The organism is Streptomyces sp. SID3212 (genome assembly GCF_009865405.1).
In the GTDB taxonomy this organism is placed as follows: domain Bacteria; phylum Actinomycetota; class Actinomycetes; order Streptomycetales; family Streptomycetaceae; genus Streptomyces.
Window position 1 is genome coordinate 1 of the sequence record NZ_WWJY01001052.1, and the last position, 45,974, is coordinate 45,974.

Sequence of the window (45,974 nt, forward strand, 5' to 3'; positions counted from 1 at the left end):
CCGGGGAGCTGGCCGACCCCGAGGAGCAGGGCGCCGTACGGCTCACGCTGGCCGACATCCTGCTGCGCCGCGGCGAGCGGGCGGAGGAGACGGCGGGGCACGCGCTCGACGCGGCGCACTGGTTCGACCAGGCCGGGCTCGGCGCGGCCGGAGGAGCCACGGCACGGCTCGTCCTGGCCAGGGCGTACGGCGCGGCCGGGCGCACCGCCGAGGCCGCCGAGGTCCTCCAGTCGGCCCTGCCCGACCTGCTGGAGCACGGCGATCACGTCGCCGTCCAGGCCCGCGAGACCCTGGGCAACCTGCTGCGGGACCTGCGCGACCCCCGTGGGGCGTCCGAGCAGTACCTGCTGGCCGCCGAGACCGCGAAGGGCTGGGACGACCCCGGAGCGCAGGCGCACTTCGCGCAGCTCGCCGCCGAGGGGCTGGCCGCCTCCGGCCTGCGCACCGAGGCGGAGACGGCGTACGGCCGGGCGCTGGAGCTATGGCGGCGGACCGGTGACAACCCGGTGGCCGAGGTGCGGGTGCTGCGCTCACTGGCCTGGCTGATGGTCCAGGACAACAGCGTCTCCGTGACCACGACGGTGCCCCGCGCGCGGAAGCTGATGGAAGAGGCGGCGGACGTCCTGGACGGCGCCGAGGAACCGGGACTGCGCTACGAACGCGCGCAGACCTGGCAGCAGCTCGCCGACCTGGTGATGGAGCAGCTCTACGACTACGACTACGACGGCGCGGACGAGGAGGACAGCATCGACGAGGGGCAGGCGGACAGCGAGACGCCGGAAGCGCCCACCGCCGCCGACACGGCCGTACAGCACGAGGCGATAGCCCTGTGGGAGCGTGCCGCGGCCCTCTACGCCGGACTGGGTCAGGATGCCCTGGACTCCCGCGTCCAGTGCCTGACCCGCGCGGCCTGGAGCGAACGTGCCCTTGACCGGCAGGACGCGGCCCTGGCCCGCCTGACCGCCCTCCGGGACGAACTGGCCGCACAGGAAGGGGAGACGGCGCGCGCTCTGGTGGCCGAGGTGGAGACGACCATCGGTCACATGCGCTGACCGCTGACCGGTGCCGGGTTTCGCCCTACTGACCGAACGCGGACAGACCGGTCCGGAGGTCGTCCAGGTTCATGACGGGCTGGAGAGACACCTTGGCACCGGTGTGGAACAGCGGCTCCACGGTGGGCGGGATCTCGGAGGCGTCCTTCATGTCGAAGACGAGCAGAAAGGAACGGTCACCTTCGCGGTCCATGAAGTAGGCCGCCTCGGGTTCGAGTTGTTCGACAACGCCCTCGATGATCTTGGGCAGCGTCCCGTCGGAGACGGCCTGGTTCGCCATCGCGGTGTCCAGTCGTGCGGTCATCATCATCCTCATGACGCTCCACCCTCTCGGCGGACCGCGCCTGGCACCCTGTGCCTGCGCACGAGGGACAAGCCCCGGGCGCGCTCAGTCCCACCCTCCCCCGGGGCGACAACGCCCGCAACACAGGGGGCGGCGGCACGCGCGACGCGGACCGTAGGCTCGGCTCCATGAGTTTGCGCCTGAGCACAGTGATTCTGCCGATCCACCGCTGGACCGAAGGACGGGAGGTGTGGCGGCGCGCCGAGGAGCTGGGCTTCGACGCCGCCTACACCTACGACCACCTGTCGTGGCGGGTGCCGTTCCGGGACGGCCCGTGGTTCGGCGCGGTCCCCACCCTGACGGCCGCCGCCACCGCCACCTCGCGGATGCGCCTGGGCACGCTGGTGACCTCGCCGAACTTCCGGCATCCGGTGCCCTTCGCCAAGGACCTGCTCTCGCTCGACGACGTGTCGGAGGGCCGGATCACCCTGGGCGTCGGCGCGGGCGGTACGGGCTTCGACGCCACGGTGCTGGGGCAGGAGCCGTGGTCGCCCCGGGAGCGGGCCGACCGGTTCGCCGAGTTCGTGGCGCTGCTGGACCGGCTGCTGTCCGAGGACTCCGTGACGTACGACGGCACCTTCTACTCCGCGTCCGAGGCGCGGGACATCCCGGGGTGTGTGCAGCGCCCCCGGCTGCCGTTCGCGGTGGCCGCGACCGGTCCGCGGGGGATGAAACTCGCGGCGAGGTACGGGCAGGCGTGGGTCACGACGGGCGATCCGAAGCTCTACGAGACGGGGACGCCGGAGGAGTCGCGTGACGCGATTCGCGGGCAGGTCGACCGGCTGGGCGAGGCCTGCGCGGAGATCGGCCGGGAGGTGGCCGGGGTGGAGAAGATCCTGCTCACCGGCTTCACCCCGGACCGGACCGGGCCGCTGCAATCCGTCGACGCCTTCGTGGACTTCGCGGGCAGGCACGCCGAGATCGGGATCACCGAGATCGTGATCCACCAGCCCGTCCCCGACACGGACTTCGCCGTGGACCCACGGGTGTTCGAGCGGATCGCCACGGAGGCGCCGGCGCAGCTCGGCCGGTAGTCGCGGCGTGGGGCGCGCCCGCTAGCCGGGGAGGCGGAGGAAGCGGGGCGGTACGGAGTCGGTGAGCCAGACTCCGTTCGCGCTCACGTGGAAGACCAGGCCGGCGCGGTGCATGGCCCCCGCGTCCACCGCCAGCACGACGGGCCGGCCACGGCGGGCGCCGACCCGGGTGGCCGTCTCCCGGTCGGCCGAGAGGTGGACGTGATGGCGGCGCATGCGGCGCAGCCCCTCGGCGCGGATCGCCTCCAGGCTGTGGGGAGCGGTGCCGTGGTAGAGGTACGCGGGCGGCTCGGCCGGCGCCAGTTCCAGGTCGACGGCGACGGTGTGGCCCTGGTTGGCCCGGATCCGGTCGCCGTCGACCGTGAAGCGCCGCTTGTCGTTGACGGCCACCGCGTGGTCCAGATCCGCGCGGCTCATCCGGAAGCCGTGCGCGGCAGCGGCGTGGAGCAGGTCGTCGATCGCCACCCAGCCGTTCGGGTCGAGGGTGATGCCGATCCGCTCGGGCTGGTGGCGCAGGTGTTTCGAGAGGTACTTGGACACCTTCACGGTGCGTCGTTCATCGGATGTTCCGGTCATCCGAACAGCGTGCCGGTCGACCGGTCCGTCGCGCCAATCATTTGAACCCTTTTCGATCCACAGGTTTGATCCACAGCCAACTCGACTTATCCACAGGCAATTTGGCGATGCTGTGGACAACGAGGGGGCCGTTTAACCTATTTGGGGAATATCGCTGCTTTGTCGCGTGGTTGGGGCGAGGGCGTCCAAGGTCCGTGTCTGGAGCTCCCGTTCGGTGGCCGCCGTGACAAAGGCCGCCACGTTCGCCGCGCCAACCAGCGCCTCCACGGCCTGGACCGTGGTGACGGGCAGAGCCACCTCCCCGGTCTCGACAGGCTCCGGAGACGCTCCCTCCCTCGCGAGCCGCCGCCCGAGGTGGCGGCGGTCGGCGATCTGCTCGACCCGACCGCGAAGTTCCCTGAGGGGGCCGGACATCGCAGGGAGCGGGACACCGGCCGCGTACAACTCGGCCGCCACGGACAGCTCCTGGGGACTCGGCACCAGGAAGAGGTCGTCGCGCCCGGGAATCCTTTCCAGGACGCCGAGTTCCAGCGCCTCGGCGACCGCCCGGTCGTCCGGTTCGCCACCGAACCGCTCGTCCAGCTCCGCCCGCGAGATCCTGGCCGCCTCCCCGTCCGTCCACGGTCCGTCCACCTCGGCGACCAGCCCCAGCACCCCGCCCAGACCGCGCCCCGTGTCCCACGCCTCCCGCAACTCCTTGATGGCGGCCAGCGAATAGCCCCGGCCCAGCAGGTCGGCGATCTGCCGCAGCCGGGCGAGGTGCGTCTCCCCGTACACGTTGGCCCGCCCGCGCCGCTCGGGCCGGGGCAGCAGCCCGCGGTCCAGGTAGCCGCGGATCGTACGGACCGTGGCGCCGCTCGCCCGCGCCAGCCCCTCTATCCGGTACTCCGCGCTCACGCCTCCTTCCCCGGAGCCGCCCGCCCCGCCCCGGCGGCCGCACGGGCCGCGGGCGAGGACGCGAGATAGGCGACGGCCAGGCCCAGCGACCCCTCCTTCGAGGGGTGGTAGGACCGCCGGAGGTAGCGGGGTACCGCGGCGGCGAGTTCACGCCACGGGGGCAACAGCCCCTTCCTGACCCCCCTGGTGTGCGCGAGCGGCGTGTAACGCAGCCGGCCCGCGAGCTGCGGATCGTGCCGGATCAGATAGGTGGCCCCCCGGGTCCACAGCCACAGCAACGCGGGCGCGGTGACCGCCATCGTCCCCACCCTGCGTATGTACCGCAGAGGTTCGGGGCCCCCGCAGTGCTGGTACATGTCGAACGCCACCGCCCGGTGCTCGACCTCCTCCGCGCCGTGCCAGCGCAACAGGTCCAGCATCGTCCCGTCGGCACCGGCCCGGTCCAGCGCGTCCGCGCGCAGGATCCAGTCGCCGAGCACCGCCGTGAACTGCTCTATCGCGGCGACGAACGCCAGCCGGTAGAGCAGCCATCTCCCGGCGGGGAACGGGATGCCCCAGGGGGGCCGCTCACCGAGCAGCCGGTCGAAGAGGTGGTCCACCTGGCGGGTGTACGCCGCTGTGTCCAGCTTCTGTTCGGCGAGGTGGTCGAGCACGTAGGAGTGCTGCACGCTGTGCGTGGCCTCCTGGCCCATGAAGCCCTTGACGTCCTGGAGCAGTCGCGGATCGGTGACCAGGGGCAGAGCCTCCTTGAAGACCCGGACGAACCACCGCTCCCCCGCCGGCAGCAACAGGTGCAGGACGTTGATGACATGGGTGGCCGTCGGTTCGTCCGGTATCCAGTGCAGCGGAGTCCGCCGCCAGTCGAACGACACCCGGCGAGGCACGATCGCGTACTGCTCCCCGGGCCCCCCGCGCTCCCCGGAGGCCCCGGAGTCCTCCGACTTCTCCTGCCTCTCGTTGCCGTCGGCCTTCACAGCGGCGGCTCCACCCGTGCGACCGCGCGCAGCGCCCCGGACGCGACCCGGGACAGGAACAGTCCCCCACGGGCCTCCGGGGTGACCGGCACCACGGCCTGGTTACGGACCACCGCGCGGAGCACCGCGTCCGCGACCTTCTCCGGCGGGTAGTCGCGCAGCCCGTACAACCGGGCCGCCTTCTTCCTGCGCCGCGACTCCTCCTCGGCGGAGACACCCGTGAAACGCGCGGTCGAGGTGATCCCGGTGTTGACGAAGCCGGGGCAGATCGCGGAGACGCCGATCCCCTGCGCACTCAACTCCGCCCGCAGGCATTCGCTGAGCATCAGGACCGCCGCCTTGGACGTGCAGTACGCGGACAGCGCCTTCGAGGGCTGGTAGGCGGCGGCGGACGCGGTGTTGACGATGTGGCCACCCTGTCCGCGCTCCACCATCTGGCGGCCGAAGAGCCGGCAGCCGTGGAGAACGCCCCAGAGGTTGACGTCCAGGACCTGCTTCCAGTCCTCGGCCGAGGTGTCGAGGAAGGGCCCCGACAGCCCTGTCCCGGCGTTGTTCACCAGGACGTCGACGACCCCGTACTCCGTGGCGACCCTCGCGGCGAGCTTCTCCATCGCCTCGCCGTCGCTCACGTCGGTCCGCTCCGCCCAGGCCTCCGGCGCACCGATCAGCCGGGCCAGTTCCGCCGTCCTGGCGGCCCCTTCGGCGTCCCGGTCGACCGCCACCACCCGTGCGCCCGCCTCGGCGAACGCGAAAGCCGTGGCTCTGCCGATCCCGCCCGCCGCGCCCGTGACCAGCACGAGCCGACCGCCGAAGCGCCGCCCGTACAACCCGGCCGCTCTGGCCGACGGGGCCGGCCGGACCGCCGAAGCCGCGGGCGCCTCCCGGACCGTCCCGACCGCCGTGGCCCCGTCCGGCCGCCCGCCTCCCTCCCGGTCCTCGTGCCGTGCGACGAACTCACCGATCCAGGAGGCCAGCTCAGCGGGACGCGTGCGCGGCACCCAGTGCTTGCCGGGCAGCGAGCGCCGTACGAGATCCGGGGCCCACCGGTCCAGATCGTCGTAGAGCCGCTCCGACAGGAAGACGTCGTCGGTCGGTGTGATCAGCTGGACGGGTACGTGCGCGTAGGCGTGCGTACGGGGCCTGCGCAGCCGGGCCCGCACGTTGTCCCGGTAGAGCCAGGCACCGTGCGCCGCGTCCTGGGGAAGCGAGGCCGTCGGGTACGGAGTCGCTCCCTCGGGCCCCTGCTCCATCCGCCGCAGGATCGCGGGCCACCGCCGGCCGAGAGGCCCGCGCCAGGCCAGCTCCGGCAGCGCGGGCGTGTGCAGGGCGTACACGTACCAGGACTTGGCACCCTGACCCAGGAGTTGAGCGGCACCCCGGGGGGTGGGCCGGGACGCCCGCTGTGCGATCCAGTGCCCCAGGTGGTCCAGGGACGGTCCCGATATCGAGGTGAACGACGCGATGCGGCCCTCCGTCCGTGCCACGGTCACGAACTCCCAGGACTGCACGGAACCCCAGTCGTGCCCGACCAGATGGACCGGCCGGCCGGGGCTCACCGCGTCGGCCACCGCCAGGAAGTCGTCCGTGAGCTTCTCCAGCGTGAAACCGCCGCGCAGCGGAACCGGCGCCGTCGACCCGCCGTGCCCCCGCACGTCGTACAGCACCACATGGAAGTCCTCCGCGAGCCGTACGGCGACCTCCGACCAGACCTCCTTGCTGTCCGGATAGCCGTGGACGAGCACGACCGTCGGCCGCGCCGCGTCGCCCGACTCGGCCACGCTCAGCTCGATCCCGCCGGTCCTGACCCGCCGCTCACGCACGTCCCCGAGCCTGCCCGTACTCGTACCGTCGTTACTCAAGCCGCTGTCACTCGTACCGTTGTCACCCATGCCGCCGTCGCTCATACCGTCGTCTCCCAGCGCCGCACGTGCGGCAGATCGTCGTCCAGCCAGAACGCGCTCTGTTCCGGATCGGCCGAGTCGGTGACCACCAGGATCTCCTCGAACTTCGCCCCCGTACCGCGGAATCCGAGGTGGGGTTCGACCGCCCACATCCCCGGGGCCGGCGGATGGTCCGAGAAGCCGTACGGGCTCCACAGCGGCGACCAGCCCTCCCGGTGCCCGCGCACGGCGTCGCTCGCCAGCCCCTTGAGCGCCTGCGTGCCGAAGCCGAACACACGCGGGGACCAACGGCGTTCCTCGACCCGGTCCACCGTGTGGGCGATGACGCCGAACGGATACGCCCGATGACGATTGGCGTACCCCTGCTCGACCATCAGCCGGTCCACGTCCTGATAGATCGCGCGCAGCGTGCGCCGCTCCCGCACCTCGCGCAGGATCAGCTCACGGTGCGCCCGAAGATCATCGAGGAGCTTGTCGTGCAGACCGTTCTCACCGATCCGCCCCGAGAAACCGACGTCCGCCGAGAACCCGCGGTACACCGGCGCCAGATCGAGGATGAACGGCATCCCCTCCTCCAGCCGGCGCCCGGTGGGGAAGAACTGGAGCGGTATCCGGAAGCCGGTGAACGCCGTGCGGTCCCCGAACCACGCGAAGGGCAGGTGGAACCAGTCCCGGACACCCCGGACCTCCAGCCACCGCCGCAGCATCCGCGCGGCCTCGCGCTCGGTCACCCCCGGCCGCAGCCGCGCCGCCACCTCCTCCGCGCACGCGTACCCCAGACGCTGCGTCCGCCGGAATCCTTCCAGCTCGGCGACCGATCCGCCGATCGAGCGCCCCCGGCCCCGCTCCCGCACCCGTCCTCGCCCCCGCCCGTGCTCCCGCACCCGCACCCCATCCCACGTCGCTGTGTGTGTTCGGAAAGTGACACTCCCGAATGTGACAATCCCCGGCGGCCACGTCAAGGCCGTGGGGTTACCTGTGGAAACCGGTCGGCGAGCCGGGGTGGAGGCGCCGTGCGGCCCGCCCGACCCGCACGCCCTTACGGGTTCCGTACATCTCGAGGGGGAGGCCGATCCAGCCGTCAGGTCTGACGACCCCTGTGGCCCGCGCCACTACCTTCGGAGTGTGACTGTGATCGCGACTGAAGGTCTGAGCAAAAGGTTCCCTCGGGTAACCGCGCTTGACCGGCTCTCCCTGGACATCGGACCCGGCGTGACCGGCCTGGTGGGCGCCAACGGAGCCGGCAAGTCCACCATGATCAAGATCCTGCTGGGTCTGTCCCCCGCCACGGAAGGCCGGGCCGCGGTGCTCGGGCTCGACGTCGCCACCAGTGGCGCCGCCATCCGGGAGCGCGTCGGGTACATGCCCGAGCACGACTGCCTGCCACCGGACGTCTCGGCCACCGAGTTCGTCGTCCACATGGCGCGCATGTCCGGACTCCCCCCGACGGCGGCCCGCGAGCGCACGGCGGACACGCTGCGCCATGTCGGCCTCTACGAGGAGCGGTACCGCCCCATCGGCGGCTACTCGACCGGCATGAAGCAGCGCGTCAAGCTCGCGCAGGCCTTGGTCCACGACCCCCAACTCGTCCTCCTGGACGAGCCCACCAACGGCCTCGACCCGGTCGGCCGGGACGAGATGCTCGGCCTGATCCGCCGGGTCTACAGCGACTTCGGCATCTCCGTCCTGGTGACCTCGCACCTCCTGGGCGAGCTCGAACGCACCTGTGACCACGTGGTCGTCATCGACGGCGGGAAGCTGCTGCGCTCCAGCTCCACCAGCGACTTCACCCAGATCACCACGACCCTCGCCGTCGAGGTCACCGACACGGACACCCACCCCGACGGCACGCGGACCCTCCGCGAGCACCTCACCTCGGCGGGGCTGACGCTCCACGCGGGCATGGAGGAGGGGCTGCCCGGGGCCGGGCACATCCTGCTGATCGAGGCCGCGGGGGAGGAGACGTACGACGTCGTCCGCGACACCGTCGCCGAACTCGGGCTCGGCCTCGTACGGATGGAACAGCGCCGCCACCACATCGCGGAGGTCTTCCGCCCCCAGGCTTCCGGAACAGCGGACCCCGCTGGGACGGACCCCGCCGGGACGGACCCGGCCGGGACTCAACCTGCCGCACACGCGGGAGCCACCGTTCCCGCGACAGCCGCCACCGCCGACGAGCAGTACGCACTCCAGAAGGGAGGAGACGGAGATGAGCGCTGAGACCGAAGCCCCCGCCGGCACCCCCCTGGGGGCCGACACCACCCGTATCCACAACATCGGCTACCGCAACTACGAAGGCGCCCGGCTGGGCCGCGCGTACGCCCGCCGCTCCCTCTACTCGCAGTCCCTGCGGGGCTCGTACGGCCTCGGTCGCTCGGCCAAGTCCAAGGTCCTGCCCATGATCCTCTTCGCGGTGATGTGCCTGCCCGCCGGGATCATCGTGGCGGTCGCCATCGCGACCAACCTGAAGAGCCTGCCGCTCGACTACACACGCTACGCGATCTTCACCCAGGCCGTCATCGGCCTCTACCTCGCGTCGCAGGCCCCCCAGTCCGTCTCCCGCGACCTGCGGTTCAAGACGGTCCCCCTTTACTTCTCACGCCCCATCGAGCGCGTGGACTACGTCCTCGCCAAGTACGGCGCGATGTCCTCGGCGCTCTTCGTCCTGACCGCGTCGCCGCTCGTCATCCTCTACGCGGGTTCCCTGCTCGCGAAGATGGACTTCGCCGACCAGACCAAGGGATTCGGACAGGGGCTGGTATCGGTGGCGCTGCTCTCCCTCCTCTTCGGCGGACTCGGCCTGGTGATGGCCGCGTTCACCCCGCGCCGCGGGTTCGGCGTCGCCGCCGTGATCGCGACCCTGACCATCACGTACGGCGCCGTCAGCACGGTCCAGGGCATCGCCGTCGGGACGGGCTCGGACGGCGCGGCCAAGTGGCTCGGCCTCTTCTCGCCGGTCACACTCATCGACGGCGTACAGACCGCGTTCCTGGGCGCCTCCTCCAGCTTCCCCGGCGGCGTGGGCCCCTCGGCCGGCCTCGGCGTGCTCTACCTGCTGGTCGTCCTCGCGCTCATCGCCGGCTCGTACGCCGTCCTCATGCGCCGTTACCGGAAGGTCGGGCTGTGACCACCATCAACATCGAGCACGCCTCCCGCTGGTTCGGGAACGTGGTCGCCGTCAACGACGTGACCATGACCGTCGGCCCCGGCGTGACCGGACTGCTCGGCCCCAACGGCGCCGGGAAGTCCACCCTCATCAACATGATGGGTGGTTTCCTCGCCCCCTCCACGGGAACGGTCACGCTCGACGGAGCGCCGATCTGGCGCAACGAGTCCGTGTACCGGCAGATCGGGATCGTGCCCGAGCGCGAGGCGATGTACGACTTCCTCACCGGCCTCGAATTTGTCGTCGCCAACGCCGAACTGCACGGCCTGGGCGCGAAAGCCGCCCACACCGCGCTCGCCACGGTCGAGATGGAGTACGCGCAGGACCGCAAGATCGCGACGTACAGCAAGGGCATGCGCCAGCGCGTGAAAATGGCGTCCGCGCTGGTCCACGACCCGTCGGTGCTGCTGCTCGACGAGCCGTTCAACGGCATGGACCCGCGCCAGCGCATGCAGCTCATGGATCTGCTGCGGCGTATGGGCGCCACCGGCCGTACCGTCCTCTTCTCCTCCCACATCCTCGAAGAGGTCGAGCAACTCGCCTCGCACATCGAGGTGATCGTGGCGGGACGGCACGCCGCGAGCGGTGACTTCCGCAAGATCCGCCGGCTGATGACCGACCGGCCGCACCGCTATCTCGTACGGTCCAGCGACGACCGCGCGCTCGCCGCCGCGCTGATCTCCGACCCGTCGACGGCCGGCATCGAGGTGGACCTCGCCGAGGGCGCGCTGCGCATCCAGGCGGTCGACTTCAGCCGCTTCACCGCACTGCTGCCGCGGGTCGCCCGTGAGCACTCCATCCGGCTGCTCACGGTCTCGCCCTCGGACGAATCCCTCGAGTCGGTCTTCTCCTACCTCGTAACGGCCTGAGCGCCCAGAAAGGAGCTGTGACGTCATGTACGACCCCACAGTCGCCCGGCTCACCTACCGGGCCCTGCTCGGCCGGCGCCGGGCCGCGATCCTCTTCGTCCTGCCCGCCCTGCTGATCGTCATCGCGATCGCCGTCCGCGCCTTCAGCGGTGCGGACGACCAGGTCGCGTCGGACGTGCTGGGCGGCTTCGCCATCGCCACGATGGTGCCGCTGATCGGCGTCATCGCGGGTACGGGAGCGATCGGCCCGGAGATCGACGACGGCTCGATCGTCTACCTGCTGGCCAAGCCGCTCAAGCGGCCCACGATCATCTTCACCAAGCTGATCGTGGCGATCGCCGTGACCATGGCCTTCTCCGCCGTCCCCACGTTCATCGCGGGCTACATCCTGAACGGCAACGGCCAGCAGATCGCCGTCGCCTACACCGTGGCCGCGCTCGTCGCGTCGATCGCGTACAGCGCGCTGTTCCTGCTGCTCGGTACGGTCAGCCGGCACGCGGTGGTGATCGGCCTGGTCTACGCGCTGGTCTGGGAGACCCTCTTCGGCAGCCTCGTGGCGGGCGCCCGCACGCTGAGCGTCCAGCAGTGGGCGCTGGCACTCGCGCAGAAGATCGGCGGCGACGGCATCATCACCTCGGACGTGACACTGCCGACGGCGGTGGCGCTCCTGGCGGTCGTCACGGTGGCCGCGACCTGGTACGCGGGTCAGAAGCTCCGGACGCTGACGCTGGCGGGCGACGAATAGCCGAAGCGGACGACCCGAATCAGACGACTCGAATCGAGCGGACCGCCGCGTGTGACGCAACCCCTGCCCGATAGGCGGGGGTTGCGGCGTAACTGTACGCTTATCGGCTCGTTGTCCAGGTTGCGTGGAGGCAACTGGAGTTCGTGACGTCGAGCGTTCGTGAATCTGAGGATTGCCGGTGAAGGGTCGACAGCCCCGCCGGTCATTGAGTGAGTAGCACCGTGAGCCGACCTCCGCCCCTGAAGCCCGGGGAGAGGGCCGACCATCATCGGTTTCACGAACGGAAGGCATCTCCATGCCATCGGAAGTCGCCTTGCTCGAATCGCGCACCATGCGCGCCGAGCACCTGGGGCGGGTCGACGCCCTCGACAAGGTCAAGGCCCTTGTCATGCTCCCGGATGGAATTCACATCCGCACAGAGGACGCGTCCCGGTACTTCGAAGTATCCACAGACGTCATCAGGCAGTTGACGGCACGGCACCGGGCGGAGCTGACCGAGAACGGGATGCGCGTGCTTCGAGGCTCTGACCTGCGAAGCTTTCATAGTGACAACATGTCACTCTCATCGGGGGGTGGCGGAAGTTATCCACAGAGGCGCTCCAGCCTGACCCTCTACAGCCGCCGTTCCGTCCTCAACATCGCGATGCTGCTTCGCGACAGCGACATCGCCCGGTGCGTCCGTACGTACCTCCTCGACGCCGAAGAGGGCTGGCGCGAGGGGTACGTGTCCCTGGACCGGCGCCTCACCAACGTCGAGGCCTGCCTCGGCGGAGTCGGCGTCGCCCTCCAGGAACTGGGTCCCGTCCTGAACCGGATGTCCATCCGGCTCGACAACCTGGACCGGCGACTGGACGCCACCAACAAGGTGGTGGCGGCGATGAGCCACCGGCTGTGCGCCATGTCCGACGACATCAAGCGCATCGACGGCAGGGTGGACGACGTCGTGCACGAGCTGAGGGATCTGCGCCGCGGCCGTAGGCGCCGCTGATCCGGTAGGAGGCCCGTGCCTGTCCGTCCGGGCGGACGTCCGTCCCTCGGGCGGCAGGCACGGGCCGCCGTACCGTACGTACCGCTCACCGCGTCGCGTACCGCGTGCTTCGTGCCGCCCGTAATTCGGTGGCGTCGAACCGGCCTACCGGGCACAGTGGTCGGTGTTGGAGCACCACCACAGGACCGGGAGAGGAGCGCGGCGATGACGGGGAGTTGCAGTCCGTCGAGTTCCCACCAGGGCAGCGTCGCGCAGGCTCCGGAGTAGCCATCATCTGCTCCGCGTAGCCGCCGACACACCGCCCGGGGCGGCCGCTTCGAGCGCGCACACGCGCGGGCCGCCCTTCCCGGAGGATTGGCCGAGTGGTAAGGCAGCGGCTTGCTAAGCCGTCGTCGGGGCACACACCCCCCGCGCGCGTTCGATCCGCGCATCCTCCGCGCAAGGGCCAGGAAAGCCATGCACCCACAAGGCACCCCGGACCTACGAAGTCTCAGCCCTGAAGCAGCAGCTTCTCCAGCACCACCGCGATGCCGTCGTCCTCGTTCGACGCCGTGACCTCGTCGGCCACGGCCTTCAACTCCTGGTGCGCGTTGGCCATCGCCACGCCGTGCCGCGCCCAGCCGAACATCGGGATGTCGTTCGGCATGTCTCCGAACGCGATCGTGTCCGCCGCCTTCACGCCCAGCCGGCGCGCCGCCAGCGATAGCCCTGTGGCCTTGCTCAGCCCCAGCGGCAGGATCTCCACCACACCGGCGCCCGCCATCACCACCGCGACCATGTCACCGACCGCCGCCCGCGCGACCCGCGTCAACTCGTCGTCGTCCAGGACGGGATGCTGGATGTACACCTTGTTCAGCGGCGCCGAGAACATCCTCACCGGATCGTCCTCGGACACCGATGCGAGCGGCCCCTCGTGCACCCGGTAGCCGGGGCCGAACAGCACCTCGCCGTCCAGGCCGTCCTGGCTCACGGCCAGCGCCAGCGGGCCGACCTCCGCCTCGATCTTGGCCAGCGCCGCTCCGGCCACCTGCCGGTCCAGCGTCACCGACGTCAACAGCCTGTGCTCACCCGCGTGATAGACCTGCGCGCCCTGACCGCACACCGCCAGACCGTCGTACCCGAGGTCGTCGAGGATGCGCCGGGTCCACGGTACGGCGCGCCCCGTCACGATGATGTGAGCGGCGCCCGCCGCGGTCACTGCGGCGAGCGCTTCACGGGTGCGGGGGGAGACTGTGGAATCCTCACGCAGCAGCGTGCCGTCGAGGTCGGTCGCCACAAGCTTGTACGGGAACGGCGCCCCCGTACCGGCGGAGTCGCCGGCCGAGGAGGCCGAAGAAGCCGAGGAAGCCGAAGCGGCGGCGGCGTCGCTCACTTGGCGATCGGCTCCAGGACCTCACGCCCGCCCAGGTACGGACGGAGCACCTCGGGCACCCACACGGAACCGTCCGCCTGCTGGTGGTTCTCCAGCAGCGCCACGATCGTGCGCGGTACGGCGCACAGCGTGCCGTTCAGCGTCGACAGCGGCTTGACCTGCTTGCCGTCCCGCATCCGGATGGACAGCCGGCGGGCCTGGAAGCCGTCACAGTTGGACGCCGACGTCAACTCGCGGTACTTGCCCTGCGTCGGGATCCACGCCTCGCAGTCGAACTTCCGCGAAGCGGAGGCACCCAGATCACCCGAGGCCACGTCGATCACCTGGAACGGCAGTCCGAGAGCGCTCAGCCACTGCTTCTCCCAGTCCAGCAGCCGCTGGTGCTCGGCCTCCGCCTCCGCCGGGTCGACGTACGAGAACATCTCGACCTTGTCGAACTGGTGGACCCGGAAGATGCCCCGCGTGTCCTTGCCGTACGTCCCCGCCTCGCGGCGGAAGCACGGCGAGAAGCCCGCGTAGCGCAGCGGCAGCTTGCCGGCCTCGATGATCTCGTCCATGTGGTACGCGGCGAGCGGGACCTCCGACGTACCGACCAGGTAGTAGTCGTCCTTCTCCAGGTGGTACACGTTCTCCGCGGCCTGGCCGAGGAAGCCCGTGCCCTCCATCGCGCGCGGGCGGACCAGCGCGGGTGTGAGCATCGGGACGAGGCCGGCCTCGGTGGCCTGGGCGATCGACGCGTTCACCAGCGCGAGCTCCAGCAGCGCGCCGATCCCCGTCAGGTAGTAGAAGCGCGAGCCGGACACCTTGGCGCCCCGCTCGACGTCGATGGCGCCCAGCGACTCGCCCAGCTCCAGGTGGTCCTTGGGCTCGAAGCCCTCCGCGGCGAAGTCGCGGATCGTGCCGTGCGTCTCCAGGACGACGAAGTCCTCCTCGCCGCCCACCGGGACGTCGGGGTGCACCACGTTGCCCAGCTGGAGCAGCAGCCGCTTGGCCTCGTCGTCGGCCTCGTGCTGCGCGACGTCGGCCGCCTTGACGTCGGACTTGAGCTGCTCGGCCTTCCTGAGCAGCTCGGCCTTCTCCTCGGGCGAGGCCTTGGGGATCAGCTTGCCGAGCGACTTCTGCTCGGAGCGCAGCTCGTCGAAGCGGAGGCCGGACGACCTGCGCCGCTCATCGGCGGAGAGCAGGGCGTCGACGAGCGCGACGTCCTCTCCACGGGCGCGCTGGGAGGCGCGGACACGGTCGGGGTCCTCACGGAGCAGGCGAAGGTCAATCACCCCACAAGGCTACCGGTGCGCACCGACACCACCCCACTCGATATCGGCACGCGTGTCTCTTTGTCCTGCTTGCCGGAATTGTGCAAATTGGGAAAGTTGTGAAACGCGCGCATCCGTGAAGGAGAGGCTGACCCTGGAGGGTATTCGCCTCACGTCAATGAAAGTGATCCAATTCCCCGGAAAGGGGCAGTCGGGCCTCGCCGCCTTGACTCACCGTCCTTGTGGGGAAGGGGACTTGGGGGCGGCGACCGCGTTGAGTTGTCCACAGTGGGCTGTGTGTTACCGGCAAAGTTATCCACAGGCTGTGTGGGAGTTCTGTGGATGGTGGAAGCGATCATTCCGGGGTCTGCGTGCGGGGCGAAGAATTCCCCGCTCAAACCCACTTCACACACTCATTCGGGTGGGAATGGCTCACTCTGACGAGTTGGTCGCTGGAATTGGGGTGACACGGGCGACCTGGCGCCCTGTGGACGGGAGTGGGGCGACTGGGGTGATTTGTCGACTGTGCCGGGTTGGGTTATCGACTTGTCCCCAGGTCGAGAAGCAAGCCTGTGGATAACTTTGGTCTGCATCCACAGGCTGGCAAGGATGCGCAGGCCCGAGACGTACGCGTGCCGTGCGGAGGTGTACCGCGTGCACGTGCGCTGGGTTACGTGAGCCGGTCGCGGCCTCCGCGCTCAGGTCCGGCCGTCCTGGCTGCGCGCCAGCCAGTCCGCCGCCTCGATGAACTCGGCGTCCGAGGTGCCGGCCCGCAACTGCCCCGCGTCGGCCGCCGACACCCCCGCCCGGGGGTACGACCCCAGGAAGCGCACCTTGGGGCAGATCCGCTTGAGCCCCATCAGCGCCTCCCCCACCCGCCGGTCCGAAATGTGCCCCTCGGCGTCCACGGCGAAGCAGTAGTTACCGATGCCCGCGCCCGTCGGCCGCGACTGGATGAGCATCAGGTTGACCCCTCGTACCGCGAACTCCTGGAGCAGTTCGAGCAGTGCGCCGGGGCGGTCGTCGCCCAGCCAGATGACAACCGAGGTCTTGTCGGCCCCGGTGGGCGACGCGGGCCGCGCGGGCCGGCCCACGAGCACGAACCGGGTCTCGGCGTTCTCCGCGTCGTGGATCTCGGTGACCAGCGGCGTCAGCCCGTACGTCGCCGCCGCGAACTCACCGGCGAACGCCGCGTCGAACCGCCCCTCCTGCACCAGCCGCGCGCCGTCCGCGTTCGACGCCGCCGACTCCCAGAGCGCGTCCGGCAGATGGGTCCGCAGCCAGTTGCGCACCTGGGGCTGCGCGACCGGATGACCGGTCACCGTCTTCACCGCGGAGAGCTCCGTGCCGGGCCGTACGAGCAGCGCGAAGGTGATCGGGAGCAGCACCTCGCGGTAGATCATCAGCGGTTCGCCGGAGGCGAGTTCGTCGAGCGTGGCGGTGACTCCGCCCTCGACCGAGTTCTCGATCGGTACGAGTGCGGCCGCGGCGTCCCCGTTCCGTACGGCGTCGAGGGCAGCCGGTACGGACACCATCGGGATCAGCTCGCGCGTGGCGGCTTCCGGGAGCGTGCGGAGGGCTGCCTCGGTGAAGGTGCCTTCGGGGCCGAGATACGTGTAGCGCGTGGCCGACATACAGTCACCCTAATAGGCCGGTGGAGGTGCCCGCCCCGGGATCACGCCCCTGAGCGCTACCCGTACGGCGCCCAAGACTTGGGCCTGGGCCTAGGCCTCCAGGAGGCGCTGGCCCACGTACTCGCCCTCGCGTGCCCCGCCCGGCACCGCGAACAGCCCGCTCGCCTCGTGGCGAATGTACGCCGAAAGCGCGTCGCCGCGGTCGAGCTTGCGTTGCACGGGTACGAATCCCTTGAGCGGATCGGCCTGCCAGCAGACGAAGAGCAGCCCCGCGTCCGGCGTTCCGTCCGGGCCGATCCCGTCGTGGAAGGAGAAGGGGCGGCGCAGCATCGCGGCTCCGCCGTTCGCCTCGGGGGCGGAGATGCGCGCGTGTGCGTTGCCGGGGATGACGAGCTTGCCGTCGGGTCCGACGGTGTCGAGGGCGGGCTCGGTGTTCTCCGTCCCGCCGGTGAGGGGCGCGCCGTCGGCCTTGCGGCGGCCGATGACCAGCTCCTGTTTGTGGAGGGAGAGTTGTTCCCAGTCGTCGAGGAGCATGCGGATGCGCCGTACGACGGCGTAGGAGCCGCCCGCCATCCAGGCGGTGTCCTCGGAGGACGTGGTGTCGGCCGCGGGGGTGGCCGGCACGAAGACGCGCCGGTCGAAGTCGGGCTCGGACGGTTTGGGGTTGGCGGTGCCGTCGAGTTGGCCCATGAGGTTGCGGGCCGTCATGGGGTGCGGGGTCGCGCCGGGGGTGCGGTTGAAGCCGTTCATCTGCCACCGGACCCGGGCGGCGGAGCCCGCGTCCTTCTGGAGTGTGCGCAGCGCGTGGAAGGCGACCAGCGCGTCGTTGGCGCCGATCTGGATCCAGAGGTCGCCGTCGCTGCGCCTGCTGTCGAGGTGGTCGGAGGAGAACGGGGGGAGCGGGTCGAGCGCGGAGGGCCGGCGGCCGGTCAGGTTCGTACGGTCGAAGAAGGTACGGCCGAAGCCGAAGGTGACGGTGAGGGAGGACGGGCCGGCGTCGAGGGCGACGCCGGTGTCGTGGCCGGCTGCCGGTTCCCCGGCCATCAGTGCCCGGGCCGAAGCGGACCAGCGGCGCAGCAGGGCGCTCGCTTCCTTGCGTCCCGCTCCTGGCGCCAGGTCGAAGGCTACGAGGTGGCCCCGCGCGTGCAGCGGGGTGGTGATGCCGGGCTGGTGGGCGCCGTGGAAGGCGACGGTGTCCGTGCCGACGGTGGTCAGCGCGGTGACCGGGGCGGGCTCGCTGCGACCGGCGGCGGAGGCCGCGGCTCCGCCTGCGGCGCCGAGCGCCAGTCCGGCGGCTCCGACGGCGCCCGCGGTGCCGAGGAGGCGGCGGCGGGAGACGCCGTCCGGGCGGTCCTGTTCCTCCCGGTCGTTCAGCTCGTCTCGGCCGTTCCGGTCGTTCCGGTCGTTCCGGGCGAGGTTGTTCTGCCTGGTGTCGCTCACGGGGTCAGCCGATCTTCACGTTCTTGTCGACGGTGGTCTGGTCGATGTCGGAGGTCCGCACGGTCACCTGGAGCTTCCAGTCGCCCGGCATCGGGATCTGTACCCCGTCCGCGCTCCAGTGCCCGGCGGCGAACCGCTCGGGGACGATCGGCAGCGGCCCGATCTTCTGCGAGGTCAGGGTGAAGGCCACCTTCACCTCGGGCACGTCGAGGGGCTGACCGTCCGGCCCGTCTATGTAGAGGTGCATCAGGTTGGCGCCGGACGTGCCGGGGTCGAGGGTCACCTGGACCGTTCCCTTGCCGTTCTGGCCGCCGGTGTCGAAGGGCAGGGTGACGTCGACGGGTTCGGCGGTCGCGGACGCGCTGGCGGAGGCGCCTGTCCGGTTCGCTTCCTCTTCGGCGGTCCGGCCGGGCTCGGTCGACGTCAGTACGGTCGTGACGGCGAGGAGTACGACGGCGACGCCGGCCTCGGCCAGGACGGAACGGCGGAGTCCGGAGCGTTCGGTGTCGGCGTCGCGCAGTCGCTTTTGGCGTGCTGTCGCCATCGCGGCTTGCTGGCGGGCGAGCTGGGCAACTCTATGAGTATCGCCGACCGCGGTTGTGCTCGCGGCGACGGTCTCGGACCGGGTCCCCTGTCCGGTCGAGGTCTCCGACCCCGACGCGCTTTCCGCTCCGCTCTCGGCCGCCGCTCCGGCACCGGCCAGGACCGCAGCCCCAGACCCGCTCCCGGATCCCGTCCCCGCTGCGGCCTCAGCCCCCGCACCTGCCTCTGTCTCCGCGCTTGTCGCCGCGTCTGTCCCGGCCTCCGTCGATGCCTCTGTCGGCACCGGCGTCGGCTCTCCCAGCCGTGCGGTCCACCGCCGGGAGAAGAAGGCGATGGCGACCAGGACGGCGACCAGCCCGACCTTCACCAGGAGGAGTTGCCCGTATGACGTGTCCCCGAGCGCCGACCACGACCCGACCTGCCGCCAGGACTGGTAGAGCCCGGTCGCGGCGAGTACGACAACGCTGACGAACGCGGTGCGCGAGAAGCGCCGTACCGCAGCGGCCTCGATGGAGGGCGCCCGGTACAGCGCGACGAGCAGTGCTGTCAGCCCGCCGAGCCAGGTCGCCACCGCCAGCAGGTGCAGGACGTCCACCGGCATGGCGAGACCGGCCTGGATCCCGGTCGACGCGTGCTCGGAGAGCGCCCAGGTGGCGGCGATGCCGGACGCGACGACCACGCCGCCGACGGTGAGTCCGAAGGTGAGGTCCTTCTTCTCCTTCGCCTCGTCCTCGTTCGTGGGCGTTTCCCGGCGGGCGTACGCGCCGAAGAGGACGGCCACGAAGAGCGCGGCGGCGCCGAGGAGGAGCAGACGGGAGACGAGGGCGGTGCCGGACTTGGTGGTGAGGACGGCCCGCAGTCCGCCCAGGTCGAAGGCGTCGGCCAGTTCGCCCGAGCCGGTGTAGGGGGTGCGGAGCAGGAGGAGGACGAGCGTGGCGGCGGTGAGGGCGATCCAGCCCTGGACGACGAGCCGTTGCAGCGGCCGGACGGACGCGCCGCGCGGCCAGCTGCCGAGGACGAAGGCCGAGCCACCGACGAGGAGGATGAAACCGGCGTACGAGACGTAGCGCGCGACGTCGTAGAGGAAGCCGACCAGGCCGCCGCCGGCCTTCTCGGCGGGCAGGGTGGCCTCGGTCTTCGAGGGGGCGCCGATGGAGAAGGTGAAGGCGCCCGAGACGGGGTGGCTGTCGGCCGAGACGGCCTGCCAGGCGACGGTGTAGGTGCCGTCGGGCAGACCGGCGTGCAGGTCCACGGCGTAGCTGACGGTCTTGCCGCTGCTCAGGTTCCGGATCTTCTGGGTGTCGACCCGCTTGTTGCTCGGGTCGAGGACACGGATCGAGCTGTCGCTGAGGGCGACCTGCTCGGAGAAGGTGAGGGTGACGTCCTTGGGGGCGGTGGCGACCACCGCCCCGTCCTCGGGGGTGCTGCCGGTGAGTGCGGCATGCGCCGACGCCGTGCCGGACAGCACGGTGAAGACGGTGCCGAGCAGCACGGTGGCGACGAGCAGCAGTCGCACGAGCGGCGCGGCCGGTGCGGCTCCGAAGCGCGGGGCGGTGGTCGTCATGGTGTTCAGTCCCTCAGTTCTGGGCCGGGTTGTACGTGGTCTCCTTCACGGGAAGCTCGACCTTGATGGGGTCGGCCTTCTCGAAGTGCAGCTCGATGCCGATCTCCTGGCCTTGCTTCGGCTGCTGCTTGAGCTCGGCGAACATGATGTGGTTCCCGCCGCGTGCGAGATCCAGGGTGCCGCCCGCCGGGATGTCGAAGGACGTCACCTCCATCATTTTCTGGTCCTCGGTCTTGTGGATGGTGATGTTGTCGGAGAGGGCGCTGGTGACGGAGGTGAGTTTGTCGGCGGCTCCGCCGCTGTTGGTGACGACGAGGAAGCCCGCCGCGAGGTCACTGACCGGGCGTGGCATGTAGGCCCCGCTGACCTTCAGTTCGGGCGACTTCGAGGAGGTGGACGATCCGGACGAGCAGCCGACGAGTATCAACGCCAGTGCCAGGGCGGAGGTGAGACCACCGGCCACGACGAGACGCCGCGACGTGCGGGCGGCGGGCGCCGGCGCCGGGGCGGGGGCCGGTGCAGGGGCCGGGACGGGGGCGGCGGTGTCTCCCGTCACGGGTTCTCTCCCTTGATGATCTTCGGGAGGTCCTTGGCGTAGTCGTCCGAGGACGCGTCGTCGCCGTACAGGAGGTAGCCGGCGTCGGTCTTCGGTGAGAACGCGATGACCTGCGCTCCGTGCATGGAGACGACGGTGCCGTCCTTGTTCGTCGTGGCCGGGTCGATGCCGATGCCGATGCTGCGGGCGCCGGCCTGGATGGTCTTGAAGTCTCCGGTGAGCCCGACGAAGGAGGGGTCGCCGGCGGCGGGCAGCCACTTGGCGAGCGACGCGGGGGTGTCCCTGGCCGGGTCGGTGGTGACGAAGACGACCTGGAGCTTCGCCTGGTCCGCCTTGGGGAGGGACTTCTTGGCGATGGCGATGTTGCTCATCGTGGTCGGGCAGACGTCCGGGCAGTTGGTGTAGCCGAAGTAGATGAGCGTGGCCTTGCCCTTGGTCCGCTCGCGGAAGTCGTACGGCTTGCCCTTGGTGTCCGTGAGGACGAAGTCGGGCTTGGTGAAGGGCTGGTCGAGCACGGTCGCGGCCTTGTTCTTCGGCTGCATGGAGATGTCGGCGATCGGCTTGGCGGCGTCGCTGCCGCCGTCGCCGCCGCACGCGGTCAGGGTGAGTGCCGTCAGCACCGCGAGGGCGGCGGCGGTGGACACGGTCTTCTTACGCATGGGAGGTGTTTCCTGGTCGAGGGGTGCGGGATGCCGGTCCCGGGCACGCGGGTCCGTGAGGGCCTGGACGGTCGGTGGTCGGGCTGTGACGGCTCCGTCCGACGCGACTCCACCACGCCACCACGTCACCATGTCGTGGTGTTGTGACGTCGCGACATCACAGTCTCGCAAGGTCGCGACGTCACGGCTCCAAGGCGTCACAGCTCCGCGTGCCGCGGGTGACCGGCGGGTGCGGGGCCGGTCAGGCGGTGCGGCGGCGTCCGGCGAGGACGCCGAAGGCCACGCCCGCGACGCCGACGACGATGCCGACGATCCCGAGGACACGGGCGGTGGAGTCGCTGGTGTCGCCGGAGGCCGTCTCGGTCTTCGAGGTGTCGTGCGCCTCGCTGCCCTCGGCGGCGGGCTTGGCCGTGGCGTTGGAGGCCGGCGCGCCGTGCTCGTCCTCGGTGGCGGCGGTCAGCTGGAGGACGGGCGCCGGGTTCTCGGGCTCGGCCGCGCCTTCCTTCGGCTCCTCGATCCACCGGACGACGTCCTTGTTGGAGTACGTCTGGATGGCCTTGAACACCAACTGGTCGGTGTCCTCGGGCAGCTGGCTGAGGGAGACGGGGAAGAGCTGGAACTGGCCGGACGGGGTGCCGCCGCCGGCGGTCGCCGTCCAGGTGACCTTGGAGACCGCCTCGGTGATCTGGTTGCCGTGCAGCTCCAGCGGCTTGGCCAGCTTGGCCTTGGTGACGACGATCTTCCAGCCCGGGACGGGCTCCGGCATCACGGAGGCCAGCGGGTGGTCGGCGGGGATGTTCACCTCCAGCTGGGTGGTGTTGGCGTCGTCACGCTCGTTGGGGACCTTGAAGTTGACGATGGCCGAACCGCCCTTGGCGGCGACGCCGAGCGGCTGCACACTCACGTGCGCGGACGCCGGGCCCGCCAGCAGCAGGACGGCGGAGGCGGCGACACCGCCGGCCACGGTGACACGGGCGATGGTCGAACCGGAGAACTTCTTGGCTGGGAACACGGGAACACTCCACGGTGTGATGAGAAGTCAGTGATCGGGCGAGCGAGCTGATGCGATCGCGTGGGGAGGGCACGCGACGGCACGGCGACCACACCCCCGTGCCGAGCGGAGTGCGTCGCGTCAGGCGGCGAGAGCGAGGCCGGCCGGCGGCCCGCGCCTGATCACTGTGTGCTGGAGTGTCTCCCCCGCCGGTACCGGCGGGGGGCCGTACGAGGCACGCGGCAGGCGCGGGCCCGGATCGGGCGCACCGGGGAGTCCGGCACGCAGGGCCCGTACGAGAGAGAGGGCGGCGCGCAGGGAGCGCAGTTGAGCGTTCTCCCTGACCTCGCCGACGCCCCGCGCCGAGAGCCGGACGAGCCGGTGCAGCGCGAGGTCGCCGTGGCGCAGGAGCCAGCCGGTCACGAGCGCGGCCAGCAGGTGGCCGAGCACCATCGGGAGGGAGGGCAGCAGTCCGTCGGCGGACGCCATGGGGCCGACGTTCATGACCATGGCGTGGGCGCCGTGCGCGGCGGCCGTGCCGGTCGTTCCCGTGGCGCCGTGCCCGGTCAGGCTGATCCCGGCGTCGGCGACGATCCGCTGCGCGTCGACGGGGCTCAGCGAGACGGGGCCCGCGCCGCAGACCAGCTTGGCGGCCATCCTGATGAGCGCGTCGTTCGTGCCCGGTCCCGTGGGCACCACCATGTGCTGCTGCCCGAACCCGAAGAGGCTGTGCAGGGCGAGCTGTCCGCCCGTCAGGGCCGCGACGACGGTGGGGGTCGAGCGCGCGCGCCCGGCGAGCGGAGCGGCGACCGCGAAGACCCCCAGGAAGCCGAGGACCAGAGTCCACCAGGGGACGGGGGCGCAGGCGGCCAGGACGTGACCCGTCGCGGACAGCAGAACGCAGACCGCGGTGAACACCGCGGTCCTCAGCAGCCGTGGAGCGGCTGCGGCGCGAGCGACGTGATCGGACGACATGGCCGGGTCATCATCGCACTGCGCCCCGGGGCGGCGCAGGGCAGGTCCGGAAGGTCGTTCTCCGACCAGTTCGCGGGCCCGTCCGCCGCCATACACCGCGGTCCCCCGTCCACGCGTCCGCCGAACGGGGGCTAATGGGGGCTATCGGGGCCATCCGGTCGTCCGCGTGCTTACGGCACGCAGAGAGGGGCAATACGTATCGGTATGTCGAGCCGTGGCCGGGAGGCTGGAGCATGAGCATCTGGTGGTCTCTGCACCTGCGGCGCGAAGCCGCGAGCGTCCCGCTGGCCCGGCGCCTGTTCCTCGGCACGATGGAGACCGCGGGCGTCGACCCGGACGTCTCCTTCGACCTGTCCGTCGCGCTCAGCGAGGCCTGCGCCAACGCCGTGGAGCACGGGGGCGGCGAGGGGCCCGGCGAGGCGCCGGGGGCGTACCAGGTGACGGCCTATCTGGACGGCGAGAAGTGCCGTATCGAGGTGGCGGATTCGGGTCCGGGTTTCCCCGCGCGGCGGATGGTGCGCCGTACCACCCAGGTCGGCGGGGTCACAACCTCAACGGCGACCACGACCTCAACGGCGTCCGCGACCTCCACCGCCTCTGCCGGCCCCGTTCCCGGCCCCGTCCCCGCCGCCGTGCCGGCCGGGGTGACGGTGACCGTACCGGTGGCCCCGGCCCCCGCCCTGACCGCCGAGAGCGGCCGGGGTCTGTGTCTGATCGAGCAGCTGGCCGACCACGTGCACTTCCGCAACCGGCCGGGGCGCGGCGCGGTGGTCAGCTTCGACAAGATCCTCAAGTGGCGGGAGGGCGCCCTGCTCCGCGCCATGTGAGCACGGAGCAGGACGCCCTCCTGGTTCCGGTACGTGTCTCCACGTACCTTCACGTACCTGCCCGGCGCCTAGTTCTTCAGCGCCGCCATCCACGCCTCGACCTCGTCGGCCTGGCGCGGCAGTCCCGCGGACAGGTTCCGGTTCCCGTCCTCCGTCACGACGAGGTCGTCCTCGATCCTGACCCCGATCCCCCGGTACTCCTCCGGCACCGTCGTGTCGTCCGCCTGGAAGTACAGCCCCGGCTCGACGGTGAGGCACATCCCCGGCTCCAGCGTCCCGTCGGCGTACGCCTCGCGGCGCGCGGCCGCGCAGTCGTGGACGTCCAGGCCGAGCATGTGGCCGGTGCCGTGCAGGGTCCAGCGACGCTGGAGCCCCAGCTCCAGGACCTTCTCCACCGGCCCCTCCAACAGCCCCCATTCGACGAGCTTCTCGGCGAGCACGCGCTGCGAGGCGTCATGAAAGTCGTGGTACTTGGCGCCCGGCCTGACCGCCGCGATCCCGGCCTCCTGGGACTCGTACACCGCGTCGTAGATCTTCCGCTGGATCGCGCTGTAGCGGCCGCTGATCGGCAGCGTACGGGTGACATCGGCGGTGTAGAGGGTGTGCGTCTCCACGCCGGCGTCGAGGAGGAGCAGGTCGCCGGAGCGTACGGCTCCGTCATTGCGCACCCAGTGCAGGGTCGTGGCGTGCGGTCCGGCGGCGCAGATCGAGCCGTAGCCGATGTCGTTGCCCTCGACCCGGGCGCGCAGGAAGAACGTTCCCTCCAGGTAGCGCTCGCTCGTCGCCTCGGCCTTGTCGAGGACCTTCACGACGTCCTCGAAGCCGCGCACGGTCGAGTCGACGGCCTTCTGGAGCTCACCGATCTCGAACTCGTCCTTCACCGCGCGCGCCTCGGAGAGATGGACCCGCAGCTCCTCGTCGCGCTCCGCCGTGACCTTGTCGGTCAGCGCCGCCTCCACCGAGGCGTCGTGACCGCGCACGACCCGCACGGGCCCGGTGGCCTCCGCGAGTGTCGCGGTCACTTCGCGTACGTCCTTCGCGGGCAGGCCCAGCAGCTGCTCCGACTCGGCGAGGGAGTGCCGGCGGCCGACCCACAACTCGCCCTGGCCGTCCAGCCAGAACTCGCCGTTCTCCCGGTCGGAGCGCGGGAGCAGGTAGAGCGCCGCGTCGTGGCCGTCGTCCTGGGCGCCGTTCTTCCGCGGTTCCAGGACGAGGACGCCGTCGTGCGTCCGGTCGCCGGTGAGGTACGTGTACTCGGTACCGGCGCGGAAGGGGTACTCGGTGTCGTTCGACCGCGTCCTGAGGTTGCCCGCCGGGATCACCAGGCGCTCACCGGGGAAGCGCGCGGAGAGCGCGGCGCGGCGCGCGGCCGTGTGGGACGCCTGCGCGATCGGCTCCAGGCCGTGCAGCTCGGTGTCGGCCCAGCCGGACTTCATGTTTTCCGCGAGCTCGTCGGACACGCCGGAGTACAGACCGTTCTTCCGCTGTTTGATCGGCTTCTCTTCCGCTTCCGGGGTCTCCAGGGGGAGCTCCTCAGCCACGTCTTCTCCTCGACTCGAGTACGACTCTTCATACGACTCTGGACCGTCCTTCCATCGTATGTGCGAAGGAAAGAGGGTCCAGGTCGATGTGACGGGCTTGTGAGCAATCAGTCGAAACGGACCGCGAGCATCACGACGTCGTCGGCGGATCCGCCCCGGCCGGTCACCCCCGCCGCTGCCCCTGCCGCTGTTCCTGCCGCCGCCCCCGCAACCTCCCCCGGCAGCACCGCCCGCAGGACGTGGTCCGCGACCGCCCCCGGATCGTCCCTGGCCGCCTCCGGCACACTCGCCGCCGCCGCGTGCAGGCGCGCGAAGGCCCGGTCCATGGGCTCGCCGGTACGCCGCAGCAGCCCGTCGGTGTACAGCAGCACCGTTTCTCCTGGCTCCGGGAAAACCTCCACACTCGGCGCCTCCCAGCACGCCAGCATCCCCAGCGGCGCGGACAGGGACGTCTCGACGAACTCGGTGCGCCCCGCCCCCACGATCAGCGGCGGGGCGTGCCCGGCCCCGGCGAGCACGACCGACCCGTGGGCGGGTTCGGCGTACGCGAAGAGCGCGGTGGCCGTACGGGCAGGCTCGGTGAGCCGCAACAGCAGCTCCAGATCGGACAGTACGGCGACGGGGTCCTCGCCCTCCAGCACGGCGTACGCCCGCAGGGAGGCCCGCAGCCGCCCCATCGCGGCCACCGCGCCCGGCCCGGAGCCGCTCACCGACCCGACGGCCAGACCCACCGCGCCCTCGGGCAGGGCCAGGGCGTCGTACCAGTCACCGCCGCCGTACGGCCCCGTGCGGTGGCGCGCCGCGAGCCGGACGCCGGGGACGCGGGGCAGCCGGCCGGGCAGCAGTTCCCCGGTGAGGGTGGCCGTACGGGCGCGGGCGCGCTCCAGCTCCAGGAGAAGGGCGAGGTGCTCACTCGCGTACCGGGCGTAGAGGCCCACCAGATGGCGTTGCCGTTCGACCGGTTCGGCGGGTTCGTCGTAGAACCAGACGACGGCACCGAGCTTCTTCGGGTCCGACGTGTTCACGTCCGCCGTGTTCGTGCCCGCCGTGTACAGGTCCTGCGTGTTCACGTCCGCCGCGTTCCTGCCCGGCGTATCCAGGTCCGCCGCGCCCGCCGTCGCGAGCGGTACGGCGTAACTCGCCCCGTACCCCAGCCGCGCCGCCACCTCGCGCTGGCGCGGATCCAGCTCCGTGTCGCCGAGCAGGTCGGGCACGGCGACGGGTTCGGCGCGGCCGGCGGAACAGTCCAGGAGGCGCCCGTACGACGTGGCCCGGCGCGGCACCGTCTCCAGATGCCCCAGCTCGGCGTGGGCCAGCCCCAGGCCGAGCGTGGTGACCGGGCCGAGGCCGTCGCCCGGTTCGCACACGACAAGACCGCGCCGGGCGCCCACGAGGGCGGCCCCCGCGCGCAGGACCTCGTTCAGCGCGTCGTCCAGGGATCCGGTGCCGGCCAGGCGCTCGATCAGCTCGTGCAGGGTGGTGAGATCGGACACCCATCCGGCCAGCCGGTCCTGGAGCAGCAGCCCCGGCGGGGGTGTGAGGTCGTCGAGTGGTGCGGCAGTCTGCGCGGGGGCGGAAGCTGGTGGATCGATTCCAGCCACTTTCGGCAGGTTCGGAGCGCTCATGGCAACCGGCTCACCGGCCGGTACGCTCGGCGCGTTCCGTGCAATAGCATCGCAAACCCCCACGTCATTCTGCGCGGCTATCCATGCATCCACTCCATGGATTCACATCTACTCCCACAAGTGGGGCAATGTCCAGCATTGCCCTGGTGGGGCGGCGGCTAACTCGACCAGCCTGAACTTGGCGAAAAAATGACCCCCCTGATCAGGTTTTGCGATCGACTGAGTGAGTTCAACCTGGGGGATCTGCCGGGGCTGAGTTCACCTACGGTCCGGGTGGAGCGTCATTCCGAACGTGATGGGTACGTAAACGGTGACGGACAGGGGCAGTTGGGACCGCCCCGGAACCTGGCAGCAGGCCCGGGCGTCTTGTCCGCCGTAGGCCGCGCACCCCATCCCCTCGGAGTGGCGAGGAAAGTACGGAGTACAGCGGGAGAGCAAGCGCCATGCGCACGCCACCCCTCGCCACACTTTCAAAGAGGACAGCCCGCGGGCCCGACAGGTCGTGCCCGGCCCCGAGGCGGCGTCATGCGCCGCAGGCCTGGAACGCCTGTCCGTGCCCCCGGGTGCGGCGCGGCACAGCGCGAACGAAGCGTCGAACGCACAGCGGATGTACGCACAGCGAAATGATGCACACACATGGTGTCAGTGTCATGTGGACCTCGGCGTTCAACGGAAAGGAACGAGCGCTCATGCGCGAGATCCTCGGAAGGCGACGCAGGCTCCGGTTCCGGCGTAGGGGGAGGCCCGCCCAGCTCGACGCGGCCCTCACCTACGCCTCCTCGTGGAGATGGCCCGTCCTGCCGGGCGCCGGCCTGACGGCGGCCGGCGCACGCGGGACACGCGGTTACGGCTGCGCCTGCCCCGACCCCGATTGCGCCGTACCGGGCGCACACCCCTTCGATCCAGGACTGCTGGCGGCCACCACCGACGCGCGCATGGTGTGCTGGTGGTGGGGCAACCGCCCGACGGCTCCGATCGTGCTGGCCACCGGCGACAGCGCGCCGTGCGCGGTGAGCCTGCCGGCCGTCGCCGGTGCGCGCGCCCTGGCGGAGCTCGACCGGATGGGCATGCGCCTCGGCCCGGTCGTGGCAACGCCCACGCGCTGGTCGCTGCTGGTTTCCCCGTACACCCTCGAACAGCTCGGCGAGCTGCTCTACACGAAGGACTGGGTGCCCAGTTCGCTTCGCTTCCACGGCTCGGGCGGCTATCTCATGCTGCCCCCGTCCGAGGCGGCCGGCGGACAGGTCCGCTGGGAGCGGGCCCCGCTGCCCGGCTCGGCGGCGCCGTGGCTGCCGGACGTGGAGGCGGTCGTGGACGCGCTGGTCGAGGCGAGCACGAGCGCGCCGGACGGCGGGAGCAGGCTCGCGTACTGAGAGGTGAGCGCCGCGAGGCGAGCGCCGAAGGTGAGCGCCGAGAGGGCGCCGAGAGGTGAGAACCGAGAGCGGTACGGCGCTGCCGTGCCGCTCTCACCTCTGTTGTCACTCGTATGTCACTCGTACGGGTGTGAGCGGGCCCGAGAAGTGGGGAATTGGGCGCGCGGTGCGGCCGGACGGCCCATTTCGCCGATATCTTTCGCCCGACCGTCAGGAATTTCCCCGCACCGGCAGGTGGCCCCCATGAATCTGCGCGCGATCGGGCTCACGGCTGTGGTGGTGTGCACCGCACTGCTGCCGTTCGCCGCCTCAGCGGGACCCGCTTCCGGTCCGGCGCCCCTCCCGCGTTCTCTCGCCCCGTCGGCCGCGCCCTCGGTTCCCCTCCCGTTGCCGTTGCCGCTGCCGCTTCCGGCTTCACATCTGACCGGAATCGATGGGTCTCCGGCGGCGGGTGACCGGCCGGTCGCGGGAGGCGGTGCGGCGGTCCGTACGGCTGAGCGGTGCGGCCCCGAAGTCGCCTCCCCCGAGGGGATCGAGGCCCAGTCGTGTGTCCTCAGCGGGGGGCGCGACACCTGGGCGCGTACGTACTACCGCAACGCGACGGGGCGTGAACTGAGTGCCGTACTGAGCCTCATGGGCCCCGGCGCACGGACCGTACAGACGTATTGCGCGGTGGCGGCGGAGGACGAGCCGGCCACCTGTGAAACCCCTCGTGAACCGTCCCTGGGAGAGGCCTCGCGGTATCTGGCGATGGCGGAGTTCGCGGCTGCGGCGGAGGGTGGGGCGGAGGACGGGCAGAGCGCGGACGACGCGCCGCTGTTGCTGCGGTCGGGGAGCAACTCCCCGGGCCCCGGGGGCCGTTGAGCGAACGACCCGGTCCGGTCACGCGAACGCCCGGCCGCTGGCGACGGGGGATGCACCAGCGACCGGGCTTCTAGAACCGTAACAAGAGATCGGCGGTTAGCAAATTCGATCCGGTGTATTCGGACAATGAATTACCTGCCGGTAGGGAGGATGTGACAGGTGTCACCGCCCCCGGGGAAAACACCGCGACGGTGGTACGGAGACGGCGAATGGTGTCGTCCGGTGTCGGCGTACCGGTGTCGCCGTACCGCTGTCGACAGCGTCACCCTCAGCTGAGCGTCACCTGGCGGTTGGTGAGCCCGCCGCGCGCCCGGCGCTCGTCCCCGCTCAGCGGCGTGTCGGCCGCGAGCGCCACGGCCAGCCGCTCCGCGAACTCCGTCGCGGGCTTCTCGCACTCCTCCGCGCCCATCGTGCTCGGCAGGTCCCAGACCGGCACGGTCAGCCCGTGCGCCCGGAAGGAGCCCACCAGCCGGGTCCCCTCGCCGAGGCCCGACGTCCCGGCCGCGTGCAGCCGGGCCAGCGCGTCGAGAAGCTTCTCCTCGGGGTAGGGCATGACCCAGCGCAGGTGGTTCTTGGTGGGCGTCTCGCACCAGTACGCGGCGTCCGAGTGCGCCAGCAGGACGGTCGGGATCGCGGCCTCGTTGGCGCGTTCCAGGGAAGCGGTCACCTCGGCGGCGGCGTTCTCCGCGTCCGGCACCCAGAACTCGAAGCCTGGGTGCACCACCGGGCGGAAGTCCGCCTCGGGGTCCAGGAGGTCCTGGAGGCGCGGTCCGTCGGCGGGCGCCCGCTCGGAGGCGACGGGCGAACCGGGCTCGGCGGTCAGCGCACGCCGGAGTGTGTCGGCGAGGTCGCGGCTGAGATCGCCGGACGAGGTGTCGTTCTGGAGCGCGAGCAGAACGGATCCGTCGTCGCGGCGCAGCGCCGGCCAGGCCATCGGCAGGACGGTCGCGAGCGTCACGGACGGCACACCCTCGGGCAGCCCGCCCCTGAGGGTCAGTTCGACGGTCGCGGCGGGCACCAGCTCGCGCAGCGCGACCCAGTCGCACTCACCGGCCAGGCCCTCGAAGGGGCGCTGCACCAGCTCGGTCACGGCGTGCGCGGCGGAGCGGCCGTGGCAGGCCTTGTAGCGGCGGCCGGAACCGCACGGGCAGGGCTCGCGGGCCCCCACCACCGGGACCGGTCCGTCCTTGAGCTGCGCCGTGCTGGCCTTGGTCTGGGGGCGCTTCTTGGCCATGGTGAGGCTTTCTCCCGGTAGCGGCGGTGCGGTGTCGGCGCGAGCCTAGCCGTACCGGCCGGGGGAGTGGGTCCTCCGTACGGGTGTACGAACGGACGCGGCGCCCACCGCACGCTTCCCGCCACGCCCCACCGGGGCCCCGGCCAGGTCGGCCGGACGCCTGAACACCCCGATGCACGGACGCCCGTACGCCTGGGCGCCCGCATGCACGGACGCCCGGACCTGCCCTCAGCCCAACTCGTCGAAGGCGTCCGCGAAACCCAGATCGCCGACGTCGAGCCCGACGTCCATCCCGGGGCCAGTGACGCGCGTAGCGAAATCATCGCGGCGGTGTCCTTCGGTGACGAGCACCCACACCGTCACCTCACCGGACGCGCTGTCCCGTACACCCCAGTCCTGCGCCAGCGCACTGATGATGTTGAGCCCGCGCCCGCCGCGCGCCGTCACCGACGGTGTCGCCGGGACGGGCCGGGTGGGACCGCCCCCGTCCGTCACCTCGACCGTCAGCCGGCCCGCCTTGTCGACGTGCCAGGCCGCCCGGATGTCCCCGTCGCCGATGTCCGTACGCCCCAGCGGCCTGCCGTGCCGGCAGGCGTTGCTGAGCAGCTCGGAAAGGATCAGAACCGCGTCGTCCACCACTGCGTCCGACATCCCGCCGCGCCTCAACTGCTCACGCATCCGGCGTCGTGCCGCCCCTACGCCCGCAGGACCGTGGGGTACGGCCATGCTGGACGACGTGGGCGCCTCTTGTGCCACCAAAACCGTCACCCCCGAGACCTCCTTAGCCCCACGCCACGATGTGAATGCCCCATTGGCCTGGACCGGAAACCGGCCACAGGAGAGCCGTTGACGCACTCATGACTCTCGAACACAGTTCGAGCGCGCCGGTGCACTCCCCGGGCGGCGAACGCGCCTGGAGATCTCGGAAGATCTCAGACAGGGCGGCCCAACTGGGACAGGACCTGTTTGGGCCGGTTGGTGATGATTGCCTCGACTCCGAGGCGTACACACAGGTCGACGTCTTCCGGCTCATTCACCGTCCAGACGTGGACACGGTGGCCCGCTCTGTGCAGGCGGGCGATGTAACCGGGGTGGTTGCGGACGATCCGCATGCCGGGACCCGCGATCCGCGATCCGGCCGGCAGCCGCCCGTCGCGCAGCCGGGGGGAGACGAACTGCATCAGGTAGACGGTCGGCAGCTGGGGGGCGGCGGAGGCGATCCGGTGGAGCGAGCGCGCGGAGAAGCTCATGATCCGTACGGCGGACTCGTGGGGCTTCTCCCCGCTCCGCACCGCCCCGTCCGGTCCCGGGGTGGGACGGTCCAGCCCGAAGCGCCGCAGCAGTTCGAGCAGCCGCTCCTCCACCTGACCGGCCCAGCGGGTGGGGTGCTTCGTCTCGATGGCCAGCTGGACGGGGCGACCGGCGTCCGCGACCAGTTCGAGGAGCCGCTCCAGCGTCAGTACGGAGGTGAACTCGCGGTCCCGCCAGTCCGGGCTCTCCTCGCTGTCCCGCCAGGAGCCGAAGTCGAGCGCGGCGAGATCGGCGAGCTCCAGGGCGGAGACGGCGCCGCGTCCGTTGGACGTACGGTTCACGCGACGGTCGTGGACGCAGACGAGATGGCCGTCGGCGGTGAGCCGTACATCGCACTCCAAGGCGTCGGCGCCGTCCTCGATGGCCTTGGTGTACGCGGCGAGGGTGTGCTCGGGGGCGTCCTCCGAGGCTCCGCGGTGTGCGACGACCTGAATACTGTGGTGGCGGGCTTGGGTCACCGCGTCATGGTGCCATCGTGCCGGGGTAGGCGGGTGACCGGCGGGAGTGCTGCGGCCGGTCGGTCAGAGGTGCAGGCGTTTTGTCCGTAATAAAGAATGATGGTACGACGCACAGCTCCTGCTTACAGTGGCCTGACGTGCTGTGGGAAAAGCTGTGCGCAGAAACTTGCGTGCGAACCGTACGGAATTCTGGCCGACGACCCTGCCGATGACCTTGCCGACGACTGATGTGGAACCGAGGAGAACGAGCTGTGAGCACCGAGAACGAGGGCACTGGGGCCTCAGGCGCCCCGTCCGTACCTCCCGTGCCGGATGCCGCTCCTGAGGGCACGCCCGCGTCCGCACCGGCGTCCACACCGGCTCCGGCCGGCGACTACCCGCCGCCGGGGCAGACGCCTCCCCCCGCCGGGAGCTACCCGCCGCCGGGGCACACCCCTCCCCCCTCTCCCGCCTCTCCCCCCTCCCACGCGCCCGCGGGCGCTCCCGGGGCTCCGGCGGACGCTCCGACATCGGCGCAGCCCGTGGTGGGCGCCTCCTGGCCGCCGCCCCCGCCGGTGCTCCCTTCCTACGGAGGCGGTGGCTCGTACGGAAGCGGCGGCGACGGCCCCGAGTGGGGCAGCCCGGAGCAGCCGCGGTCCAGGCCCGGCGGCAAGCGCCTGGGTCTGTTCGTGGCGGCCATGGCCGTGGTCGCGCTGGTCGCGGGCGGCCTCGGGGGCGGTCTCGGCTACCAGATCGCGAAGAACGACGATGACGGGGCCGGCTCGACGACGGTCTCGGCAGCGGACGCGCCGAAGGACTTCGCCCGCGCGGCGGACACGGTCGCGGCGGTGGCCGGCAAGTCGCTGCCGAGCGTGGTGACCATCGAGGCCAAGGGCGGCGACGGCGAGGGCGGTACGGGCACCGGCTTCATCTACGACAAGCAGGGGCACATCCTGACCAACAACCACGTGGTGGCGTCCGCGGCGGAGGGTGGCGACCTCACGGCGACGTTCTCGAACGGCAAGAAGTACACCGCCGAAGTCGTCGGCCGCGCCGAGGGCTACGACGTGGCCGTGGTGAAGCTCAAGAACGCCCCCTCGGGCCTGAACCCGCTCCCGCTCGCCGACTCGGACGCGGTCGCCGTCGGCGACTCCACGATCGCGATCGGCGCCCCCTTCGGCCTCTCCAACACCGTCACCACCGGCATCATCAGCGCCAAGAACCGCCCGGTCGCCTCGGGCGACGGCACCGGCAGCAGCAACTCGTACATGAGCGCCCTCCAGACCGACGCGTCCATCAACCCGGGCAACTCCGGCGGCCCCCTGCTGGACGCCGGCGGCGCGGTCATCGGCATGAACTCCGCGATCCAGCCCTCGGGCAGCGGCGGTACGGGCCAGGGCCAGGCGGGCTCCATCGGCCTCGGTTTCGCCATCCCGATCAACCAGGCGAAGAACGTCGCCGAGCAGCTCATCAAGACCGGCACCCCGGTCTACCCGGTCATCGGCGCCACCGTCACGATGACGGAGGGCGGCAGCGGCGCCACGATCTCGGCGGACGGCCAGGGCGGCACCCCGGCGGTCACCCCCGACGGCCCGGCGGCCAAGGCGGGCCTGAAGGCGGGCGACGTCATCACCAAGTTCAACGACACCCCGATCGACAGCGGCCCGACCCTGATCAGCGAGATCTGGACCCACAAGCCGGGCGACAAGGTCACCCTGACGTACAAGCGCGCGGGCAAGGAGTCCACGGTCCAGGTAACCCTGGGCGAACGCAAGGGCGAAAGCTGACCTCCCGACACCCCCACCCCGCCCCCTCCCCGTCCCCCGGCCGGTAAGCTGTCCCCGCTCCCGAGCAACACTCCCGGAGCAGAGGTGGGTTGCCCGAGCGGCCTAAGGGAACGGTCTTGAAAACCGTCGTGGCAGCGATGTCACCGTGGGTTCAAATCCCACACCCACCGCCAGGTCAGAGAAGCAGCAGCTCAGAGGGCGAGTCCCCGTTTCGGGGACCCGCCCTCTGTGTTCACCCTGTCTCACCCGATGCCCCTGTTTCCCGGTACCGACCAGGGCGTGTGGGCCATGTGCGGGCCAGGGTCGCCCCTACTCATCCGCCCGAAGTCCCTGCTCAACGAGGAGGTTCGCCGCGGCTGATCCTCCCTTGAGGAGCTTGGCGTAGAACCGGTAGAGCACCGCGAGACTGTGGCCGGCACGGTAGGCGGCCTCCACCGGATCCATCCCCGATTTGATCCACAGCGAGATGGCTGCATGCCGGAGGGAGTACGGAACCTCGGCCAGCGCGGTCTTGAGCTCCTGTTCGCTGAGCACCGCCGTCCGCGCCTCACTCCAGACCTCGGAGTACTCGGTCGACGCGATACGGCCGCCGCGTGCCGCCCTGAACAACCGGCCGCCGGGCCCCACGCCAAAGCGCGCGATGTGGGACCGGACCATGCGCACATATACCGGCGGGACCGGGACGGCTCGTACCGCCTTACGCGCCGGGTGCTTCAGGCCCCGCTCGTCGTGCGACTTCCCGCTGTCCGTCCAGCCGCTCCCCACCTCGGGATGGCTCTCCGACACCAGCACCTCGCCCCACGCCTCCGGCTCGCTCTCCGGCGGCAAGACGAAGTCCGACTCCCGCAGCGTCGCGGCCTCACCCGGACGCGTGGCCAGGTAGTAGACAGCCCCGTAGAAGGCTTCCAGATGTTCACCGCGTGGCCCTTGAGCGGCTACGGCACCGAGCACGGCCCGAGCGAGCCGAGGTCCGGGCACCCAACGGAAGTCGACCTCGTCAGACGGCCAGGCTCGACGGGACCACACCCCGACCGTCCGGCCCAGGTCAGCGCAAAACCAGCCCCAAATGCCCGCAGCTCCCCAAGCTGATGTGTCCGTAGGTTGGACTCCGTAGTTCTCGTGGGTAGTTGCCCCAATCGCCCCCTCCCCGCGCGGGCTCTGCCAGACTCCGGTCATGGGGCGTTGCGCTGGCGTGACACGGCAGGGACGAGCGTGCGGCAACCCGGCCGGATGGAAGGGCTACTGCCATCTGCACGATGGTGGAGGCCAACGAAGCCGAAGCCCACGTGTCTCTACGCCTCCCCGGCCTCCGCGCATGCCGGCGCGTCCAGAACCGCCAGGCAGGCGGAGAGGCCAGCTGTGGTGGCTGCGATGGTGCTTCATGAGTTGGTTCGAGGCGCTGCGAAACGCGATAGGCCGACGCTTGTGACTGTGTTGGCGGGGCCGTCTCAGGGCCGTTCGAGGTCGCTCGACAATGCCCAAGGACGACCACGACGACCACCAGGCGCACGAGCCCACCGCCCTTGAGCAGCGAAAACCCAGCTCCCCAAGATCCCCGACAAGACTCAGGGCAAGAAGAGTGTCCTGTGTGCTGATAGAGCACCAGAATCAGCGTGCGGTACGAGCAACGCGTCGGGCATCCTGAGGGGCATGCCAAACCTTGCTCATCCCCTTTTCAGCGCCACTGCCGAAGCGATCGATGCTGACATGGTCCGAGGCTTTTTGTCTTTGGAGTTGCAGGAGAGCTTCACCATCGACTACAAGCGCAATATCGAAGCTGCAACGGACACCGTTGCTGCGATGGCCAACACTCACGGTGGCGTAGTCCTCATCGGTGTCGACGCACACATCAAAGACAAAAACCTTCCGGGTGACCTGGTCGGTGTAAAGCCAATAGACAAGGATCGATTGGTCAGCAAGATGGCCACGACGCTCGACCCGCCCTGGTGGACACCCGACGTTATCCCGGTCACCGTCGATGGCAAACTTCTGTTGGTGGTACGGGTTGACCCTGACGGTGCGCCCCGGCCGCTGCTTCACCAAGGGGCAGTCAGGGTCCGGCTTGATGGGCGCAATGAGATTGCGGACCGGCGCCTGGTACAGGTGCTGTTCCAGCAGGCAGCCGAGGCTCCGGTTCTCAACTACGCCAGCGACCCGCGGTTCGCACCAGACAATGGTGGAATTGAGCACCGAGACGCCTATCGCGGCGCTCCTCCGGACCTGGTCATCCGCGCTGCCGCCTCGAGACCCCTTCGACCCAACGCTGTCCGGCCCAGGTTGCACGGTACGACAGTTGCCGCGCTGATCAAGGCACTCGGTGGGTCAAACACTCACGGATGGCAAGGGGTCAGCCAGCGGATGGCAGCGCTTGCACAGCAAGTGGACCCACAGGAGGTCCCTGTTGGGTGGGCCATCGATCCAGAGCGTGGGCACTCGGGGTTTGTCCGACTCGAAGCAGGACACACCCTTCGCCATGACCTGCACTTCAGGGACCCGGCCCTACGGATGGAGTGCACGGCCTCGATTGCCGGTGCTGGCAACAGTCTTGAGGTCTTCTTCGATTTGCTCTTCTGGTCCAAGGGGCAGCTGGTCGCGGGTGATCTATGGGTTCAGGCTTGCTACGAAGCAGTCCACAGTCTCGTGCACTATGCCCTACCCACCCTCGCGGAGGGCCTGCTCGGGACCGCTGCCCTTCCCCCGCCGCCCATCGAGTTGCACGTCGCCCCCGGTAAGCAACACGCACCCTTGCACGTACTCAACCTCGACTCCCTCGGTCAGAGGACGGGGGGCGGCGATGTTCGTCGAGGTAGCGATTTCCTCCGCGAGGACCTCGTAGCTATCGGCGATCTACCGGGCGCCGTCACGGAGGCTCTGCGCAATATCGCACTGGACTGGCGCTACCTGCATCCGACGCTTCCTCCCCTCGCCAACGCCGTTCCTGAGCCATTTTAGTTGCCCCTCTAACGATGCTGTGTCTGAGGTGAGTGTTTAACTGCGTGACGATACAGACGAACCCTGGCGAGTAAGTACGGACGCCCGCAGAGCACCAACGCAGTTGAGAAGCACGCCAGCCCAAGGCAGCACGCCCACCCAGGTTGCTTCGGGACGAAGAGGTCGGGATGGCGCAGCTGTGCTAGATGCAAGAGATCTACCACGGTCGACGATGGGAGACGGCGGGCGCATCTGTCGGACGGGGTCGGCAAGTCACACGCACCTTTCTGACCCCCAGCTGCACTGTAGAAGCGAGAGTCGATCCAGCCAACTGGTTCTGAGAGCGCGCCTCGCAGGGGGACCATGGGCCATGTGCGGGCCAGCTGCGGTAGTTGGCGCGGAGAGACGGCCTCCGATGCAGTTCAGGGCGCTGCTGAGGCTGAAGGCGTAGCGGTCTTGAAACCGTCGTGGCAGCGATGTCACGGTGGGTTCAAATCCCACACCCACCGCAGCGAACGGTCCCTGACCAGGCAGTACGGTCAGGGACCGTAGCCGTGCCAGGCGCCCGCCGGCCGCCGTCCGTCCCCTTGGCTCCCGCTCGATCGGGCACGGAAGGGGTAGCGGTAGATTTCTGACAGGGCCGGATGTCGAAAACGAATTTTCTGCGGATGCCGGTTCGGACTAGTGGTCCCGCCGGCCCTCATTCGATATAGCGGCCCCTGACCATGAATACGGTCGGGGGCTGCGGCGTTTACGCAGACCTCACCGGACTGGGATGCTGCTCGATATTGTCAGATCTGATCGCGCTGCCTCGTGAAGGACATTGAGCGCCTCCACCACGGGCATCGAAGGGAGTTCGGCTACGCCGCTGGTGGGGATCTGGGCCGCGGTTAGCAACTCCCACGTCCGCTGATTGGCCGCGTGAGCGGCAGTGGCAGCCTTCTCGTTGCTCAGCAGGAAAAAGGTCTCGAAGAGGATCGATCTTCTGTTCTCGTTCTCCTCCATCTCGTTCAACGCGTAGACCGTGTCTCCTCCTTGGTCGCGGGCCCGCCCGGCAGCCATGGCGGCCCTATGGATTCTTTTGGTACAGGTCAAGTATTCGATGTATGTGTCAAGCTTCCGCTCGTCCCACCGCGTGGTCATCTCTCCTCGGAAATTGGCCCGTTCAGTCGCAGTTGTTGCGAAGTAGGAAGTCAGGGCGCCGACGAGGACGCTGACCAAGGTGAAGATCTGGGTGGCCATGATTGACAACGTACCGTCGCTGGAGGCCGTGGTATGGGCATTTGAAGAGGCGCATCTCCTGCTCAGCGGGGACCAAGACCAATCCGACTCAGACGGAGAGGCTGCCGTAGCAGTACACGGCCGCTGCTGATGCGCTGAAAATCAGGACGAGAATCGCGCAGAATTTGGACAGAGGCGCGGGCGGGGGTGTTCGGCACTCTGACAGGGGTTGTGTCCCTGCGGTGGCCAGCGTTGGGGTGTCGTGGGTTTGTCAGTTGTTCTTCATTTGAGTGTTGACGGGGGCGGGGTTGGCTGTTTTGTAGGTCAATTCGCTTGTGGGGCACAACCCTTTTGGTGGGGGCGGGGTCCAACCTCTTGGCGGCGGGGGGCGGGTCCTCGCTATGGGGCGTGACTTTGGGCCCGGGGTGACCATGTTGAGATTCAGGAGCCAGGACGTGAGTGGTACGCGTTTTGTTGGGGGAACTGGCAGATGTGTCGGGGTTCGGAATTGGCGGGGGTCCGGGGTGGTTGTGGCGGCTCTGTTGTTGGGTGTTGGGGCCACGATCACCGCTACCGGGTCTCCCGCCGGGGCCGTTTCCGCCGCTGTGGAGGCGGTTCGTGACGACTTCAACGGTGACGGTTATCCCGACCTCGTCGTCTCCGCTCCCGGGGGGACCGTCAGTGCGCAGAAAGGGGCCGGTTATGTCGCCGTGTTGTACGGGGGCGGGAGTGGGCTCTCCGGTTCGCGGCGGGCCACGTTCAGTCTGAGTACCCCCGGTATACCGGGGGTCGTTCAGGCCGGCGACGGGTTTGGGCAGGTCACCGCCTCCGGGGATCTGGACGGGGACGGCTTTGCGGATCTTGTTGTCGGTATGCCCGGTCGGGACGTTGGTGATATGGGGGACGCGGGGGCCGCCGTTGTGTTGTGGGGGTCCGCCGGCGGGCTTCGGGCCGACGGGGCCCTCTGGCTTCAGGACGACGTTCCGGCGGCGCGCGGTCGGTTCGGGATGGGGTTGGCCACCGGTCGGTTCAAGGGCGACGGGATCGAGGTCGCCCTGCTGAGCGCCAATCGTCTGTCGACTTATGTGTTCGCGGGCGCGGTCGGCGGCGGGCGTACCTCGGAGGCCGTTCCCGTGGACTGGAAGTGGAGGGAGGAGTTCACCCCCACCGGCCTCACCTCGGGCGACTACAACAACAGCGGCTCCGACGACCTGGTGCTGCTCGGGACCGTCACCAGCTACGAAGGTATCCACCCCGTGTACACCGTCGGCGGGGCCAGCTACCTTCCCGGTGGCCGCGACGGGCTGACGTACGGCAGAGGGCTTTTCGGCGGTCCGGTCGGTGCCTCCGGTGACATCAACAACGACGGCTACGCCGACCTCGTCTTCGGCTCGCCCGCGGACAGCGACGACCTCAACGAATGGCTGCTCGACGGCGGTACGGTCGACGTCTTCCTCGGCGGGCCCAGCGGGCCGGACACCCGTGAGGACGTCTCCCAGCACTGGAACCAGACCACCGTCGGCGCCTCCGGCGACGACGCGAACGGTGATCGTTTCGGCGGTGCCGTCACCGTGGGGGACGTCAACGGCGACGGCTACGCCGACGCCGCGATCAGCGCCCCCGCCAACGACATCAACAGCCTCACCGACCCCGGCACCGTGTGGGTGATGCGCGGTACGGCCAACGGGCTCACCCCGAGAGGCCTGGCCAGCTTCAGTCAGAGCACGCCGTCCGTCCCCGGTGACAACGAGGACAGCGACCGGTTCGGGGGCGCCCTCCGGCTCATCGACGCCAACCGCGACGGCAAGGCCGAGCTGGTCGCCTCCGCGCCCGGCGAGGACACCGGCGACGGCGCCGCCTGGGTCTTCCCCGGTACGGTCAACGGGCCTGTCGGCAGCGGGTCCTGGTCCTTCAACGGCGCCACGCTCAGCGCGCCCGTTCCTGACGCCCGGTTCGGGGAGACTCTCGCCCCGTAGTGGCCGACTCCGGCGGGCGGAAGGGGTGCCTCCGGTGTGGGGGGGGCACCCCTTCCGGGCTGTTCGTGGGTGCGCGTAGTTGGTGTGTCAGGCCTTCTGGGCGCGGTCGTACACCTTCTTGGCCGTGGCCCCGAAGATCTCCCCGTACATCTTCGTCGGAGTCAGCGAGTCCAGGGACGCGTTGACCGAGACCAGGGTGCCCTTGCCGGTGGTGGTGCTGAAGCCGGCCAGCCAGGGGCCGCCGCTGGAGCCGCCGGTCATGTCGCACGGGATGGCCTGCGTGCCGTCGGCCTTCTTCGCCGTGCCGACGCACCGGAGGAGTTCCTCGCCGAGCTGCGGACGGGTCGCCGAGTAGCCGAGGGCTGAAATGGTGCCGCCGACGGGGCGGTTGAAGGCGATGGCCTGGCCGCCCACGACGTCGGTGAGCTTGCGGCCGTTCTTGTCGGCGTCCACGACCAGCGCGGACAGGTCGTCCGTGGAGTCGTACACCCACGTGCGCGGCGTCGCGGCGCTGCGGACCGCGAACGTACCGTACGGCCTCTTGCCCTTGTGGTAACCGGGGACGAAGACCATGTCGGTGTTGGTGTTGCCGGGCGAGGAGCCCCGGCGCACGCAGTGGGCCGCGGTCATCACGGCCGAGCGGTTGGCGCTCTTCACGGCGGTGGCCGTGCACCACGTGTCGGCGCCGTTCGCGTTGACGAAGAAGAGCCGGCCCACCGTCTTCAGGGCAACGCCCTTGTACGGTTTGGCCTTCGGCCCGGTCGGACCGAGGTCCGCGGACTTCCCTACGGCCTTGATGCGCGCGGCTGTCCAGTAACTGACCGCCGCCTTGCGCTCCTTGACGGTGTACGTGAGGACGGAGACCGGGTCGGGAGCGGCGGCCGTCACCGACGCGGGAGCGGCGAGGACGAGGACCGTACCGGCGACGGCGAGTCCCGTGGCCCGGCCACGAAGCCGCCGGATGAGGGAAGTTGAGGTCTCGGACATGGTGGGTGTCTCCTCGGCGGTGCGGCGGCAACAGCGGGCACGGGCGGACGGTGCGGTGAGTAACGGTGGGGTGTTCGTCCGGCAAGACCGGCGGACCGGGGCCTTCGGTTGCGCTGTCGGTGATCTGTGACAGAAGCAGGTCACAGCGGGTCGCAGGTCACAGCGGATCGCAGGTCACAGCGAGTCGCAGGTCACGGCGGGTCGCAGATCACACGCGAGCCGCCGTCACGCCCTGCGCAGTGCTGAGCCGCCCGCGAAGCGTGCCGCGTCCCCCAACTCCTCCTCGATCCGGATCAGTTGGTTGTACTTTGCCGTACGGTCGGAGCGGGAGAGCGAGCCGGTCTTGATCTGACCGCAGCCCGTCGCCACCGCCAGATCCGCGATGGTGGTGTCCTCCGTCTCGCCCGAGCGGTGCGACATGACGGCCGTCCAGCCCGCCCGGTGGGCCGTGGCCACCGTCGCCAGTGCCTCGGTCAGGGTCCCGACCTGATTGACCTTGACCAGGACCGAGTTGCCGACACCGGTACGGATGCCCTCGCCCAGCAGCGTCTCGTCGGTGCAGAACACGTCGTCGCCGGTGAGCTGGCAGCGGTCGCCGACGCGGGCGGTCAGCTCGCGCCAGCCGTCCAGGTCGTTCTCCGCCATCGGGTCCTCGATGGAGACGATGGGGTAGGCGTCGACGAGTCCGACCAGGTAGTCGACGTTCTCGGAGGGGGTACGGCGCACCCCCTCGCCCGCGTAGTCGTAGACCCCGTCGTGGAAGAACTCCGACGACGCCGGGTCCATGACCAGGCCGATGTCCGTGCCGGGGCGGTAGCCGCTGCGCTCGACGGCGGCCGTCACGAAGTCGAGCGCTTCTTCGGCGGTACGGAGGGCCGGCGCGAAGCCGCCCTCGTCGCCGACGCCCGTGGAGTGCCCGGCGGCCAGCAGGTCGCGGCGCAGGGTGTGGAACACCTCGCTGCCCATGCGGACGGCTTCGGCGAAGGTGTCCGCGCCCACGGGCACGATCATGAATTCCTGGAAGTCCAGCGGATTGTCGGCGTGGGCGCCGCCGTTGACGATGTTCATCATCGGCAGTGGCAGGAGGTGCGCGCCGGCGCCGCCGAGGAAGCGGTACAGGGGTTGGCGGTGGGCCGCCGCGGCGGCCTTGGCGGTGGCGAGGGAGACGCCGAGGATCGCGTTGGCGCCGAGCCGGGACTTGGTGGCGGTGCCGTCGAGGGCGATCAGCGCGGCGTCGAGACCTGCCTGGTCCGCCGCGTCCCGGCCCTGTACGGCCGCCGCGATCTCCCCGTTGACGTGGGCCACCGCGCGGTCGACGCCCTTGCCGTGCCAGCGGGCGGGGTCTCCGTCGCGCAGTTCCACGGCCTCCCGGGCGCCGGTGGAGGCGCCGGAGGGGACGGCCGCGCGCCCGAGGGAACCGTCCGCCAGGACGACGTCGACCTCGACCGTGGGGTTTCCCCGGCTGTCGATGATCCGGCGGGCGGTGACGGTGCGGATGGTGACGGGGTGGGCGGTGACGGTGTGGGTGGAGGCGGTGTGGGTGGAGGCGGTGTGGGTGGAGGCGGTGTGGACCTTGGCGTCGACGGTGGCGGCTGCCTTTGCGGACATGGGAGTCCCTTCCCGTGGTCGTGTGTGCCGTGGCCCCGGCTGCGACGACGCTGGCGCTGAGCCCGACGACAGCAAACCGTACAGCAATGCTGGTCAGTTCTGCTGCTCAGTTCGGCTGTTTAGTGCTGCTGTTTAGTTTGGCTGTTCAGTTTTGCTGTTCATTTCTGCTGTGCGGTGTTACTGTGCAGGTCAGGTATGCAGCAATGCTGGCCAACGGGGTAAAGTGCCCTATGCCCACCTCGGAAGCCGCCGCCATTGCCGCCGAACTGCGCACCGCGATGGGCAAGTTGACCCGGCGCGTCAAACACGAGGACCACATCCCGCTCGGCCAGGTCGCCGTGCTCGGCGCGCTCGACCGCAGCGGCGCCATGACCACCAGCGACCTCGCCGCCGATCAGCGCGTACGTCCCCAGTCGATGGCCCGGGCGGTGGGGCTGCTCATGGGCCAGAACCTGATCACGCGCCGCGCCCATCCCACGGACGGCCGCAAGTCGCTGGTCGAGCTGTCGGACGCGGGCCGGGCCGCCCTGGAGGCGGAGCGCGGGCGCAGGGCCGGCTGGCTCGCGCAGGCCATCGAGTCCGAACTCGCTGACGAGGAGCGGGTGTTGCTGGCGCGCAGCGCCGCCCTCCTGGAGCGGCTCGCCGCGCGTTAGCGGCCGTCCGCGCGTCAGCGGCCCTCCGCACGTTGGCGGTCGTCCGCGCGTTGCCGGTCCGCCGCCGGGAGGACCCCGAGTGTGGTTCCGGCAGTGCGGTACAGGAACTCCTCCGCCCGGGACCAGGACCAGCCGGACTCCGTGACCAGCGTGCGCCAGCTCGTCGGGCCGAACCAGAACCACAACATGTCGGCGACCTCCTCGCGCGGTGTGTCCCGGACGGCGGGGGACAGGTCACGCAGGTGCTGGGCCGCCTCGTCGAGCGCCCGGCGGTAGGCGGCGGTGGCGCGCGCCCAGAGGGCCTCGCTGTCCTCGTGCACCGGGAGCGCCCCCCTGATGGCCTCCAGGACCGTGAACTGGCCCTCGTTGCCCGTACGGGTCCCGTGGGCCAGCGCCTTCAGTACGGCCTCCGGGGTCGTCACCGCCAGGAGGTACGTCACCGTCGCCTCGTAGCCGGAGTCCACGACCGCCTTGTCCACGATCTGGTCCAGGGCGCTCGACTTGCTCCCGACGCTCGCGAAGACGGTCTTCGAGGCGACACCGGCCGCCTGGGCGATGTCGGCGACGGTGACGCGTCCGTACCCGCGCCGAGCGAACAGTTCCACCGCCTGCCCGAGGATCCGCTCGCGCGTCTCGGCCGCGGCCTTCTTCCGGAGCGGGGAGCTGTACAGGCGCTTGTCGGTCATGGCGTCATGCTATCGCTGGCCTATTCATTAGATGGCTTGTAACCTGAATTTAGGCCTATCGAGCAAGCAGCATCGACCAAGCAGCAAGCAGCAAGAGACAGGTGGCACCACGGATGAACGCCGACGAACTCGCCCACGGGCTCTTCCGGATCCTGGAGACCGGGGACCCCTCCCTGGCCGCCACCGTCGTCGCCGACGACAACCACAACCGCGAGGCGGCCGTCGCCCCGTCCGCCTGCGCGATCCCCGGCCCGGCGGGGACCCTCGCGTCGAGTGCCTGGATGCGCCACGCGTTCAGTGAGCTGCGCTTTCCCGTCCTGGGGGTCGCCGAGAGCGACGGTCAGGTGTGGGTCAGGCTGCGCATGCGGGGGCGTCACACGGGTCCGTTCGTACGGTTCCGGAACGGCGCGCTCGACCAGGCCATTCCTCCCACCGGACGGCAGATCGACTTCGAGCAGGTCCACGTGCTCGGCGTCCGTGACGGCAAGGTCGTCAGCCACGAGGCCGTACGGGACGACGTCACCATGCTCGGTCAGCTCGGGGTGTTCCCGCCGAGCCCCGCCGTGGGGCTGCGGATGGTCGCCTGGCGCCTTTCCGGGCGGGCGACGCGCGCCGCGGCCGCGGTCTCCCAACAGGCAGACCGGGCCGCGGAGGCGTTCCGTTCGGGGGTCGTGACGTCGTGACGACCACCGTGACGTGAGGGACGAATCAGTTGGTGCGCGCGGGTACGGGCGTGGCCTCGACCCGTACCGGTCGGTCCGGCCGGCCCGCCCCGCGTCCCTCCCGGCTCGTCCCCAGCAGCGTCGCCGCCAGGACGAGCTGCACCGCCAGGACCAGCGCCTGCGTCACCGGTGACTCGACCGTCAGCACGGCCATCGTCGCGTTGAACCCGAGGTGGACCGCGACGGACGCGACGACTCCGGCACGTTCGTACGCGTAACCCGTCAGCAGCGCCACCGGGACGACGCTCAGCGAGAACATCAGGCCGCTCCAGCTGAACAGCCCCAACTCGGCCTGCACCGTGCCCTCTATGAAGAACAGCGGCAGATGCCACACCGCCCACACCGCGCCCAGCAGCACACCGGCCCGGACCCGGCTCATCGACGCGAGCAGCCGCGGGTACGCCGTACCGCGCCAGCCCGGCTCCTCGGCCAGCGGACCCGCGATCAGCATGCTGACGAAGAACGGAACCACCCCGCCCATCGTCGAGATCAGCTCCCTGCCCTCGGTCAGGCTCACCCCGGGACCGCCCAGCAGGTCCGCGAGCAGCGCGCCCACCACCACGCTCGCCGACGCCAGGGCCAGCAGGGGCAGCGCCAGGAACACCCGTACCCCCTGCCGGTACGGCACCGCACGCGCGGGCACCGGCTCGCGGCGGCGG

General features: G+C 70.3%; 40 protein-coding genes, 3 tRNA genes and 1 pseudogene. 18 read left to right on the top strand and 26 right to left on the bottom strand.

Going from position 1 to position 45,974, the window contains the following annotated elements; translation table 11 throughout:
* Positions 1 to 1,052: pseudogene (locus GT042_RS31245) on the top strand (hypothetical protein); the annotation flags it as partial.
* A 25-nt stretch (positions 1,053 to 1,077) separates the two neighbouring features.
* Here GT042_RS31245 and GT042_RS31250 read toward each other — a convergent pair.
* Complete coding sequence (locus GT042_RS31250) at positions 1,078 to 1,356, bottom strand: hypothetical protein (RefSeq protein WP_345943988.1); 279 nt, start codon at positions 1,354 to 1,356, stop codon at positions 1,078 to 1,080.
* 167 nt (positions 1,357 to 1,523) lie between these two features.
* On the opposite strand from GT042_RS31250, the gene GT042_RS31255 reads away from it, so the two are divergent.
* Positions 1,524 to 2,429: an LLM class flavin-dependent oxidoreductase gene (locus tag GT042_RS31255; protein WP_161312058.1), complete on the top strand. Its 906-nt coding sequence runs from the start codon at positions 1,524 to 1,526 to the stop codon at positions 2,427 to 2,429.
* A 21-nt stretch (positions 2,430 to 2,450) separates the two neighbouring features.
* On the opposite strand, the gene GT042_RS31260 is transcribed toward GT042_RS31255, so the two are convergent.
* From GT042_RS31260 to GT042_RS31280, 5 genes are all read right to left on the bottom strand, one after another.
* Positions 2,451 to 3,005 (bottom strand): RNA 2'-phosphotransferase, encoded by a 555-nt coding sequence (locus tag GT042_RS31260; RefSeq protein ID WP_161312059.1) that lies wholly within the window; start codon positions 3,003 to 3,005, stop codon positions 2,451 to 2,453.
* A gap of 132 nt (positions 3,006 to 3,137) precedes the next feature.
* Positions 3,138 to 3,902: a MerR family transcriptional regulator gene (locus GT042_RS31265; protein WP_161312060.1), complete on the bottom strand. Its 765-nt coding sequence runs from the start codon at positions 3,900 to 3,902 to the stop codon at positions 3,138 to 3,140.
* Positions 3,899 to 4,789 carry a metal-dependent hydrolase gene (locus tag GT042_RS31270; RefSeq protein WP_161312090.1) on the bottom strand — a complete coding sequence of 297 codons (891 nt, stop codon included), beginning with the start codon at positions 4,787 to 4,789 and terminating at the stop codon, positions 3,899 to 3,901. Before GT042_RS31270 ends, GT042_RS31265 begins: the two co-directional genes overlap by 4 nt.
* 83 nt (positions 4,790 to 4,872) lie before the next feature.
* A complete protein-coding gene (locus GT042_RS31275) occupies positions 4,873 to 6,780 on the bottom strand; it encodes an SDR family oxidoreductase (RefSeq protein ID WP_237531381.1) in 1,908 nt (635 codons plus the stop codon).
* Entirely contained in the window at positions 6,777 to 7,604 is an 828-nt protein-coding gene (locus tag GT042_RS31280) for a M24 family metallopeptidase (RefSeq protein ID WP_161312092.1), read from the bottom strand. The genes GT042_RS31275 and GT042_RS31280 overlap by 4 nt, the downstream gene beginning before the upstream one ends.
* A gap of 304 nt (positions 7,605 to 7,908) precedes the next feature.
* On the opposite strand from GT042_RS31280, the gene GT042_RS31285 reads away from it, so the two are divergent.
* From GT042_RS31285 to GT042_RS31310, 6 genes are all read left to right on the top strand, one after another.
* Positions 7,909 to 8,997, top strand: a complete 1,089-nt coding sequence (locus GT042_RS31285) for an ABC transporter ATP-binding protein (RefSeq protein ID WP_161312061.1) — start codon at positions 7,909 to 7,911, stop codon at positions 8,995 to 8,997.
* On the top strand, positions 8,987 to 9,904 hold the full coding sequence (locus tag GT042_RS31290) for an ABC transporter permease (protein ID WP_161312062.1): 918 nt from the start codon (positions 8,987 to 8,989) through the stop codon (positions 9,902 to 9,904). The genes GT042_RS31285 and GT042_RS31290 overlap by 11 nt, the downstream gene beginning before the upstream one ends.
* Positions 9,901 to 10,812 carry an ABC transporter ATP-binding protein gene (locus GT042_RS31295; protein WP_161312063.1) on the top strand — a complete coding sequence of 304 codons (912 nt, stop codon included), beginning with the start codon at positions 9,901 to 9,903 and terminating at the stop codon, positions 10,810 to 10,812. Before GT042_RS31290 ends, GT042_RS31295 begins: the two co-directional genes overlap by 4 nt.
* A gap of 25 nt (positions 10,813 to 10,837) precedes the next feature.
* Positions 10,838 to 11,557 carry an ABC transporter permease subunit gene (locus GT042_RS31300; protein ID WP_161312064.1) on the top strand — a complete coding sequence of 240 codons (720 nt, stop codon included), beginning with the start codon at positions 10,838 to 10,840 and terminating at the stop codon, positions 11,555 to 11,557.
* 295 nt (positions 11,558 to 11,852) lie between these two features.
* Positions 11,853 to 12,545: a hypothetical protein gene (locus tag GT042_RS31305; protein ID WP_161312065.1), complete on the top strand. Its 693-nt coding sequence runs from the start codon at positions 11,853 to 11,855 to the stop codon at positions 12,543 to 12,545.
* A 348-nt stretch (positions 12,546 to 12,893) separates the two neighbouring features.
* Positions 12,894 to 12,982 (top strand) — tRNA-Ser (locus tag GT042_RS31310).
* Positions 12,983 to 13,035: 53 nt separating this feature from the next.
* Here the strand turns inward: GT042_RS31310 and GT042_RS31315 are convergent.
* The 9 genes from GT042_RS31315 to GT042_RS31355 all read right to left on the bottom strand — a co-directional run bounded on the left by GT042_RS31315 (position 13,036) and on the right by GT042_RS31355 (position 23,532).
* Entirely contained in the window at positions 13,036 to 13,821 is a 786-nt protein-coding gene (locus GT042_RS31315) for an HAD family hydrolase (protein WP_345943991.1), read from the bottom strand.
* A gap of 92 nt (positions 13,822 to 13,913) precedes the next feature.
* Entirely contained in the window at positions 13,914 to 15,191 is a 1,278-nt protein-coding gene (gene serS, locus GT042_RS31320; protein WP_161312067.1) for a serine--tRNA ligase, read from the bottom strand.
* Between the two features lie 677 nt (positions 15,192 to 15,868).
* The gene (gene pheA, locus GT042_RS31325; protein WP_161312068.1) at positions 15,869 to 16,804 is read right to left on the bottom strand and encodes a prephenate dehydratase; all 936 of its coding nucleotides are present in this window, start codon (positions 16,802 to 16,804) and stop codon (positions 15,869 to 15,871) included.
* Positions 16,805 to 16,894: 90 nt separating this feature from the next.
* Complete coding sequence (efeB, locus tag GT042_RS31330; protein ID WP_202534296.1) at positions 16,895 to 18,178, bottom strand: iron uptake transporter deferrochelatase/peroxidase subunit; 1,284 nt, start codon at positions 18,176 to 18,178, stop codon at positions 16,895 to 16,897.
* A 70-nt stretch (positions 18,179 to 18,248) separates the two neighbouring features.
* Positions 18,249 to 20,351, bottom strand: coding sequence for a copper resistance protein CopC (locus GT042_RS31335; RefSeq protein ID WP_161312070.1), 2,103 nt, complete (start codon positions 20,349 to 20,351; stop codon positions 18,249 to 18,251).
* Between the two features lie 13 nt (positions 20,352 to 20,364).
* On the bottom strand, positions 20,365 to 20,790 hold the full coding sequence (locus GT042_RS31340) for a copper chaperone PCu(A)C (protein WP_202534298.1): 426 nt from the start codon (positions 20,788 to 20,790) through the stop codon (positions 20,365 to 20,367).
* Positions 20,791 to 20,903: 113 nt separating this feature from the next.
* A complete protein-coding gene (locus GT042_RS31345) occupies positions 20,904 to 21,566 on the bottom strand; it encodes an SCO family protein (RefSeq protein WP_161312071.1) in 663 nt (220 codons plus the stop codon).
* 241 nt (positions 21,567 to 21,807) lie between these two features.
* The gene (locus GT042_RS31350; protein ID WP_345943989.1) at positions 21,808 to 22,578 is read right to left on the bottom strand and encodes a YcnI family protein; all 771 of its coding nucleotides are present in this window, start codon (positions 22,576 to 22,578) and stop codon (positions 21,808 to 21,810) included.
* 120 nt (positions 22,579 to 22,698) lie between these two features.
* A complete protein-coding gene (locus GT042_RS31355) occupies positions 22,699 to 23,532 on the bottom strand; it encodes a hypothetical protein (RefSeq protein WP_161312072.1) in 834 nt (277 codons plus the stop codon).
* Between the two features lie 233 nt (positions 23,533 to 23,765).
* Here GT042_RS31355 and GT042_RS31360 point away from each other — a divergent pair, with 233 nt between their 5' ends.
* On the top strand, positions 23,766 to 24,359 hold the full coding sequence (locus GT042_RS31360) for an ATP-binding protein (RefSeq protein ID WP_161312073.1): 594 nt from the start codon (positions 23,766 to 23,768) through the stop codon (positions 24,357 to 24,359).
* Positions 24,360 to 24,427: 68 nt separating this feature from the next.
* On the opposite strand, the gene GT042_RS31365 is transcribed toward GT042_RS31360, so the two are convergent.
* Entirely contained in the window at positions 24,428 to 25,900 is a 1,473-nt protein-coding gene (locus GT042_RS31365) for an aminopeptidase P family protein (RefSeq protein WP_161312074.1), read from the bottom strand.
* Between the two features lie 107 nt (positions 25,901 to 26,007).
* Positions 26,008 to 27,501, bottom strand: a complete 1,494-nt coding sequence (locus tag GT042_RS31370) for a PP2C family protein-serine/threonine phosphatase (RefSeq protein ID WP_345943990.1) — start codon at positions 27,499 to 27,501, stop codon at positions 26,008 to 26,010.
* 713 nt (positions 27,502 to 28,214) lie between these two features.
* Here GT042_RS31370 and GT042_RS31375 point away from each other — a divergent pair.
* Both GT042_RS31375 and GT042_RS31380 read left to right on the top strand, forming a co-directional pair.
* Positions 28,215 to 28,898, top strand: coding sequence for a bifunctional DNA primase/polymerase (locus tag GT042_RS31375; RefSeq protein WP_161312076.1), 684 nt, complete (start codon positions 28,215 to 28,217; stop codon positions 28,896 to 28,898).
* 243 nt (positions 28,899 to 29,141) lie between these two features.
* Complete coding sequence (locus GT042_RS31380) at positions 29,142 to 29,762, top strand: hypothetical protein (protein ID WP_161312077.1); 621 nt, start codon at positions 29,142 to 29,144, stop codon at positions 29,760 to 29,762.
* 268 nt (positions 29,763 to 30,030) lie between these two features.
* Here the strand turns inward: GT042_RS31380 and GT042_RS31385 are convergent, their stop codons facing one another.
* The 3 genes from GT042_RS31385 to GT042_RS31395 form a co-directional block, all read right to left on the bottom strand.
* The gene (locus tag GT042_RS31385) at positions 30,031 to 30,996 is read right to left on the bottom strand and encodes a DUF5926 family protein (protein WP_161312078.1); all 966 of its coding nucleotides are present in this window, start codon (positions 30,994 to 30,996) and stop codon (positions 30,031 to 30,033) included.
* A 228-nt stretch (positions 30,997 to 31,224) separates the two neighbouring features.
* Entirely contained in the window at positions 31,225 to 31,851 is a 627-nt protein-coding gene (locus tag GT042_RS31390) for an ATP-binding protein (protein ID WP_161312079.1), read from the bottom strand.
* Positions 31,852 to 31,928: 77 nt separating this feature from the next.
* Positions 31,929 to 32,765 carry a glycerophosphodiester phosphodiesterase family protein gene (locus tag GT042_RS31395; protein ID WP_161312080.1) on the bottom strand — a complete coding sequence of 279 codons (837 nt, stop codon included), beginning with the start codon at positions 32,763 to 32,765 and terminating at the stop codon, positions 31,929 to 31,931.
* 251 nt (positions 32,766 to 33,016) lie between these two features.
* On the opposite strand from GT042_RS31395, the gene GT042_RS31400 reads away from it, so the two are divergent.
* Both GT042_RS31400 and GT042_RS31405 read left to right on the top strand, forming a co-directional pair.
* A complete protein-coding gene (locus GT042_RS31400) occupies positions 33,017 to 34,531 on the top strand; it encodes a trypsin-like peptidase domain-containing protein (RefSeq protein WP_161312081.1) in 1,515 nt (504 codons plus the stop codon).
* Between the two features lie 83 nt (positions 34,532 to 34,614).
* Positions 34,615 to 34,704, top strand: a tRNA-Ser gene (locus tag GT042_RS31405).
* A gap of 136 nt (positions 34,705 to 34,840) precedes the next feature.
* Here the strand turns inward: GT042_RS31405 and GT042_RS31410 are convergent.
* Positions 34,841 to 35,482: a hypothetical protein gene (locus GT042_RS31410; RefSeq protein WP_202534282.1), complete on the bottom strand. Its 642-nt coding sequence runs from the start codon at positions 35,480 to 35,482 to the stop codon at positions 34,841 to 34,843.
* 699 nt (positions 35,483 to 36,181) lie between these two features.
* Between GT042_RS31410 and GT042_RS31415 the strand changes: the two genes are divergently transcribed.
* Positions 36,182 to 37,483, top strand: a complete 1,302-nt coding sequence (locus tag GT042_RS31415; RefSeq protein WP_161312082.1) for an ATP-binding protein — start codon at positions 36,182 to 36,184, stop codon at positions 37,481 to 37,483.
* A 364-nt stretch (positions 37,484 to 37,847) separates the two neighbouring features.
* Positions 37,848 to 37,973 (top strand) — tRNA-OTHER (locus GT042_RS31420).
* A 251-nt stretch (positions 37,974 to 38,224) separates the two neighbouring features.
* Here the strand turns inward: GT042_RS31420 and GT042_RS31425 are convergent.
* Positions 38,225 to 38,704, bottom strand: a complete 480-nt coding sequence (locus GT042_RS31425) for a hypothetical protein (protein ID WP_161312083.1) — start codon at positions 38,702 to 38,704, stop codon at positions 38,225 to 38,227.
* 986 nt (positions 38,705 to 39,690) lie between these two features.
* Between GT042_RS31425 and GT042_RS31430 the strand changes: the two genes are divergently transcribed.
* Positions 39,691 to 40,659 carry an FG-GAP repeat protein gene (locus GT042_RS31430; protein WP_237531382.1) on the top strand — a complete coding sequence of 323 codons (969 nt, stop codon included), beginning with the start codon at positions 39,691 to 39,693 and terminating at the stop codon, positions 40,657 to 40,659.
* Between the two features lie 87 nt (positions 40,660 to 40,746).
* On the opposite strand, the gene GT042_RS31435 is transcribed toward GT042_RS31430, so the two are convergent.
* Positions 40,747 to 41,646: a peptidase gene (locus tag GT042_RS31435; protein WP_161312085.1), complete on the bottom strand. Its 900-nt coding sequence runs from the start codon at positions 41,644 to 41,646 to the stop codon at positions 40,747 to 40,749.
* Positions 41,647 to 41,871: 225 nt separating this feature from the next.
* Positions 41,872 to 43,254, bottom strand: a complete 1,383-nt coding sequence (gene eno, locus GT042_RS31440) for a phosphopyruvate hydratase (RefSeq protein ID WP_202534283.1) — start codon at positions 43,252 to 43,254, stop codon at positions 41,872 to 41,874.
* A gap of 230 nt (positions 43,255 to 43,484) precedes the next feature.
* Between eno and GT042_RS31445 the strand changes: the two genes are divergently transcribed.
* Positions 43,485 to 43,907, top strand: a complete 423-nt coding sequence (locus tag GT042_RS31445) for a MarR family transcriptional regulator (protein ID WP_161312086.1) — start codon at positions 43,485 to 43,487, stop codon at positions 43,905 to 43,907.
* A 14-nt stretch (positions 43,908 to 43,921) separates the two neighbouring features.
* Here the strand turns inward: GT042_RS31445 and GT042_RS31450 are convergent, their stop codons facing one another.
* Positions 43,922 to 44,593 carry a TetR/AcrR family transcriptional regulator gene (locus tag GT042_RS31450; RefSeq protein ID WP_161312087.1) on the bottom strand — a complete coding sequence of 224 codons (672 nt, stop codon included), beginning with the start codon at positions 44,591 to 44,593 and terminating at the stop codon, positions 43,922 to 43,924.
* 113 nt (positions 44,594 to 44,706) lie between these two features.
* Between GT042_RS31450 and GT042_RS31455 the strand changes: the two genes are divergently transcribed.
* The gene (locus GT042_RS31455; RefSeq protein WP_161312088.1) at positions 44,707 to 45,276 is read left to right on the top strand and encodes an ester cyclase; all 570 of its coding nucleotides are present in this window, start codon (positions 44,707 to 44,709) and stop codon (positions 45,274 to 45,276) included.
* Between the two features lie 25 nt (positions 45,277 to 45,301).
* Here GT042_RS31455 and GT042_RS31460 read toward each other — a convergent pair.
* A partial coding sequence (locus tag GT042_RS31460; RefSeq protein WP_161312089.1) for a CPBP family intramembrane glutamic endopeptidase occupies positions 45,302 to 45,974 on the bottom strand: 673 nt, incomplete at its 5' end.

Excerpts from the sequence above, each read along its gene's own strand:
- GT042_RS31255 (WP_161312058.1), top strand. The coding sequence starts at position 1,524 with ATGAGTTTGCGCCTGAGCACAGTGATTCTGCCGATCCACCGCTGGACC.
- eno (WP_202534283.1), bottom strand. The coding sequence starts at position 43,254 with ATGTCCGCAAAGGCAGCCGCCACCGTCGACGCCAAGGTCCACACCGCC.
- GT042_RS31385 (WP_161312078.1), bottom strand. The coding sequence starts at position 30,996 with ATGGCCAAGAAGCGCCCCCAGACCAAGGCCAGCACGGCGCAGCTCAAG.
- GT042_RS31445 (WP_161312086.1), top strand. The coding sequence starts at position 43,485 with ATGCCCACCTCGGAAGCCGCCGCCATTGCCGCCGAACTGCGCACCGCG.
- GT042_RS31375 (WP_161312076.1), top strand. The coding sequence starts at position 28,215 with ATGCGCGAGATCCTCGGAAGGCGACGCAGGCTCCGGTTCCGGCGTAGG.
- GT042_RS31335 (WP_161312070.1), bottom strand. The coding sequence starts at position 20,351 with ATGACGACCACCGCCCCGCGCTTCGGAGCCGCACCGGCCGCGCCGCTC.
- GT042_RS31250 (WP_345943988.1), bottom strand. The coding sequence starts at position 1,356 with ATGACCGCACGACTGGACACCGCGATGGCGAACCAGGCCGTCTCCGAC.
- GT042_RS31430 (WP_237531382.1), top strand. The coding sequence starts at position 39,691 with ATGGGGTTGGCCACCGGTCGGTTCAAGGGCGACGGGATCGAGGTCGCC.
- GT042_RS31260 (WP_161312059.1), bottom strand. The coding sequence starts at position 3,005 with ATGACCGGAACATCCGATGAACGACGCACCGTGAAGGTGTCCAAGTAC.
- GT042_RS31425 (WP_161312083.1), bottom strand. The coding sequence starts at position 38,704 with ATGGCCACCCAGATCTTCACCTTGGTCAGCGTCCTCGTCGGCGCCCTG.
- GT042_RS31345 (WP_161312071.1), bottom strand. The coding sequence starts at position 21,566 with ATGCGTAAGAAGACCGTGTCCACCGCCGCCGCCCTCGCGGTGCTGACG.
- GT042_RS31435 (WP_161312085.1), bottom strand. The coding sequence starts at position 41,646 with ATGTCCGAGACCTCAACTTCCCTCATCCGGCGGCTTCGTGGCCGGGCC.
- GT042_RS31380 (WP_161312077.1), top strand. The coding sequence starts at position 29,142 with ATGAATCTGCGCGCGATCGGGCTCACGGCTGTGGTGGTGTGCACCGCA.
- GT042_RS31275 (WP_237531381.1), bottom strand. The coding sequence starts at position 6,780 with ATGAGCGACGGCGGCATGGGTGACAACGGTACGAGTGACAGCGGCTTG.
- pheA (WP_161312068.1), bottom strand. The coding sequence starts at position 16,804 with ATGTCGGCCACGCGCTACACGTATCTCGGCCCCGAAGGCACCTTCACC.
- GT042_RS31360 (WP_161312073.1), top strand. The coding sequence starts at position 23,766 with ATGAGCATCTGGTGGTCTCTGCACCTGCGGCGCGAAGCCGCGAGCGTC.
- GT042_RS31415 (WP_161312082.1), top strand. The coding sequence starts at position 36,182 with ATGCCAAACCTTGCTCATCCCCTTTTCAGCGCCACTGCCGAAGCGATC.
- GT042_RS31305 (WP_161312065.1), top strand. The coding sequence starts at position 11,853 with ATGCCATCGGAAGTCGCCTTGCTCGAATCGCGCACCATGCGCGCCGAG.
- GT042_RS31355 (WP_161312072.1), bottom strand. The coding sequence starts at position 23,532 with ATGTCGTCCGATCACGTCGCTCGCGCCGCAGCCGCTCCACGGCTGCTG.
- GT042_RS31450 (WP_161312087.1), bottom strand. The coding sequence starts at position 44,593 with ATGACCGACAAGCGCCTGTACAGCTCCCCGCTCCGGAAGAAGGCCGCG.
- GT042_RS31300 (WP_161312064.1), top strand. The coding sequence starts at position 10,838 with ATGTACGACCCCACAGTCGCCCGGCTCACCTACCGGGCCCTGCTCGGC.
- GT042_RS31455 (WP_161312088.1), top strand. The coding sequence starts at position 44,707 with ATGAACGCCGACGAACTCGCCCACGGGCTCTTCCGGATCCTGGAGACC.
- GT042_RS31290 (WP_161312062.1), top strand. The coding sequence starts at position 8,987 with ATGAGCGCTGAGACCGAAGCCCCCGCCGGCACCCCCCTGGGGGCCGAC.